The 57,671-nt window shown below is 65.3% G+C and carries 48 protein-coding genes (1 of these 48 running past the window's edge); 23 read left to right on the top strand and 25 right to left on the bottom strand.

The window, feature by feature from the left end; all coding sequences use genetic code 11:
• Nucleotides 1-302, bottom strand: the start of a protein-coding gene (locus GEM_RS29005) for a LysE family translocator (RefSeq protein WP_014901011.1). Its footprint begins 325 nt before the window's first position; only the first 302 of its 627 coding nucleotides appear in the window; the start codon lies at nt 300-302; its stop codon lies beyond the left edge, outside the window.
• A gap of 175 nt (nt 303-477) precedes the next feature.
• On the opposite strand from GEM_RS29005, the gene GEM_RS29000 reads away from it, so the two are divergent.
• Both GEM_RS29000 and GEM_RS28995 read left to right on the top strand, forming a co-directional pair.
• Entirely contained in the window at nt 478-942 is a 465-nt protein-coding gene (locus tag GEM_RS29000) for an Lrp/AsnC family transcriptional regulator (protein ID WP_014901010.1), read from the top strand.
• A 200-nt stretch (nt 943-1,142) separates the two neighbouring features.
• Complete coding sequence (locus GEM_RS28995) at nt 1,143-1,946, top strand: hypothetical protein (protein WP_014901009.1); 804 nt, start codon at nt 1,143-1,145, stop codon at nt 1,944-1,946.
• A 16-nt stretch (nt 1,947-1,962) separates the two neighbouring features.
• Here GEM_RS28995 and GEM_RS28990 read toward each other — a convergent pair whose 3' ends face one another.
• From GEM_RS28990 to GEM_RS28965, 6 genes are read right to left on the bottom strand one after another with little or no spacing between them, the layout of a single operon-like run.
• Nucleotides 1,963-3,174: an acyl-CoA dehydrogenase family protein gene (locus GEM_RS28990; RefSeq protein WP_014901008.1), complete on the bottom strand. Its 1,212-nt coding sequence runs from the start codon at nt 3,172-3,174 to the stop codon at nt 1,963-1,965.
• On the bottom strand, nt 3,171-4,013 hold the full coding sequence (locus GEM_RS28985) for a hypothetical protein (protein ID WP_014901007.1): 843 nt from the start codon (nt 4,011-4,013) through the stop codon (nt 3,171-3,173). The genes GEM_RS28990 and GEM_RS28985 overlap by 4 nt, the downstream gene beginning before the upstream one ends.
• 54 nt (nt 4,014-4,067) lie before the next feature.
• Nucleotides 4,068-4,724, bottom strand: coding sequence for a methionine ABC transporter permease (locus GEM_RS28980; protein ID WP_014901006.1), 657 nt, complete (start codon nt 4,722-4,724; stop codon nt 4,068-4,070).
• Nucleotides 4,717-5,886, bottom strand: a complete 1,170-nt coding sequence (locus GEM_RS28975; RefSeq protein WP_014901005.1) for a methionine ABC transporter ATP-binding protein — start codon at nt 5,884-5,886, stop codon at nt 4,717-4,719. The genes GEM_RS28980 and GEM_RS28975 overlap by 8 nt, the downstream gene beginning before the upstream one ends.
• Before the next feature lie 18 nt (nt 5,887-5,904).
• Nucleotides 5,905-7,323 (bottom strand): LLM class flavin-dependent oxidoreductase, encoded by a 1,419-nt coding sequence (locus GEM_RS28970; RefSeq protein ID WP_014901004.1) that lies wholly within the window; start codon nt 7,321-7,323, stop codon nt 5,905-5,907.
• A gap of 11 nt (nt 7,324-7,334) precedes the next feature.
• Nucleotides 7,335-8,165, bottom strand: a complete 831-nt coding sequence (locus tag GEM_RS28965) for a MetQ/NlpA family ABC transporter substrate-binding protein (protein WP_014901003.1) — start codon at nt 8,163-8,165, stop codon at nt 7,335-7,337.
• A 422-nt stretch (nt 8,166-8,587) separates the two neighbouring features.
• On the opposite strand from GEM_RS28965, the gene GEM_RS28960 reads away from it, so the two are divergent.
• From GEM_RS28960 to GEM_RS28940, 5 genes are all read left to right on the top strand, one after another.
• The gene (locus tag GEM_RS28960) at nt 8,588-9,952 is read left to right on the top strand and encodes a 2-hydroxycarboxylate transporter family protein (RefSeq protein WP_014901002.1); all 1,365 of its coding nucleotides are present in this window, start codon (nt 8,588-8,590) and stop codon (nt 9,950-9,952) included.
• Between the two features lie 141 nt (nt 9,953-10,093).
• Complete coding sequence (locus GEM_RS28955; protein WP_041490885.1) at nt 10,094-11,986, top strand: sensor histidine kinase; 1,893 nt, start codon at nt 10,094-10,096, stop codon at nt 11,984-11,986.
• Entirely contained in the window at nt 11,976-13,337 is a 1,362-nt protein-coding gene (locus tag GEM_RS28950) for a sigma-54-dependent transcriptional regulator (protein WP_014901000.1), read from the top strand. Before GEM_RS28955 ends, GEM_RS28950 begins: the two co-directional genes overlap by 11 nt.
• A 25-nt stretch (nt 13,338-13,362) precedes the next feature.
• Nucleotides 13,363-13,704: a DUF3579 domain-containing protein gene (locus GEM_RS28945; RefSeq protein ID WP_014900999.1), complete on the top strand. Its 342-nt coding sequence runs from the start codon at nt 13,363-13,365 to the stop codon at nt 13,702-13,704.
• 270 nt (nt 13,705-13,974) lie between these two features.
• The gene (locus GEM_RS28940) at nt 13,975-14,826 is read left to right on the top strand and encodes an alpha/beta fold hydrolase (protein WP_014900998.1); all 852 of its coding nucleotides are present in this window, start codon (nt 13,975-13,977) and stop codon (nt 14,824-14,826) included.
• 107 nt (nt 14,827-14,933) lie between these two features.
• Here GEM_RS28940 and GEM_RS28935 read toward each other — a convergent pair whose 3' ends face one another.
• Nucleotides 14,934-15,374 (bottom strand): PACE efflux transporter, encoded by a 441-nt coding sequence (locus GEM_RS28935; protein WP_014900997.1) that lies wholly within the window; start codon nt 15,372-15,374, stop codon nt 14,934-14,936.
• A gap of 99 nt (nt 15,375-15,473) precedes the next feature.
• Between GEM_RS28935 and GEM_RS28930 the strand changes: the two genes are divergently transcribed.
• Nucleotides 15,474-16,364: a LysR family transcriptional regulator gene (locus GEM_RS28930; protein ID WP_014900996.1), complete on the top strand. Its 891-nt coding sequence runs from the start codon at nt 15,474-15,476 to the stop codon at nt 16,362-16,364.
• Nucleotides 16,365-16,544: 180 nt separating this feature from the next.
• Here GEM_RS28930 and opcM read toward each other — a convergent pair whose 3' ends face one another.
• The 4 genes from opcM to GEM_RS28910 are packed head-to-tail and all read right to left on the bottom strand — an operon-like array spanning nt 16,545 to nt 23,453.
• The gene (opcM, locus tag GEM_RS28925) at nt 16,545-18,086 is read right to left on the bottom strand and encodes a multidrug efflux transporter outer membrane subunit OpcM (protein ID WP_014900995.1); all 1,542 of its coding nucleotides are present in this window, start codon (nt 18,084-18,086) and stop codon (nt 16,545-16,547) included.
• Nucleotides 18,087-18,096: 10 nt separating this feature from the next.
• Complete coding sequence (gene ceoB / locus GEM_RS28920; protein WP_014900994.1) at nt 18,097-21,297, bottom strand: multidrug efflux RND transporter permease subunit CeoB; 3,201 nt, start codon at nt 21,295-21,297, stop codon at nt 18,097-18,099.
• Between the two features lie 46 nt (nt 21,298-21,343).
• Nucleotides 21,344-22,561, bottom strand: a complete 1,218-nt coding sequence (ceoA, locus tag GEM_RS28915; protein WP_014900993.1) for a multidrug efflux RND transporter periplasmic adaptor subunit CeoA — start codon at nt 22,559-22,561, stop codon at nt 21,344-21,346.
• A gap of 31 nt (nt 22,562-22,592) precedes the next feature.
• The gene (locus tag GEM_RS28910) at nt 22,593-23,453 is read right to left on the bottom strand and encodes an alpha/beta hydrolase (protein ID WP_014900992.1); all 861 of its coding nucleotides are present in this window, start codon (nt 23,451-23,453) and stop codon (nt 22,593-22,595) included.
• A gap of 173 nt (nt 23,454-23,626) precedes the next feature.
• Between GEM_RS28910 and ceoR the strand changes: the two genes are divergently transcribed.
• Together ceoR and GEM_RS28900 are read left to right on the top strand one after the other, a co-directional pair.
• Complete coding sequence (ceoR, locus tag GEM_RS28905; RefSeq protein ID WP_014900991.1) at nt 23,627-24,631, top strand: putative multidrug efflux transcriptional regulator CeoR; 1,005 nt, start codon at nt 23,627-23,629, stop codon at nt 24,629-24,631.
• A 417-nt stretch (nt 24,632-25,048) separates the two neighbouring features.
• A complete protein-coding gene (locus GEM_RS28900) occupies nt 25,049-25,345 on the top strand; it encodes a DUF4148 domain-containing protein (protein WP_014900990.1) in 297 nt (98 codons plus the stop codon).
• 220 nt (nt 25,346-25,565) lie between these two features.
• On the opposite strand, the gene GEM_RS28895 is transcribed toward GEM_RS28900, so the two are convergent.
• The 3 genes from GEM_RS28895 to selD all read right to left on the bottom strand — a co-directional run bounded on the left by GEM_RS28895 (nt 25,566) and on the right by selD (nt 28,629).
• Complete coding sequence (locus tag GEM_RS28895) at nt 25,566-26,645, bottom strand: purine-nucleoside phosphorylase (protein ID WP_014900989.1); 1,080 nt, start codon at nt 26,643-26,645, stop codon at nt 25,566-25,568.
• A 256-nt stretch (nt 26,646-26,901) separates the two neighbouring features.
• Nucleotides 26,902-27,492, bottom strand: a complete 591-nt coding sequence (locus GEM_RS28890; protein ID WP_014900988.1) for a LysE family translocator — start codon at nt 27,490-27,492, stop codon at nt 26,902-26,904.
• A 72-nt stretch (nt 27,493-27,564) separates the two neighbouring features.
• A complete protein-coding gene (gene selD / locus GEM_RS28885) occupies nt 27,565-28,629 on the bottom strand; it encodes a selenide, water dikinase SelD (RefSeq protein ID WP_014900987.1) in 1,065 nt (354 codons plus the stop codon).
• A 115-nt stretch (nt 28,630-28,744) separates the two neighbouring features.
• Here selD and GEM_RS28880 point away from each other — a divergent pair, with 115 nt between their 5' ends.
• On the top strand, nt 28,745-29,581 hold the full coding sequence (locus GEM_RS28880) for a DMT family transporter (protein ID WP_014900986.1): 837 nt from the start codon (nt 28,745-28,747) through the stop codon (nt 29,579-29,581).
• Between the two features lie 260 nt (nt 29,582-29,841).
• Here GEM_RS28880 and GEM_RS28875 read toward each other — a convergent pair whose 3' ends face one another.
• Nucleotides 29,842-31,350 carry a PLP-dependent aminotransferase family protein gene (locus tag GEM_RS28875; RefSeq protein WP_014900985.1) on the bottom strand — a complete coding sequence of 503 codons (1,509 nt, stop codon included), beginning with the start codon at nt 31,348-31,350 and terminating at the stop codon, nt 29,842-29,844.
• 120 nt (nt 31,351-31,470) lie between these two features.
• On the opposite strand from GEM_RS28875, the gene GEM_RS28870 reads away from it, so the two are divergent.
• From GEM_RS28870 to GEM_RS28860, 3 genes are all read left to right on the top strand, one after another.
• A complete protein-coding gene (locus tag GEM_RS28870; RefSeq protein ID WP_187293264.1) occupies nt 31,471-32,760 on the top strand; it encodes a 4-aminobutyrate--2-oxoglutarate transaminase in 1,290 nt (429 codons plus the stop codon).
• 76 nt (nt 32,761-32,836) lie between these two features.
• Complete coding sequence (gene gabD, locus GEM_RS28865) at nt 32,837-34,306, top strand: NADP-dependent succinate-semialdehyde dehydrogenase (RefSeq protein ID WP_014900983.1); 1,470 nt, start codon at nt 32,837-32,839, stop codon at nt 34,304-34,306.
• A 144-nt stretch (nt 34,307-34,450) separates the two neighbouring features.
• Entirely contained in the window at nt 34,451-35,620 is a 1,170-nt protein-coding gene (locus GEM_RS28860) for a hypothetical protein (RefSeq protein WP_272148422.1), read from the top strand.
• A gap of 75 nt (nt 35,621-35,695) precedes the next feature.
• On the opposite strand, the gene GEM_RS28855 is transcribed toward GEM_RS28860, so the two are convergent.
• Together GEM_RS28855 and GEM_RS28850 are read right to left on the bottom strand one after the other, a co-directional pair.
• Nucleotides 35,696-37,240, bottom strand: a complete 1,545-nt coding sequence (locus GEM_RS28855) for a PAS domain-containing methyl-accepting chemotaxis protein (RefSeq protein WP_014900981.1) — start codon at nt 37,238-37,240, stop codon at nt 35,696-35,698.
• Nucleotides 37,241-37,629: 389 nt separating this feature from the next.
• Nucleotides 37,630-39,174, bottom strand: coding sequence for a PAS domain-containing methyl-accepting chemotaxis protein (locus GEM_RS28850; RefSeq protein ID WP_014900980.1), 1,545 nt, complete (start codon nt 39,172-39,174; stop codon nt 37,630-37,632).
• 708 nt (nt 39,175-39,882) lie between these two features.
• On the opposite strand from GEM_RS28850, the gene GEM_RS28845 reads away from it, so the two are divergent.
• Entirely contained in the window at nt 39,883-40,362 is a 480-nt protein-coding gene (locus GEM_RS28845) for a DUF523 domain-containing protein (protein WP_420358937.1), read from the top strand.
• Between the two features lie 97 nt (nt 40,363-40,459).
• Here the strand turns inward: GEM_RS28845 and pcaF are convergent, their stop codons facing one another.
• On the bottom strand, nt 40,460-41,662 hold the full coding sequence (pcaF, locus tag GEM_RS28840) for a 3-oxoadipyl-CoA thiolase (RefSeq protein WP_014900978.1): 1,203 nt from the start codon (nt 41,660-41,662) through the stop codon (nt 40,460-40,462).
• Nucleotides 41,663-41,889: 227 nt separating this feature from the next.
• Between pcaF and GEM_RS28835 the strand changes: the two genes are divergently transcribed.
• Nucleotides 41,890-42,678, top strand: a complete 789-nt coding sequence (locus GEM_RS28835; RefSeq protein WP_014900977.1) for an IclR family transcriptional regulator — start codon at nt 41,890-41,892, stop codon at nt 42,676-42,678.
• 207 nt (nt 42,679-42,885) lie between these two features.
• Here GEM_RS28835 and GEM_RS28830 read toward each other — a convergent pair whose 3' ends face one another.
• A complete protein-coding gene (locus GEM_RS28830) occupies nt 42,886-44,217 on the bottom strand; it encodes an MFS transporter (protein WP_014900976.1) in 1,332 nt (443 codons plus the stop codon).
• A gap of 53 nt (nt 44,218-44,270) precedes the next feature.
• Entirely contained in the window at nt 44,271-45,461 is a 1,191-nt protein-coding gene (locus GEM_RS28825) for a M20 aminoacylase family protein (RefSeq protein ID WP_014900975.1), read from the bottom strand.
• A gap of 637 nt (nt 45,462-46,098) precedes the next feature.
• Here GEM_RS28825 and GEM_RS28820 point away from each other — a divergent pair.
• The 6 genes from GEM_RS28820 to GEM_RS30810 all read left to right on the top strand — a co-directional run bounded on the left by GEM_RS28820 (nt 46,099) and on the right by GEM_RS30810 (nt 53,023).
• A complete protein-coding gene (locus GEM_RS28820) occupies nt 46,099-47,118 on the top strand; it encodes an IS110 family transposase (RefSeq protein ID WP_014900974.1) in 1,020 nt (339 codons plus the stop codon).
• A gap of 381 nt (nt 47,119-47,499) precedes the next feature.
• On the top strand, nt 47,500-48,075 hold the full coding sequence (locus GEM_RS28815; protein ID WP_014900973.1) for a hypothetical protein: 576 nt from the start codon (nt 47,500-47,502) through the stop codon (nt 48,073-48,075).
• A 381-nt stretch (nt 48,076-48,456) separates the two neighbouring features.
• Nucleotides 48,457-49,662, top strand: a complete 1,206-nt coding sequence (locus tag GEM_RS28810; protein ID WP_014900972.1) for a hypothetical protein — start codon at nt 48,457-48,459, stop codon at nt 49,660-49,662.
• 1 nt (nt 49,663) lies between these two features.
• A complete protein-coding gene (locus GEM_RS28805) occupies nt 49,664-50,194 on the top strand; it encodes a hypothetical protein (protein ID WP_014900971.1) in 531 nt (176 codons plus the stop codon).
• Nucleotides 50,182-52,119 carry an AAA family ATPase gene (locus GEM_RS28800; protein WP_014900970.1) on the top strand — a complete coding sequence of 646 codons (1,938 nt, stop codon included), beginning with the start codon at nt 50,182-50,184 and terminating at the stop codon, nt 52,117-52,119. The genes GEM_RS28805 and GEM_RS28800 overlap by 13 nt, the downstream gene beginning before the upstream one ends.
• Before the next feature lie 86 nt (nt 52,120-52,205).
• Nucleotides 52,206-53,023 (top strand): IS5 family transposase gene (locus tag GEM_RS30810; protein WP_085963792.1). Its coding sequence is split into 2 segments (ribosomal slippage): nt 52,206-52,554 and nt 52,554-53,023, totalling 819 coding nucleotides; the frame shifts between segments, so codons are not numbered across the junction.
• A gap of 716 nt (nt 53,024-53,739) precedes the next feature.
• On the opposite strand, the gene tnpC is transcribed toward GEM_RS30810, so the two are convergent.
• The 3 genes from tnpC to tnpA are packed head-to-tail and all read right to left on the bottom strand — an operon-like array spanning nt 53,740 to nt 56,105.
• The gene (gene tnpC / locus GEM_RS28790) at nt 53,740-55,326 is read right to left on the bottom strand and encodes an IS66 family transposase (RefSeq protein ID WP_014900968.1); all 1,587 of its coding nucleotides are present in this window, start codon (nt 55,324-55,326) and stop codon (nt 53,740-53,742) included.
• A gap of 30 nt (nt 55,327-55,356) precedes the next feature.
• Nucleotides 55,357-55,701, bottom strand: coding sequence for an IS66 family insertion sequence element accessory protein TnpB (gene tnpB, locus GEM_RS28785; protein ID WP_014900967.1), 345 nt, complete (start codon nt 55,699-55,701; stop codon nt 55,357-55,359).
• A complete protein-coding gene (gene tnpA, locus GEM_RS28780; protein WP_235021284.1) occupies nt 55,698-56,105 on the bottom strand; it encodes an IS66-like element accessory protein TnpA in 408 nt (135 codons plus the stop codon). Before tnpA ends, tnpB begins: the two co-directional genes overlap by 4 nt.
• 1 nt (nt 56,106) lies before the next feature.
• Between tnpA and GEM_RS31695 the strand changes: the two genes are divergently transcribed.
• The gene (locus GEM_RS31695) at nt 56,107-56,544 is read left to right on the top strand and encodes a hypothetical protein (RefSeq protein ID WP_148283914.1); all 438 of its coding nucleotides are present in this window, start codon (nt 56,107-56,109) and stop codon (nt 56,542-56,544) included.
• Between the two features lie 140 nt (nt 56,545-56,684).
• Here GEM_RS31695 and GEM_RS28770 read toward each other — a convergent pair whose 3' ends face one another.
• Nucleotides 56,685-57,668: a hypothetical protein gene (locus GEM_RS28770; RefSeq protein ID WP_014900964.1), complete on the bottom strand. Its 984-nt coding sequence runs from the start codon at nt 57,666-57,668 to the stop codon at nt 56,685-56,687.
• Nucleotides 57,669-57,671 lie beyond the last annotated feature (3 nt).

The following is a 57,671-nucleotide window of genomic DNA, read 5'->3' as shown; positions in this document are numbered from 1 at the left end:
CTTGCGAGCGTCAGCTCACCCGACGAACGCAGCAGCGTGATGCCGAGATACAGCAGATACAGCGCGCCGACGATCTTCAAGGCCATGAACAACCATTCGGATGCCTGAAGAAGTGCACCCAGCCCGAGCGTCGCGAGCATCGTATGCACGAGCAGCCCGACGCTGACGCCCGCCGCGGTCACGAGGCCGGCACGCGTTCCGCCGGATAGCGTGCGCGACATGACGAGCACCATGTCCTGGCCCGGCGTCAGAATGATCAGAAGGGATGTCGCCATGAACGGCAACCAGGCTATGTGCGGCATCGGGACTCTCCTGAAAGCGGCGCCGGGCGGGACGGGCGGGAATCGCACGCGTCCACGGAGCCGTCGCAGTCATCCGATTATCGGCAACTTGCCGTGGAGAATGGCTGCGAAGTCGGCTACTTTCGATGGCGGATTTGGAGTTATTCTCCATCATCATCCATATCGGTAGTCGAAAATGCCAATCAAACTGGACGCGATCGATCGGCGCATTTTGCGTGCGCTGCAACGGGATTCGAACCAGACGAACGCCGAACTCGCGCAACAGGTCGGTCTGTCGCCCACGCCCTGCCTGCGCCGCGTTCATCTGCTCGAGGAACAGGGCGTCATCGATGCCTACGTCGCGCTGCTGAACCCGGCGGCCGTCGAACTGCGATTTACGGCATTCGTGCGCGTCACGCTGGAGCGCCAGGACAAGACGACCGTCGAACGCTTCGCCCGCGAGATGGAGCAGGCGCCCGAAGTGCTCGAATGCCACCTGATGGCCGGCAGTTACGACTATCTGCTGCGGGTCATCGCGAAGGATCTCGATGACTATCAGCGCTTTCAGATGGAAACGCTCACGCAGATCGAAGGCGTACGCAACGTCGAAACCGAGATTCCGCTGAAGCGCATCAAGCAGACGGTGCGTCTGCCGATCTAGGCATCCAGAAACGCGACGGGCTGCCCCGCCGGCCGGCCGCTCAGCGCGCAATCGTCGTAACGCGTCCAGCATCCAGGCGCTGTAACCGTAGGCAACGAAAGGAGCGGCCGCAACGCTGCGCAAGGCATGCCGATTGAAAGGTGTGGTTGTTAAGCTGCCTGGCGAGTCCGTCGGTCCCTCGTCGGCCCCTCTTGCACACCATGAAAAATAGAACGCTTGCCACGCTGTTACTGTGTGCCGCCGTGCCCGGCGTGGCGCTCGCACAATCGATCGCCGCGCCGGCGTTGAAGCCGGGCGACACCTGGACCTACGTCAACACGGTTGAAATCGGCCCGAACGGCTGGCACCAGACACGCGACCAGATTTCCGTGCAGCGCACGACCGCCGACCACATCTATATCGAAACGCAGCAGAGCGGCGCGACCCAGGCGCCCCGCGAATTGATCGTCGACGCGGACTGGAGCCGCGCGCGCAGCATCAACGGCACCGAAACCGTGGTGAACCGCCCGCTGGCGTTTCCGCTGACGGTCGGCAAGACGTGGACGATCAGGTATAGCGAAGCGCATCCGAATCCGCAGCACGCATCGGAAACGTACGACACGCATTACAAGGTCGTCGGACCCGACACCGTCACCGTGCCCGGCGGCAAGTTCGATGCGGTCAAGATCGAGGCCGAAGGCACGTGGAAAGCCGAAACCGCGCCGCTACAGTCGACCATGTCGGGCGTATCCCGCAATGCAGGCGGTTCGACGATCGTGATGCAGAGCCGCAACAGCGTGACGGCGGAACAGACCGGCAAGACCTACAAGGCGTTCTGGTACGTGCCGGCGGTCGGCCGCTGGGTCAAGTCGGTCGAGGAGTACTACGACGCGAACGGCGTACGAACGGCGCGCTATTCGAACGAACTGGCATCGTACAAGCGCGCAGGTACGGACAGCGGCTCGCGGTTGGCCGGCGGGCCCGCACCCGTGACGCCGGAAGGCCCGCCTCCCGGCGATCAATGACGGAGCGCGCGCTCACTTACGTATAAAGCGACGCCTGCGGCAGTTCCCCCGTCAGCGCGAACCGGCCGACATCGCGCAGCCGATAGTCGAGCGGATCGTGCAGCGTATGCGTGCGCGCATTGCGCCAGAAGCGGTCGAGGCCGAGCGATGCGGCCGTCGCCCGCGCGCCGCACGCATCGAACAGCGCCTCGCCGTTATCGAGCGCCGCGCGTTGCGCGACGATCTTCGCGTCCGACACGGCGAGCGCCACTTCGGCGCGTTCGTCGGCCGTCAGCGCTTCGCGCCGCGACCATGCGCGCTGCAACGCGACGGCCGCGCGATCGGCCAGTGACGCCGCGGCAACCGCCTGCACGCGCATGTCGCCGAAGCGCTGCAGCGTGTAGGGATCGTCGCTCGCCTGCGCGGCACCCGAGTGAATCCACGGCCGGCCATGTGTCAGCACATAGTCGCGCGCCTCGGCGAGCGCACCTTCCGCGAGCCCGACGAACAGGTTCGTCAGCACGAGCTGCGACACCAGCGTGCGCAGCGTCGCGCGCGGCGTCGGCGGCACTTCGGACCGGTGCAGCACTTCGTCGGGCGCGAGCGTCACGCCGTCGAAGCGCACGCTGCCGCTATCGGTCTGGCGCTGGCCGATCGGGTCCCAGTCTTCGTTGACCGTGATCCCGCGACGATCGGTCGGCACCACGCCGAACACGGCGCGGCCCGTTGCGGGATCGTGCGCCGACACCGTCATCCGCTGCGAGCCGCGCGTGCCCGAACAGAAACCCTTCACGCCGTCGAGCCGGTAGCCGCCATCCGGCGTTGCAGTCGCCACCAGCCGCGTGTCGAGCGGATTGACCGCATTGCCCCACCACCAGCGATGCTCGACCGTGCCGCGCAGATAGCGTTCGCGCTGTGCCGGGCCGCCCCACACGTCGACGCTGACCACCTGCAGGATCTGAAACCCGACCAGATGCGCGAGCGCGCTGTCGACGCGCGCGATCCGCCGGATCGTGTCGTAGATCGCCGGCCACGCGGCTTCCTGTCCGCCAAATTCGCGCGGCACCGCGAGCGTCAGCAGGCCCGCGTCGGCGAGCCGCTGCTTGTCGTCGGCCGCGTGGCCGCCCGTGCGATCGCGCGCGGCAGCAGTCGTGCGCAGCGCGTCGATCGCGCGCGCCAGCACGTCTTCGTCGACGGCAGGCGCCCCGCTATCCGGCGCAAGCGTCGCCGGGCCGCGTGGATCGTTCATGCGACGGCTTCCGGTGCAAGGGTTTCGTCCGACAGCGGCACCAGCGCGCCGAGCCGGCGACCGGTCAGCCGCGACAGGATCTCGCGCCGCCAGTCGTCGTAGATCGTGCGGTATTCGGCGATATCCGCGCCGAACACGTGTGCGGTATGCGCGTATTCGTCATGCAGATAGCCGTCGAGCCGCGCCTGCGTTTCCTCGTCGGCCGCGATCACGCGATCGATCAGCGCGTCGCGCTCGGCAGCGGGCAGCGCCTCCAACGTGTCGAACCACCACTGGACGATCTGCACGCGATGCCACTCTTCGTCCGGGCGAATCCGGTTCTCGCCGTGCTCGCGCATCGCGCCGTCGGCGATGCGGCCGGTCTTGCGCTGGATCCACAGCTTCGCGAGGATGTGCAGCTCGTAATGCCATTCGAACGCGAGGAAGCCCGCGACGTCGCGCACCGCGATGTCGCCGATGCGTTCCCAGTGCGCGGCGACGAGCCGATCGACTTCCGGCAGCGGATCGCGCCCGGTCAGTTCGGTCACGCGTTCGCGGCCGATCACCGCATGCGCGCCGTCGTCGCCGAGCTGGCGCGCCAGGATCAGCTGGAAATGCGGATCGTCGCGAAACAGCGTGTCGATCGCCTTCGCGACGACCTGCACGATGAACAGGTCGTGCGACGCCATCTTCGTGTAGTAGTCGGCGACGGCGGCCAGTTCGTCCTCGCTGCGCGGCTCGCGCGGCGGCGTCGCGAGCTTGTCCGGGAAGCCGGGACGATGGCGTCGTGCGACATCCAGAAACAGCGCTTCCTCGAATTGTCCGTTCCATTCGCGCGGCGCGCCGATGGGTAAGGTCATAGGGTTCGTTCTCTCAGGGTCTTGAATGAAAGGAGTCGGCGCTCATGGCGCCGCTCAGGTGCGCCGGGTCACATGTCGGACCAGGCGGTCGCCCGTGATTTGCACGGCCGAGACGAGCGCGATCAGGATCACGATCACGGTTGCCATGACGGTGGTGTCGAAGCGCTGATAGCCGTAGCGGATCGCCAGATCGCCGAGCCCGCCCGCGCCGACGGCACCCGCCATCGCGGTCGAGCCGATCAGCGCGACGACGGTGATCGTGAAACCGCCGAGCATGCCGGGCAGCGCCTCGGGCAGCAGCACGTGCCACACGATGTGGCGGCGCTTCGCGCCCATCGCGAGCGCGGCCTCGATCAGCCCGCGATCGACTTCGCGCAGGCTCACCTCGGCAATCCGCGCGAAAAACGGAATCGCGGCGATCGACAGCGGCACGACGGCCGCCCATACGCCGATCGTCGTGCCGATCAGCACACGCGTAAACGGCAACAGCGCGACGAGCAGGATGATGAACGGCGTCGAGCGGAACACGTTGACGAGCGCGCCGAGCACCGCGTTCACGCCGCGTCGCGCGTAGATGCCGCCGGGCGCGGTCGTCACGAGGACCACCGCGAGCGGGATGCCGAGCAGCGCGGCGATCGCGGCCGATGCGGCGACCATCGACAGCGTGTCGCGGATCGCGTCGAGCAGTTCGGGCCACCAGAGTTCAAACATAACCGAGCACCTCCGCGTGATTCGCGTGGCGGCGTGCGCGATTGAGCAAGGCGGCGACCGCGCCACCGCCTGCGGGCGACTGACCGGGCGACGCAGCGATCACGAGGCGCCCCTGCGCATGCCCCTGAATGCGCTCGATCCCGCCGTGCAGGAAGCGCACCGAGCCGCCGAGCGCCGCCGCGAGCGCGCCGACGTCCGGTTCGCCGCCGCTTTCGCCCGTATAGCGGACGTCGAGCACGACCTGCGCGCCATCGGGCAGCGCGGCCTGCGCCGGCAACGGCTGCACGCGCGCGGCCAGTTCGGCCGGCAGGTCGTGCACGAGCGTGCTGAGCAGCGCGCGCGTCGCGCCGTGGCGCGGATCGCCGAACACGCGCCACACCGGGCCCGTTTCGACGACTTCACCCTGCTCGATCACCGCGACCGTGTCGCACACCGCGCGGATCACCTCCATTTCGTGCGTGATCAGCACGATCGTCAGCCCGAGGCGGCGATTGATGTCGGCGAGCAGCGCGAGGATCGATTGCGTCGTCTCGGGATCGAGCGCCGACGTCGCCTCGTCGCACAGCAGCACCTCCGGATCGTGCACCAGCGCCCGCGCGATGCCGACGCGCTGCTTCTGGCCGCCCGACAGGCTCGCCGGATACGCGTCGCGCTTCGCGGCGAGCCCGACTAGCTCGAGCAACGCATCGACCTTGCGCGCGCGCTCGGCCTTCGGCACGCCGGCGATCTTCAGCGGCAGCGCGACGTTCTCGAACACCGTCTTCGCCGACAGCAGGTTGAAATGCTGGAACACCATGCCGGTGCGGCGACGCAGCGCGACGAGTCCATCCTCGTCGAGCGCGCCGACGTCGACGCCCTGCACGCGCACGCTGCCCGAACTCGGGCGTTCGAGCCCGTTGACGAGCCGCAGCAGCGTCGACTTGCCGGCGCCGCTGCGGCCGATGATCCCGAACACCTCGCCGCGCCGCACGTCGAGCGTCACCTCGCGCAGCGCGGCGGCCTGGCCGCGCGGCGTCGCGAACACCTTGCCGACGTTCGTCAGCGACACGGCAGGGCCGTCGGCCGACGCGGCCCTTTCCTCATGCGCGCGTGCGCCGACGCCGGCGCCGGCACGCACGGCCGATGCCTCGATAAAACCCAGCGTATCGAACAATTGCGTCATCGCTTCGCCCCATCAGGTTCATGCATGCGCGGGATGCGCCGGTTCCGGTGCCGGCGCGGCGGCCGGCCGGTGCTGCGCGCCCGTATGCCATGCGGGCAACCGCGCGCCCGCGCCGAACAGCTTCTCGCGCAGCGTCGGCGCGGGATCGTAGTCTTCCTTGTAGAGGCCGCGGTTCTGCAACTCGGGCACGACCCAGTCGACGAAATCCTCGAACGACTCGGGCATCACGGTGCGCGTCAGGTTGAAGCCGTCGATGCCGGTCTCGTCGATCCACGACTGCAGTTCGTCCGCGACTTGCGACGGTGAGCCGACGATCGGCGCATAGCGGCCGCCGAGCGACATCTGTTCGAGCATGCGGCGCACGGTCCACGTGCCGGTGGTGCTCTTGCGCGAGATCGCGTCGACGGCCGACTGGATCGAATCGGTCTTCACGTACGAGATCGGTTCGTCAAGGCCGTACTTCGCGAAGTCGATGCCGGTCGAGCTCGCGAAGTGCGCGAGCCCTGCCTCCGGGCTCGCATAGCGCCGGTATTCGTCGAATTTCTCGCGAGCGAGCCGCTCGGTCTCGGCCGTCACGACGCTCACGCCCGCGAAAATCCTGATCGACGCCGGATCGCGGCCCTGCCGCGCGGCAGCCGCGCGGATGTCGAGCGCCGCCGCGCGCGCGGCGGCCTTGCTCTGGCCATTCACGAACACGCATTCGGCGTGACGGCCCGCGAACTCGACGCCGCGCGCGGACGAACCGGCCTGGTACAACACCGGCGTGCGCTGCAGCGACGGCTCGCTCAGGTGGATCGCATCGACCGAATAGAACGGCCCGTCGTGCTTCACCCGCCGCACCTTGCCGGGCTGCGCGAACACGCGCGCCTGCGCGTCGCGGATCACCGCGTCGTCGTCCCAGCTCTGTTCCCACAGCTTGTAGACGACGTCCATGTAGTCGTCCGCGCGTTCGTAGCGGTCGTCGTGGCCGATCTGCTGCGCCAGGCCCATCCCGCGCGCGGCGCTGTCGAGATAGCCGGTGACGATGTTCCAGCCGACGCGCCCCTTCGTCAGGTGATCGAGCGTCGACATGCGGCGCGCGAACAGGTAAGGCGGTTCGTAGGTCAGGTTCGCGGTCACGCCGAAGCCGAGATGCCGCGTGACCTGCGCCATCGCGGGCACGAGCAGCAGCGGGTCGTTGACCGGCACCTGCACCGATTCGCGCAGCGCCGCATCGGGGCCGCCGCCGAACACGTCGTACACGCCGACGATGTCGGCCAGAAAGATCCCGTCGAACTTGCCGCGTTCGAGCGTCTTCGCGAGATCGGACCAGTAGTCGAGATCGGTGTAGTGCGCGGAGCGGTCGCGCGGATGCGTCCACAGTCCGTGGTTGATGTGCCCGACGCAGTTCATGTTGAACGCGTTGAGCAGGATCTTCTTGCGGTTCGCCGTCGTCATGTCCGCCTCCGTCACCACGCGATCGCGTACAGCGAGCCGAACGCGTTGTCGAGCGCACGGCGCACGGCCGGCGAGTGCTGGTAGATCGAGATGAACTTGCGGATGCGCGCGTCGTTCACGCTGTCCGGCCGCACGACCCACTGGATCGCGAAGCTCTTGTTCTCGGTACCGTCGAACAGCAGCGCGCTGTTCGGGTCGGTCGTGCCGGCGAGCTTGATGAAGCTCGGGTAGCCCTGCGCGAGATCGACGTCATCGAGCGAGCGCGCGAGCTGCGACGCTTCGAGCGGGATGATCTTCAGGTGCTTCGGGTTGGACACGATGTCGTGCGTCGTCGCGCGGTAGTCGGTGCCCGGCTTCAGCGTGATCAGCCCCGCGCGCTGCAGCAGCAACAGCCCGCGCCCGCCGTTCACCGGATCGTTCGCGATCGCGACCCGCGCGCCGTCCTTCAGCTCGTCGAAGCGCTTCACCTTCTTCGAATAGAGGCCGATCTTCATGATCGTGCCGGGTGCGATCGATACGAAGTCGTAGCCGCCCTGCTTCTTCGCGTTCTCGAGAAACGGGATGTGCTGGAAGTAATTGACGTCGATGTCCTTGTTCGCGAGCGCTGCGTTCGGCGTATTCCAGTCGGTGAATTCGACGATCCGCACGTCGAGCCCCTGTGCCTTCGCCTCCTTCGCGGCGATCTTCAGCGCGTCGATCTGCGGGCTCGTCGAGATGCCGACCTTCAGCGGCGCGGTGTCGGCGCGGGCGCCGTTCAGCATCACGACGCCGAGCAGCGCGGCTGCCAGCAAGCGGGCAACACGGCCGGAGGAAAAGCGGGCGGAAAAAACGGCATGCAGCATGGGAACCACTCTCCTGTCCATAGACGGTATCGACGGATGAGCGACGCCGCGGCGAACGCACGGGCGTTCTCCGGACAGTCGTCGTCGCATCGGAAAAGGATCAGCCGATGATAGAGAGCGGCGCGAGGGCGGTCTACGAAGCGATTCTGCGAAGAAAATCGCGTGCGGCGATATGGCGCGCGATCACCCGGGACCGGGCGCCCGGCCGGCTGCCTGGCCGAAATCTCGGCCTGGGCGCCGGGCGAATTCCGAAATCTCGGCCTGCCGGTCCCGGCGACCCTTTCCACCGACGAAACAAATCCCTTATGAATCAATGAACTAAAAATATTCCGTCAGCCCGGATTCCTGGCACGGGGGTTGCGTAATAGACGGCACACGATGCCGCGAAGCGATGCAGGCATTCCAACATCAGGAGACACGTCTTGCAGACCTCTATCCATACCCAATCCCGTCCGGAGGCGATTGCCGAAGCCGGTCCCGCCACGCGCGAACGCTTCTGGCCGGAAGGCTGGTGGAAGCTGATGGAAATCCGCGTCGGCATCATCCCGCTGCCGGTCTACGTGATCCTGTTCGCGCTGATCGTCGGTTTCGCGGTGACGGGCAAGGTGCCCGGCGAGATCTCGATGGCGATCGCCGTGCTCGCGTTCTTCGGCTTCACCTGCGCCGAACTCGGCAAGCGCCTGCCGCTGTTGCGCAACATCGGTGCGGCCGCGATCTTCGCGACCTTCGTGCCGTCGGCGCTCACCTACTATCACGTGCTGCCGAAGCCGGTGCTGAACCTGACGATCGAGTTCACGAAGTCGACCAACTTCCTGTACCTGTTCATCGCATCGATCATCGTCGGCAGCATCTTGAGCATGGACCGGCGCGTGCTGATCCAGGGCTTCGTGAAGATCTTCATCCCGCTCGCCGCCGGCTCGGTCGCGGCCGCGATCGTCGGCACGGCGGTCGGGACCGCGCTCGGCCTCGGCGCACGCCACACGCTGCTGTACATCGTCGTGCCGATCATGGCCGGCGGCGTCGGCGAAGGCGCGATTCCGCTGTCGATCGGCTATTCGGAACTGATGCACCTGCCGCAGGGCGAGATGTTCGCGATGGTGCTGCCGCCGGTGATGCTCGGCAGCCTGACCGCGATCATCCTGTCGGGCGCGCTCGACATGCTCGGCAAGCGCATGCCGCACCTGACCGGCAACGGCCGCCTGCAGGTCGGCGAAAGCGGCGACATGACGCCGGAAAACGAGGAAATCCGCGGCCACGTCGACGTCACACATATCGCGGGCGCCGGCATCACGGCCATCACGCTGTATCTGGTGGGCCTGATGGCGCACAAGCTGTTCGGCCTGCCCGCGCCGGTCGCGATGCTGTTCCTCGCGGTGCTGGTCAAGCTCGCGCGCGCGGTGTCGCCGCCGCTGCAGGAAGGCGCGTTCGTGGTTTACAAGTTCTTCTCGACCGCCGTCACGTATCCGCTGCTGTTCGCGATCGGCGTCGCGATGACGCCGTGGGACAAGCTGACCGCAGCTTTCACGGTCGTCAACGTCATCACGATCGTGTCGACCGTCGCGACGCTGATGGGCACTGGTTTCGTGGTCGGCCGCCTGCTGAAGATGTACCCTATCGACACCGCAATCGTGAACGCCTGCCACAGCGGGCAAGGCGGCACCGGCGACGTCGCGATCCTGACCGCCGCGAACCGGATGCAACTGATGCCGTTCGCGCAGATCGCGACGCGCATCGGCGGCGCGATCGTCGTCACGGTGACGCTGATCCTGGTCGCGCACTTCGGATAATGCGCGGTCGCGCGCACCGTCGCGCAGGCTGCTTCGCACGCGCCGCCGCCGGCTCTGCCGGCGTGCGGCGCGCGTCGTTGCTGACGGCCGGTAGCGGACGGCCGGTCGCGGACGGCCGGTAGCGGACGGTTGCGGGCTTCGATGAGGGCGAACGTGCAGAAGAGCTTCAAGGGAATCCCGTGGTGGGGCTGGGCGTCGGCCGCCGTGCTGTATGTCGGCGTGGCGGGCGCGGCCGTCGATTTCGCGTGGGAACGCGCGATCGACGCGCTCGAGGAAACCGGCGAGCACCGGCTCGACCTGTATGCGTCGAGCCTGAAAAGCGAACTCGGCCGCTTCGAGATCCTGCCCGGCCTGGTCGCGCGACAGGACGGCGTACGCGCGATGCTGAAGGCCGCGCCGCACGACGCACCCGGTCTCGTGCATTCGGTGAACACCTATCTCGAAGCCGTGAACCGCGATGCGGGCAGCGGCGCCGTCGACGTGATCGACCTGCAGGGCGAAGTGATCGCCGCCAGCAACTGGAACGAGACGATCAGCTTCGTCGGCACCAACGTGTCGTACCGGCCGTACTTCAAGGACGCGCTCGCGCGCGGCAGCGGCCGCTTCTTCGGAATCGGCACCAACACCGGCGTGCCGGGCGTCTACTTCGCGAGCGCGGTGCGCGACGACGGCGTGCCGATCGGCGTCGCGGCCGTGAAGATCAGCGTCGACCCGCTCGAATCCGCATGGCGCGCGCCGGGCGTCGCCGCGATGGTGGTCGACGGCAACGGCGTGGTCGTGATCTCGACCGAACCGGCGTGGAAATTCACCGCGCTGCGTCCGATCACCGCGCAGCAGCAGCGCGACATCCAGGCGTCGCGGCAATATGCGGGCCGCACGGTCGACGCGCTGCCGTACCGCCGGATCGGCGATCGCAGTGCCGCCGCGTGGTTCGGCACGTTTCCCGATCCGCGCCACGCCGGCCGCAGCACGCGCTATCTGGTGATGTCGCGCCCCGCGCCGCAGGCCGGCGATTCGCTGATGGTGCTGCTCGACATCGCCGGCGCACGACGGCAGCAGCAAACCGCATTCGTGTTCGTCACCGGCGCGTTCCTGATCGCCGCGCTGCTGGTCGGCTACGCGATCCAGCGACGCCGGGCGATCGTCGCGCGGCTGAGGGCGCAGGACGCGCTGCGCCGCGCGAACGACCGGCTCGAGCTGACCGTCGCGCAGCGCACGGCCGCGCTGACGGCCACGAACGAGCGGATGCAGCGCGAGATCGTCGAACGCGAACGCACCGAGCAACGGCTGCGCGATTCGCAGCAGGAAGTCGTGCACGCGGGCAAGCTCGCGGTGCTCGGGCAGATGGCCGCCGGCCTCACGCACGAGCTGAACCAGCCGCTCGTCGCGATCCGCACGCTGTGCGACAACGCACGCACGTTCTTCGAGCGCGGCCAGCCGGCACCGGCGTACGCCAATCTCGAACGGATCGGCAAGCTGGTCGACAGCATGGCGGTGCTCACCGGCGAGCTGAAGACCTTCGCGCGCAAGCCCGATGTCGAGCGCGTCGCGGTGTCGCTGAACGAGGCCGTCGCGCATGCGCGGCTCATCTACGATGCGCGGATTCGCGACGAAGGCGTGCAGCTCGACGTGAACATCGCGCCCGGCATGGCGGTCTCCGCCGAATCGAGCCAGCTGCAGCAGGTGATCGTGAACCTGCTCGGCAACGCGCTCGACGCGGTGCGCGACGCGCCGGTACGGCGCATCGTCATCGAAGCCGCCAAAGCGGACGATGCGGACGAAGCCGGCCGCGTGCGCTTCACCGTCGCCGACAGCGGCACTGGCATCGCGCCCGAGGTGCTGCCGCACCTGTTCGAGCCGTTCGTCACCACGAAGCCGCGCGGCCAGGGCCTCGGGCTCGGCCTCGCGATCACGTCGCGCATCGTCGAGGGGTTCGGCGCGAAGATCGCCGCGACGAACCGCGACGAAGGCGGCGCGCAATTCAGTATCGAATTCGCGGCGGCGACGCTGCAAAGGACAGAGCATGGAAGATGAGATTCGGGTGCTGGTCGTCGAGGACGATGAAAACGTCCGGATCGGCGTCGAGCAGGCCGTCGCGCTCGCCGGGTTCCCGGTCGACGCATTCGCGTCGGCCGCCGACGCGCTCCCGCACGTCGCGCCCGGCGCCCCGATCGTGATCGTGTCGGACGTGCGGATGCCGGGCATCGACGGGCTGCAGCTGCTCGAACGCGTGATGGCCGTCGATGCGCAGATCCCGGTCGTGCTGATCAGCGGCCACGCCGATATTTCGACGGCCGTCGGCGCGATGCAGGACGGCGCGTACGACTTCATCGAGAAGCCGTTTTCGTCGGACGTGATCGCCGGCCGGGTCGCGCGCGCGGTCGAGAAGCGCCGGCTCACGCTCGAGGTGCAGGGGCTGCGCGCGGCGCTCGACAACTGGCAGGGCATCGAGGCATTCGTGCTCGGCAAGTCGCCCGCGATGGCCGACGTGCGCAAGAAGATCCTGCGCCTCGCCGATACGTCGGTGTCGGTGCTGATCACCGGCGAGACCGGCACCGGCAAGGAACTGATCGCGCGCAGCCTGCACGACTTCGGCGGCCGGCGCGATGCGCATTTCGTCGCGCTGAACTGCGGCGGCCTGCCCGAGCAGATTTTCGAGAGCGAGCTGTTCGGCCACGAGGCCGGCGCGTTCACCGGCGCGATCAAGAAACGCATCGGCAAGATCGAGTGGGCGCACGGCGGCACGCTGTTCCTCGACGAGATCGAGACGATGCCGATTCCGCTGCAGATCAAGATGCTGCGCGTGCTGCAGGAGCGTGTGGTCGAGCGGCTCGGCGCGAACGAGCTGATTCCGGTCGACTGCCGTGTGGTGGCCGCATCGAAGGCCGATCTCGCCGAACTCGCGGCCGACGGGCGCTTCCGTGCGGACTTGCTGTATCGCCTCAACGTCGCGCAGATCGAGCTGCCGCCGCTGCGCGAACGGCGCGAGGACGTGCCGCTGCTGTTCGAGCATTTCGTGCTCGCGGCCGCACGCCGCTTCGGACAGCCGGCGCCGGTCGTCACGGCTGCGCAGGTGTCCGAACTGATGACGCATGCGTGGCCCGGCAACGTGCGCGAACTGCAGAACGTGGCCGATCGCTTCGTGCTCGGCCTGACCGGCGACAGCCTGCTGTCGTCCGGTGGCGCAGCCACGGCGAGCGGCACGCTCGCGGAACAGCTCGCGTATTTCGAGCGGATGTTGATCGAGGACATGCTGCGGCGTCACAACGGCAACGTTGCGAACGCAAGCGTTGCGCTCGGCATGCCGAAGAAGACGCTTTATCACAAGCTGCGCAACCTGCGGATTCCCGCGCGCGGCGACGCGGCGGCCGACGGCGGCGAATGACGCGAACGAGGATACGCACACCAGCATGGATCGCATCGACATCACCGAACCTGGCCGCCTCATCGGCCAACCCCTCGGCCACCTGATCCGCGGCGTCACGCACGCGCAGAAAACCTTCCGCCCGAGCGACTGGCCCGAGCGGCTCGCGGGCGTCATCACGCTGTTCGTCGGCGAACGGCGGCCCGGCTATCCGTGTGCGCTGTCGCGGCTCGCGATGCCGGTCGTCGACGGTGGCGTCAAATGCCTGCTCGTGTCGGACGAATTGCGCAACGTATGCGCCGATGCATTCGACTTCGCGATGCAGTTCGCCGCCGACAACGATCTTCCCGTCGAGTTTCAGGCCGCCCCCGCGCTCGCGGTGCGGTGACAGCGGGCCGCGTTCGGCGGCCTTTTCCCTGCCTTTTTCCTGCCTTTTCCCCCGCTGCGATGCGCGTGTGCGCAGGCGCTCGCACGCGCTTTCGACCGCGGCACCAACCGTCAGATGATTGAAGGCTTCGAGATATCCCCACGCTGCGACAAGGGTTTTCAGCCGAGTCATCAATAAAATTGATCGTCGCGATGAAAATTATGCGTTTTCCTTGCAGGTCGCCGTGAGGCATAGTTGCGTCGTGATGACGCACCCATTGAGTTTTCAGTCATGAACATGCGAATCGAGCCTTCGGTGCTCGCGAACCCCGACCTGCAATTTGCAACGCTTTCGTCAGGCATCAGCCTGCCGTATGTCGAGCGGGGCAGCGGCGCACCGATGGTGTTCGTGCACGGATCGTTGTGCGACTACCGTTACTGGGATCCGCAACTCGCGTCGCTGTCGGCGCAGTACCGCTGCATCGCACCGAGCCTCAGCCACTACTGGCCGGCCGTCGAAGCGGGCATCCAGGACGAGTTCAGCTGGCAGAACCACGTCGACGAGCTCGCCGAATTCATCGACGCGCTCGATCTCGGCCCCGTGCATCTGGTCGGCCATTCGCGTGGCGGCAGCGTCGCGTTCAACGTCGCGCGCCAGCATCCGGAGCTCGTCGACACGCTGACGCTCGCCGATCCGGGCGGCCCGCTGCAACAGCCGGGCGTGCGCGAAGCCGCACTGCCGGCCGGCGCGATCGCACTGCGCACCAAGGCCGTGAACCTGATCGGGCAAGGCGAAGTGGAAGCCGGTCTCGAGATGTTCGTCGACTCGGTGAGCCTGCCCGGCGCATGGAAGAAGAGCACGTCGCGCTTTCGCACGATGGCGATCGACAACGCGAGCACGCTGCCAAAGCAGCTGCAAGATCCGCTGCCCGCGTATTCGCAGCACACGGCAGCGGATATCGCGTGCCGCACGCTGCTGATCGACGGCCAGCGCAGCCCGAAGATGTTCCGCAACAACGTCGACACGCTGTCGCAGTGGATCGGCGATGCGCAACGACAGACCGTCGCCGGTGCATCGCACGGGATGAACGCGGCGAGCCCCGCAGTGTTCAACCGCTACGTGCACGAGTTCATCGCCGCGTAACGCCCGCGGGCGGCATTCGTCCCGCCCGCCTTTCCCGCTCCCCCTCTTTTCCGAAGCGATGCGGGCCCTGCTCTGCATCGCTTCGCGTCGCATTGCCGGCCATCGCGTTACGCAAGCGGTTCGGCCTGGCGCGTGACCGCATCCGGCAACCCGAACACGCTGTCGAACGACCAGTTGTACGCGAACGTGAAGATCGGGAAGAACACGATCAGCACCGCGTCGAACAGGAACGCCTGCAGCAGCGGCACGTCGAGCCACCATGCGATCAGCGGAATCAGGAACGTCACCAGCGCGACCTGGAACCCGATCGCGTGCACGACACGCCGCGCGACGGTGCGCGTGGTTTCAGCACGCCGCCGTTCCCACGCCTCGAACCCGAGGTTGTACAGAAAATTGACGACGACGCCCGTCGTCGAGATCATCACGCCGAGCAGGCCGCTCGTCGTCGCGCTCGCGCCGCTCAACATGCCGAGCACCGACGATGCGACGAGGATGCCGAGCGCCTCGAACATCACGACGTAGACTATGCGTCTCTTCCATCCCTGCATGACCCACCACCTTCATATCGAACAAGGTGGCGAGACTACCGCGGGCACTTCGCCCGCAAAAGTCAGGTCCTTTCAATTTTTCTGACAGGAGGCCCGCGCATGCTGACCAGCGACCATATCGACATGCTGCTGACCGTCATCGACAAAGGCTCGTTCTCGGCAGCGGCGCGTGCGCTCGGCCGCACGCCGTCGGCGGTCAGCATGGCGATCGCGAACCTCGAGGCCGAACTGGACCTCGTGCTGTTCGATCGCGGCACGCGCGAGCCGACGCCGACCGCCGCGTTGGCCGCGCTGCTGCCCGACGCCCGCTCGATCGCCGACCGGCTGCACGCGCTGCGCGCGCATGCGCAGCATCTGTCGGAAGGCGTCGAGGACACGCTGCGGCTCGGGCTCGCGGCCGAGCTGGACGGCGCCCCCGTCGCCCGCGCGCTGAGCGCCGTTGCCGTGAAGTATCCGGCGCTCGCGATCAGCATCGTCACCGCGCCGCAGGACGCGATCGTCGACGCGCTGCATCGCGGCGCCGTCGATCTTTGCGTCGCGTACGGCGGGCTCGACCTGCATCCGCAGGAACAGATCCACGCGCTGTGGACCGAGACGCTCGTTGCCGTCGCCGCGCCGGACCATCCGGCGATCGCAGAAGCCGCGCAGCCCGAGGCGATCGAACGGCTGTCGGGCTTCCGGCAGATCGTGATCGCCGATCCGGAGCGGCCGCTCACCGACGTGCGGCCCGTGATCGGCAATCGCACGTGGAAGGTGACCGACCTGGCGACCGCGATCGCGCTCGTGAAGGCCGGGCACGGCTGGGCGAACCTGCCCGAATCCGTGATCGGCCGGCATGTCGCCGACGGCGCGCTCGCGCCGTTCGTGTTCGCGAACATCCGCAACGGGCTGCCGCTGCCCGTGTACCTGCGCCGGCCGAAGCACACGGGGCTCGGCAAGGCGGCCAGCGAACTGGCACGGGCACTGCGTGCTGAAGGGCACGCCGCCTGAGCGGGGCAGGCGGCGGGACAGCGCCGCATGCCCCGTCTGAAGATGGCGGATGAACTCGACCGTTAGTTGCGATACAAACCCGACGCACGATGAAAAAACCCCGGTCACGCAGGCCGGAGCCTGCATGCCGGGGCGCTTCGATTCACGGCCGACGGGCGACACATCGCCCGCCGTTCACGCTCAGCGTGCAGCCACCTCCGCCTTGCCCGTTGCCGCATCGCCGAGCGCGGCCGGGGCCGGCGCCGCGCCCCACCCGCCGCCCAACGCGCGGATCAGGTTGACGGTCGACACGGCCTGCGCCCCGGTCAGCTGGTTCGCCTGCAGTTGCGACTGCAGCACCGACCGTTCGCTGTCGATCACGTCGAGATAGGCGACCTCACCTTCCTGATACTGCGTACGCGACAGCGTCGCCGCACGGCGCGACGCGTTGACGGCCGCATCCTGCGCGCGAATCTGGTCGTCGAGCAGGCGCAGATCGGCGAGATTGTCCTCGACCTCGCGGAACGCGACGAGCACCTGCTGCCGGTAGTTCGCGACCTGCTCGTCGTACTGCGCGCGGGCCTGCTGCACGCCGGCCGCACGCCGCCCGCCGTCGAACAGCGGCAGCGTCAGCGCGGTACCGGCGAACGGCCCGAGCAGGAACGTGCGGCTCGACCACATGAACAGGTTGCCGAGCGTCGACGCCTCGTAGCCGAATGCGCCGGTGATATCGAGCTTCGGGAAATACGCCGACTTCGCGAGGCCGATCCGCGCGTTCGCGGCCGCCATCGCGCGCTCGGCCGCCGACACGTCCGGACGACGTTCGAGCAGCGCCGACGGCAGGCCCGGCGGAACCTTCACCGCGACCGGCACGATCGGCGTTTCCTTGAACGCGAAGTCCGCTGGCGCCTTGCCGAGCAGGATCGCCAGCGCATGCTCGGATGCCGCGCGCCGGCGCGCGACGCCGACCGCATCGGCCTGCGCGGACGCCAGTTCGTTCTTCGCACGCGACACGTCGAGCTCGCTGATGTCGCCTTCGTTGAAACGGCGCTGCACGAGCTTCAGCGCCTGGTCGCGCAGTTCGACCGTGCGGCGGTACAGGTCCTGGTCGGAGTCGAGCTGGCGCAGTTCGAAGTAGTTCTGCGCGACGTCCGCCTGCAGCGCGAGCTGCACCGAACGGAACAGCGCTTCGCTCTGCGCCTGGTCGGCGCGCGAGGCCTCGACGTTGCGGCTCACGCGGCCGAACAGGTCGGCCTCGTAGGACACCGTGCCCTGCGCGCGCCACAGCGTCGCGTTGGTCGGGCCCGTGCCCTGCGGCTGGAACTGCGACGCCGACGACAGCCCCTCGCGCGTCGGCCCGAACCCGGCGCCGACCTGCGGGAACCACTGCGAACGCGCGGTGCGGGTCGACGCACGCGCTTCCTCGACACGCGCGGCCGCGGCCTTCAGGTTCTGGTTCGCGGCAAGCGCCTGCGACTCGAGCGAGTCGAGCACCGGATCGCCGAACACCTTCCACCATTCGCCGCGATGCTCGCCATCCGCCGGCTCGGCGGTCTTCCACGTGCCGGCCTGTTCGCCGGCCGCGAGCGTCGGCGCTTCCTTGAACGCCGCGGGCGTCGACACATCCGGGCGCTTGTAGTCGGGCCCCACCGCGCACGCGGCGAGCAGCGTCGCGAGCAGGGTGCTCGCGGCCGCCACCTTCGCGAAGCGCATCAGGCCATTCGAGTTGTGCATGTTGTCCATCTTGTTATCCTCAAGCATCCGTAGCCGGCGCGCCCGACGGCGACACACCGTAGCCGGCCGAGTCCTTGCCGGCGACGTGGATCTTGCCGCCCGCCAGCGTGCGCAGCACGACATAGAACACCGGCGTCAGCATCAGCCCGAACAGCGTCACGCCGAGCATCCCGAAGAACACCGCGATACCCATCGCATGCCGCATCTCCGAGCCCGCACCCGTCGACGTGACGAGCGGCACGACGCCCATGATGAACGCGATCGACGTCATCAGGATCGGGCGCAGCCGCAGCCGGCTCGCCTCGATCGCGGCCTCGAGCGGGGTCCTGCCGTCATGCTCCAGTTCACGCGCGAATTCGACGATCAGGATCGCGTTCTTCGCGGACAGCCCCACCAGCACCATCAGGCCGATCTGCGTGAAGATGTTGTTGTCGCCCTGCGTGAGCCATACGCCCGTCAGCGCCGACAGAATGCTCATCGGCACGATCAGGATCACCGCGAGCGGCAGCGTCAGGCTCTCATACAGCGCGGCGAGCACGAGGAACACGAGCAGCACACTGATCGGGAACACATACATCGCCGAATCGCCTGCCAGGATCTGCTGGTACGTGAGATCGGTCCATTCGAACCGCACGCCCCGCGGCAGCGTTTCATGCGCAATGCGCTCGATCGCGGCTTGCGCCTGCCCCGACGAGAAGCCCGGCGCCGGGCCGCCGTTGATGTCGGCCGCCGTGTAGCCGTTGTAGCGCACGACCATTTCCGGGCCGAACGTCGGCGTCACCGTGACGAGCGACGACAGCGGCACCATCTCGCCCTTGTCGTTGCGCGTCTTCAGCTGCAGGATGTCGTCCGCGCGCTGACGGAACGGCGCATCGGCCTGCACGCGCACCTGGTACACGCGCCCGAAGCGGTTGAAGTCGTTCACGTACAGCGAGCCGAGATACACCTGCATCGTGTTGAACACGTCGGTCACCGGCACGCCGAGCTGCTTCGCCTTCACGCGATCGAGATCGACGTTGAGCTGCGGCACGTTGATCTGGTAGCTCGTGAACAGCGGCCCGAGTTCCGGCGCCTGCTGCGCGCGCTTGATGAAGTCGTTGGTCGCATCCGCGAGCCGCGCATAGCCGACCGCACCGCGATCCTCGATCTGCATCTTGAACCCGCCGAGCGTACCGAGACCCAGCACCGGCGGCGGCGGGAACACCGCGACGAACGAGTCCTTCATGTTCGCGTACTGCTGATTCAGCGCACCCGCGATCGCGCCGGCCGACAACGCCTTGCCGTGCCGTTCCGAGAACGGCTTCAGCGTGACGAACACGATGCCCGCGCTCGAGCTGTTGGTGAAGCCGTTCACCGACAGCCCCGGGAACGCGACCGCGCTCTCGACGCCCGGCTGCTTCAGCGCGATCGAGCCCATGTCGCGGATCACCTTCTCGGTGCGGTCGAGCGACGCGCCGTTCGGCAGCTGCGCGAACGCGATCAGGTATTCCTTGTCCTGCGCGGGCACGAAGCCGCCCGGCACGATCCTCGACACGAGCACGGTCGCGCCTACCAGCACGAGGTACACGCCGAGCATCAGCGTCTTGCGCGACAGCACGCCGCGCACGCCGCGGCCGTAATTCTCCGCGCCGCGATGGAACACCTTGTTGAAGCCGCGGAAGAAGCCGCCGAGCACGCGGTTCATCACGCGCGTGAGCCAGTCTTCCTTGTCGCCATGGCCCTTCAGCAGGATCGCGGACAGCGCCGGCGACAGCGTCAGCGAGTTGAACGCCGAGATCACCGTCGAGATCGCGATCGTCATCGCGAACTGCTTGTAGAACTGGCCGGTCAGGCCCGACATGAACGCGAGCGGCACGAACACGGCGACGAGCGTCAGCGCGATCGCGATGATCGGCCCGCTCACTTCCTGCATCGCCTTGTAGGTCGCCTGCCGCGCGTTCATCCCGCTTTCGATGTTCCGCTCGACGTTCTCGACGACCACGATCGCGTCGTCGACCACGATCCCGATCGCGAGCACCATCCCGAACAATGACAACGCATTGATCGAATACCCGAACGCGAGCAGCAGCGAGAACGTGCCGATGATCGACACCGGCACCGCAATCAGCGGAATCAGCGACGCACGCCAGGTCTGCAGGAACACGATCACGACGATCACGACCAGCGCAATCGCTTCGAGCAGCGTGTGCACCACGGCCTTGATCGACGAACGCACGAACTGCGTCGGGTCATAGACGATCTTGTAGTCGACGCCCGCCGGCATGTCCTGCTTCAGCTCGGCCATCGTCTTGCGCACTTCGTCGGAGATCTGCAGCGAGTTCGCGCCCGGCGACTGGTTGATCGCCATCGCGACGGCCGGCTTGTTGTCGAGCAGCGAGCGCAGCCCGTACTCGGACGCATCCAGCTGGATCCGCGCGATGTCGCGCAGGCGCGTGACGCCGCCGTCCGGCGTCGTCTTCACGACGATGTCGCCGAACTCGTCTTCCGTCTGCAGACGGCCGCGCGCGTTCACCGACAGCTGCAGCGGCGTGCCGGGCAGCGACGGCGACGCGCCGATCACGCCGGCCGCGACCTGCACGTTCTGCTCGCGGATCGCCTGTACGACGTCCTCGGCGGACAGCCCGCGCTGCGCGACCTTCTGCGGATCGAGCCATACGCGCATCGCATAGTCGCCCGAACCCCACAGCTGCACCTGACCGACGCCCTGGATCCGCGACAGGCGATCCTTCACGTTGATCAGCGCGTAGTTGCGCAGGTAGGTCATGTCGTAGCGGTTGTCCGGCGAGATCAGGTGGACCACCATCGTCAGCGTCGGCGAGCTCTTCACCGTGGTGATGCCGAGCCGCTGCACGTCTTCCGGCAAGCGCGGCAGCGCCTGGTTCACGCGGTTCTGCACGAGCTGGGTGGCCTTGTCCGGATCGGTGCCGAGCTTGAACGTGACGGTGATCGTCATGTTGCCGTCGCTGTTCGCCTGCGACTGCATGTAGAGCATGTCCTCGACCCCGTTGATCTGCTCTTCAAGCGGCGACGCGACGGTCTCGGCGATCACTTTCGGGTTCGCGCCCGGGTACTGCGCCTTCACGATCACGGAAGGCGGCACGACTTCCGGATATTCCGAAATCGGCAGCAGGAACATCGCGATCACCCCTCCGAGCAGGATGATCACCGATAGGACTCCTGCAAAGATCGGCCGGTCGATAAAGAATTTGGAAATGTTCATGTGTGGCTCTGTCTGGTTGAACGCGGAAACCGTAGCGGCGGGCCGCTTACGATTCCGCCTTCGCCGGTGCGGCCGGCTTCGCGTTATCCGCGAGCGGCGCGGACGGCGCATCGCCGCCCGTCATCGGGACCACGTGCGGCTTCACCTGCTCGCCCGGCCGCACGCGCTGCGTGCCGTTTACGATCACGCGATCGCCGGCGGCGAGGCCGCTCACGATCACGCGCCGGTTGCCGTGCTGCATGCCCTGCTGCACTTCGCGATACGACACGCGGCCCTGCTGGTCGACCACGAACACGAACTTCTTGTCCTGGTCGGTGTTGATCGCCGCATCGTCGACGAGCAGTGCCTGGTGCGGTGCGCTGCCGCCCACCTTCACGCGCGCGTAGAGGCCCGGGACCAGCGTGCCGTCCGCGTTGTCGAAGCGTGCGCGCACGCGGATCGTGCCGGACGACGTGTCGAGCCGGTTGTCGACCGAGTCGATCACGCCGCTGCGCGAGTAGCCCGTTTCGTTCGCGAGGCCGAGTTCGACCGGCACCTTGCGGCCATCGCGTGCGCCGTTGATGTATTGCAGGTAGGTCTGCTCGTCCGCGTCGAACGACGCGTAGATCGGCGACACCGACACCAGCGTCGTCAGCGGCGCGGCGGATGCCCCGGCCGACACGACGTTGCCGACCGTGATCTCCGCGCGCGACACGCGGCCCGAGACCGGTGCCGTGATCCGCGTATAGCCGAGGTTGATGCGGGCCGTTTCCAGCGCGGCGTCGGCCGCCTTGAGGTTCGCGTTCGCTTCGCGCGCGGCGTTCTGCTTCTCGTCGTAGTCGCGCTTCGCGATCGCGTTGTCGCCGATCAGCCGCTGCGCGCGCTGCCAGTCGCTCTGCGCGTAGCCGTTGCGTGCCTGCGCGGCCGCGAGCTGCGCGGCCGCGCGGTCGGCGTCCGCCTGGTACGGGCGCGGATCGATCACGAACAGCACGTCGCCCTTCTTCACGAGCGCGCCGTCCTTGAAATTCACCGCGACGATCGTGCCCGACACCTGCGGGCGCACGTCGACTTTCTCGACCGCTTCGAGGCGGCCCGAATAGCCTTGCCAGTCGGTGACGGTCTGCGGCACGACGGTCGCGACGTCGACTTCGGGCAGCGGTGCCGCCGCTTTCTCGGGCGCGTTCGCGTTCACGCGCATCGCGCCGAACGTGCCGAGGCCGACGACGGCGAGCGTCGCGATCGCCGCGGTCGCGATTCGGGAACGGGAGGTGCGTAGGATGGCCATATGGATCTCCGGTAAGCGTGGATTGGTCTGGTTATTCGGAACGGTTCGACTGACGCGCCTGGAAGCGGCACTGGAAGAAGCGCACGGCTTCCTCGAGCGCGGCTTCGTGCGTCGCGAGCGCCGCGTGCGTGACGTCCGGGTAGCGGATCACCTGCGTGAGCACGCCCGACGAAATCAGGCAGCCCGCATATTTCTCCGCTTCGACGTGCAGCACGTCGTTCTGCGCGGTGACGACGAGCGTCGGCGGCAGCCCCGCGAGGCGCACCGATTCGAGCGGGGCCGCGTATGGGTGCATGCGCTGCGCCGCCTCCGGCAAATAGGCGCGATAACAGGCCGCGCATTCGCGCGCGGTGATATCGGATGAAAGGCGTTCGGCGTCGCCGATGCGTGTCATGCTCGGGTCGAGCATCGGCCCGAACAGCGCCTGCGCGGCGATCGACACTTCGCCGCGATCGCGCGCGATGAATGCGAGACAGTTCGCGAGCTGGCCGCCCGCGTCGTGCCCCGCGACGCCGATCTTCTTCGGATTGCCGCCGAACGCGCGGGCGCGTGTCGCGGCCCACACGGCCGCGCGATACGCATCCTCCGGCGCGGCCGGAAAAGGAAAGGCCGGCGCGAGCGAATAATCGACCGACACTACGAGAGCTGGTAAGCGTTCTGCTAAAAAGCGCGCGGCGAAATCGGCGTCGTCGAGCGTGCCGCGCACGAAACCGCCGCCGTGGAAATAAAGCACTACCGGCAATCCGGTCTTGTCCGCGCGCCGATACAGGCGCAGCGCGATGTCCTGCGCGTAGCCGGGGATTTCCACCTCCGCGACCGTCAGCGCCGCGCCGGCTCTGGCTTCGGCGGGCAATGCGGCTTTCAGGAATTTGCTGAATTCAGAAGCGTCCATGACGATGCAGCATCCATTTCGAGATGGAACGAATTCTGGGTCCGGCAGACATTGGGATAAATGCCTATAATCCGGCAACACAATTCAACGCCCCCGAACAATCCCAGGCTGCGTCGCCTACAAAGCGACGCAGCCTCTTTGTTCCGGGGGCTCATTAGATTGCGGAGGTTGTGATGGACCGGCTTCAGGCCATGCAGGTGTTTACTCGCGTCGTCGATACAAGCAGCTTCACCAAGGCAGCAGAAACGCTCAGCCTGCCGCGGGCGTCCGTCACGACGATCATCCAGAATCTCGAAGCCTTCCTCGGCGTGCGCCTGATGCACCGGACCACCCGCCGGCTGTCGCTGACGCCGGACGGCGCTGCGTACTACGAACGCTGCGTGCGGATCCTCGCCGATGTCGAGGAAACCGAAGCAAGCTTCCAGAACAACAACCGGAAGCCGCACGGAAAGTTGCGTATCGACATGCCGGGTTCGATCGGGCGGCTGCTCGTGATTCCGTCGCTGTGCGAATTCCACTCGCGCTATCCGGACATCGACCTGCAGCTCGGCCTGTCCGACCGGCCGGTGGACCTGCTGCAGGAAGGCGTCGACTGCGTGATCCGCGTCGGCGCGCTGCAGGATTCGTCGCTCGTCGCACGTCGCGTCGGCCTGTTCGAAGGCGTGACGGTGGCCGCGCCGTCGTATCTCGAACATCACGGCGAGCCGAAGACGATCGAGGACCTGAACGACCATAAGGCCGTCAACTATTTCTCGAGCCGCACGGGCCGCACGATCGACTGGACCTTCCTGAGCGAAGGCAAGGAAGTCGAGGTCAAGATGAACAGCATCGTGTCGGTGAACGACGCGGATGCGTACGTGACCTGCGGCGTCGAAGGCTTCGGGCTGATTCAGCCGCCGCTCTTCATGGTGCTGCCGCACCTGCGCGAAGGCCGGCTCAAGGAAGTGCTGCCGGGCATCAAGCCGCTGCCGATGCCGATCTCGGTCGTGTATCCGCACAGCCGGCACCTGTCGCCGAAGGTACGCGTATTCGTCGACTGGATCGCCGAGGTGTTCGACCGCTGCCCGCTGCTGAGCGGCAAGGGCAGCCTCGACGCGACGTGCAGCAAGCGCACGTTCGAGGAAGCCGAGCGCGCGCCGGCGCTCGACACGCCGGTCATCAACGAGTGGGTCGCGTAATCGTCTGAACCGCGGCGCGCGGGCCTCCGGCCCCGCGCGCCGTCCCGCCTTCGCGCCGCTCCGGTGTCACCTGCCTGGCACCGTCCCCGCCGCAAACAGCGTCTTTCCCGAATCCGCATGACACCTTTGCACCGCGCGCGGCAATCGTCTGCGCACGCCGTCGCGCGAACCGCGCCATATCGCCGCGAGCCCCGCTGCAGGCGGCTGCGGGCGATTTCGATATAACCCTGCCGACGCTGCGGATCGCGATTGTTCCTCTATCACGACAAATCAATTCGCGTCTGCCGCATTTATCGCGCCCGAACAGATACCTAGAGTAAACCCTGTCGCGCACCTCATAGCGCATCGAACAGACCCGTTTGACGGGACCGGAGCAAGCGCTCACGCGCCAACTCCGACCAACACAGGAGTTACGTCATGAACCGCCGCCACCTTCTCTCCGCCGTCGCTCTCGCACTCGCCGTGTCCGCACCGGCCTTCGCCGATACGAACACCCCGCATGCCGGCGACTACGGCAACACGTCGTGGTACACGCAGCACAACAACGGCCCGCGCACCCGCGCCGAAGTCAGCGCAGAAGTCGAGCAGGCACGCCGCGACGGCACGCTGGCCTGGCTGCGCAAGGCGAATTCGTATCCGCAAGGGCTCGAACTCGCTCAAGGCCCGTATCGCTCGATGCCGGAAAGCAACCAGCTCGCAGGCGGGGGCCGGTAAACGTGCAACGCCGCGCAGCGGATGATCCGGTGCGCGGCGTCGTGATACCGCTGTCGAACACTCGATTAGTCAGTTAGTTGCAGGAGCATGTGATGAACGATCAACTTCCTTCGCCGCTCGATCATTGGGACGACACCACGCCGGTGTGGACACCGTTCCGGGCCACGCCGCGAGCGCATTGACCTTCGCGTCGGCGGGTCGCGGAAGCCGGCTCCGGCCGTCAACGGCGCGGCACGCCGTCGCGCCACTCGCCCCAGTGCGTGACGATGTCCTGCACGAGCGGGTTGCCCGCGCGATACAGGTTCTCGGTTGCCGGCGCGAAGCCGCCCTGGTCCGCGTAGTTCAGCAGGTTGTCGGCGCTCGCCTGCCCCGCATACGGCCGGTCGAAATCGGACCCGGTGCGCAACACCGCGACGCGCGACAGGTCGACCCGCTTCACGCTCGCCGCGCGCTTGAGCGCTTCGTAGGTCGCGTTGTCCTCCTGCGCGGTCATGCAGTAGGTGCCCTTGCCGTCGGTCAGGATCTTCGTCCACTGGCGTGCGCGCTCGCCGATCAGCGTGCCCGAGAACCACGTGTTGCCCGATGACGTGTCGCACTGGATCACGGTCGGCGGACGGTTCGCCGGCGCATACGTGAACTTCGCGCGTGCGGCCTGGGCCTGCGCGCTGTCGGCGAGCGCGACGTTGCGCGACAGCGCATACGCGGCGTCGGTCAACTGCGGGTTGAGCTGGAACACTTCGGTGCGGTAGTCGAGCGGCGGCTTGTCGTTCGGGCTCTTCGTATTGATGCCGAGAAAGCCGGTGTTCCAGCCGGCCGGGATCTCGCGTGCATCGAGCTCCCACTGCAGGCTGAAATCGACCAGGTATTTCGACCACGCGGCGGAACCGACCGTACCTTGCGCGGGGTCGACGCCTGCGATGCCGGACACCAGGAAGTACGTGCGACGCAGGTCGAAGCGCTGCGAGAACGTCAGCGCCATGATCGTCGCGGAGGCGTTCGCATAGCCCATGCCGGTGGTTACCACGCATACGTCCTGCTTGTTGCAGTGAACGGCCGGGTAGTCGGGTGACAGGCCGGGCACGGTGATGTCGCGCCACGGGCCGAGCCGGTCGAGCCATGCCTGGCCCTCCGGACCGAACATCGTGATGATCATGACCTTGACCGGGCGGCCCGGTGCACCGGTCTCGGCGAATGCATCGTTGCCCGCGTCGTTGCCCTGGTTGTTCTGCGCGATCGACGGCGCGGTCGCGCAGGCCGCAAGCGAGAATGCAGCGGCGGAAAGAATGGAGCGAGTCAGCATCGGCGTCCCTTGTTTCAGTAATGTTGGGTGAGAACGGCTCTCGGAGACTGCGCGAGGGAGTATAGAACGCGCGTGCGCGATGCGGAACCCGACTACGAAACGGCCGGCGGCGTGCCGCCATGCAATGCGCGGCACGTGTTTCGCACGCCATTCGACACGGAAAAACATCAGGAATGCTATCTGGTTGGCAGATTGACGCGCGACGATAAATGTCGCCGCCGCTCACGAACGTCGACGCTCGACGGCAACCGATTCGCTACCCGCGCACGATCCCGGCGACGCCATAACCGAGCACGACCAGCGCGGCGACCACATGGCTCGCGGCGAGCCATCGCGGCGACTTCACGATGCGGCCGATCGCGCTGCCGCCGAACGCGAACACGAGCTGCCCGGTGAGACTGCCGGCAAACACGCACGCGGCGCCGAACAACCAGTGCCGATGCGCACCGGCCGCAGCAGTCGCATAGCCATAGAACAGCAGGATGGTCAGCGGATTCGCCAGCGTGACGAAGAACATCGACGTGAACGGGCGCGTGCCGGGCGGCGGCGCAGCGCCGTCCAGCGTGCGGCGCCGGTCCTTCAGCGCCTGCCATAGCATGCGTGTGCCCATGGCGAGCAACACCAGCGCGCCGCTGAAGCGGAACAGCGACAGGTGCGACGCGAGCGTGCTCGCGAGCATCGCGCCGATCGTGAACGCGACGACCGCGTAACAGCCGTCGGCCGACGCCACGCCCGCCGCCGCGCGCACGCCGCTGGCGGTGCCGGCGCGCATCCCGTAGTTCGCGATCATCAGCGCGACGGGCCCGACCGACAGCGCGATCATCAGCCCGAACAGGAAATCGTTCATCGGTCGCCGATGCCTTCGAGCGAAGGCATCGATTCCAGCGACCGCCAGCCATCCGGCGTGAGCAACGCTGTGTCAGGCGACGTCGACGCGCGCGGGCCCGTCCGCCATCTCGCCGATCACCGCCGCGCGGTCGAAACCGTCGGCACGGAAGCACGCGAGCACGTCGTCGACCGCCTCCGGCGCGCACGCGACCAGCAGGCCGCCGGACGTCTGCGGATCGGTCAGCAGCGCCTGCGCGACCAGCGGCAGCCCGTCGGCGAGCCGCACGTCGGTGCCGTACGCGGCCCAGTTGCGACCCGATGCGCCGGTGAACACGCCGTCGGCGACGAACGCCTCGACGCCCGCCAGCCACGGCAGCGACGCGTAGTGCACGCGTGCGGTGAGGTTCGCGCCGCGTGCGAGCTCGAGCGTGTGGCCGAGCAGCCCGAAGCCCGTAACGTCGGTCAGTGCATGCACGCCCGGCAGCGCGGCGAGCTCGGCGCCCGGCCGGTTCAGCTTGGTGGTCGTCGCGACCATCTGCGCGTAGCCCGCGTCGTCGAGCTGGTTCTTCTTCAGCGCGGCCGACAGCACGCCGACGCCGAGCGGCTTGCCGAGCACCAGCACGTCGCCCGCGCGCGCGGCCGCATTGCGCTTCACGCGCGACGGATGCACGACGCCGATCGCCGCGAGCCCGTAGATCGGCTCGACCGAATCGATCGAATGGCCGCCCGCGACCGGAATGCCGGCCTCCGCGCACACCGATTCGCCGCCGCGCAGCACGGCCGCGATCGTCTCGTGCGGCAGCACGTTGATCGGCATCCCCACCAGCGCGAGCGCGAGAATCGGCTTGCCGCCCATCGCGTAAACGTCCGACAGCGCGTTGGTCGCCGCGATGCGGCCGAAGTCGAACGGATCGTCGACGATCGGCATGAAGAAGTCGGTGGTCGCGACGATCGCCTGCTCGTCGTTCAGCCGGTAGACGGCCGCGTCGTCGGAGGTCTCGGTGCCGACCAGCAGATCAGGGAACAGCGCCGGCGGCGTCGCGCGCTTCAGCAGCTCGGACAGCACGCCCGGCGCGATCTTGCAGCCGCAGCCGCCCCCGTGCGACAGGCTCGTGAGGCGCGGAACGGCGGGCGGGGTGAGGGTGGCTTCGGTCATCGTCGGCATCCGGTGAATAACAACGTTCTATTATCGACAATTCCGCGCGAGCGCGCCGGATACCCACATAATTGATCGCGCCCGCCCTCCGTCGCCTTCGCCCGCACCTTCTGTGATGGATCACCTCTTCATCGGCCTCGTGCTGTGCTCCGCGCTGCTGCACGCGGTCTGGAACGCGTTCCTGCATGTGAGCGAGGACCGGCTCGTCCAGCTCGGCACAATGTCGCTGCCGTATCTCGCGTTCGGGATCGCCGGCGTCGTGCTGCTGCCCGCGCCGGCACCCGCCGCCTGGCCGTATGTCGCGGCGTCGGCAGTGCTCGAGGTTGCGTATTGCTTCACGCTCGTGCGCGCGTACCGCAGCGGCGAGTTCGGGCAGATCTACCCGATCGCGCGCGGGATGTCGCCGCTGCTCGTGTCGGTGCTCGCGTTCGCGGTGCTGCACGAGCAACCGACACCATTCGGCTTTGCCGGCATTGCGCTCGTGTCGTTCGGCATCATGTCGCTCGCGCTGCGGCGCGGGTTCCGGTTCTCCGCGGACGGCGTGCCGTATGCGCTGCTCACCGGCGTGTTCATCGCGTCGTATTCGATCTGCGACGGAATCGGCTCGCGCGTGTCGGGCAGCGCGCTCGGCTACATCGCGTGGGTGTACCTGCTGTGGAGCGTGCCGCAGCTCGTGCTGGTCTGCGCGGTGCGCGGCGGCCCGCGCGCGGTGCTCGGCTCGCGCACGGCGCTGCGGCAGGGCGCGATCGCGGGCACGATCTCGCTCGCGGCCTACGCGATCGTGATCCTCGCGTACCGGCACCTGCCGGTCGCAACCGTGTCGGCGCTGCGCGAGACAAGCTCGATCTTCGCGGTCGCGATCGGCTGGTTCGTGATGCGCGAGCGACCCGGTGCGCAGCGGCTCGCCGCGTGCGCGCTGGTGGTCGCGGGGGCGGCGTTGATCCGGTTGTAACGTCCGCACCCGCGCCCACAGTCAGCACTGGCGTTCACAACAGGTTCGACGCGGAGGCCCACCTCCGTACCGCCACTTTTTGCAATACTGTCCGCACGCTCTTGTCCTACCGGAAAGCGGCGTCAAGCCGTTGGCGATTTCTGTTCGATGACGCAGGGGCAGGCCGGCCAGTAGAGCGCGGAAATTCTCTCCGCACGGCGGAGAGAAATCAACATCGGTCTTTGACGGAATCGCAACGAGGCGATATTGCCGCCCACACATCAAGCCACCGCAATCATCCTGTTGAACGCCCGCTCGTCGATCGCCTCGGCCAGCGTCGCGAACGCCGCCGCGATCTCGTCCTCCGGCACGCACGCATAGCCGAGCAGCAGGCCCGACGCCGCGCGCGTGCGCTCCGCGTAGTAGCCGGACAGCGGCCGCACGACGATGTTGCGTTCGAGCGCGGCCTGCGCGACCGCGCGATCGTCGACACCGTCCGGCAACTGCGTGACGAGATGCAGCCCCGCATCGCTGCCGAGCGCGTGCAGCGTGTCGCCGTAGCGGCGCGCGACCGCATCGAGCAGCACCTCGCGGCGTTGTCCGTACAGCGTGCGCATCTTGCGGATATGCGACACGAAGTGCCCTTCCGCGATGAATTCGGCGAGCACGGCCTGCTGCAGCAACTGGCCTTCGCGATATAGCTCGGCGCTCGCGGTCGCGAAGCTTTCCGCGAGCGGCTCCGGCGCGACGAGATACCCGACCCGCAGCCCCGGGAACAGCGTCTTGCCGAAACTGCCGACGTAGATCACCTGCCCGGCCGTATCGAGCCCCTGCAACGACGCGAGCGGCCGGCTGCCGTAGCGGAACTCGCTGTCGTAATCGTCCTCGATGATCCAGCAGCCGTGCTGGCGCGCGTATTCGAGCAGCATCCGGCGCCGCGCGAGGCTCATCACCATCCCGAGCGGATACTGGTGCGACGGCGTGACGAGCATCAGCTTCGGCGGCTCGGCGAGATCGGCGGCGGACGGCGCGATCCCTTCGTCGTCGACCGGAATCGGCCGCGTGGTGAGCCCTGACACGTTGAGCACGCTGCGCACGCCCCAGTAGCACGGATCCTCGGTCCAGATCGCGTCGCCCGGATCGGTCAGGAGCCGCACCGCGAGGTCGATCGACTGGTGGATCCCGGTCGTGATCACGATCTGCTCGGGCGTGCAGCGCACCGAACGCGACGTGCGCAGGTAATCGGCCAGCGCCTCGCGCAAGAGCGCGAGCCCGCCGCCCGGCGCGTAGGTCAGCAGGTCCGGGCGCAGGCGCCGCCAGTACTTGTTGTGCAGGCGCGTCCACACGCGCGCGGGAAATCGCGACACATCGGGCACGCCCGGCATGAACGCGCCGCCCTGGCGCTTCGACACACCCGCGCCTTCGACGAGCCGGGTGCCGCGCGCGGACAGCCGCCGCGCGGACGATTGCACCAGCGCCGGGCCGGCGGCCGGGTCGAGCGGCGCGCCGACGATCTCGTCCGGCGCGCTGTCGGCGACGAACGTGCCGCGGCCCGTCGCCGAGTTCACATAGCCTTCGAGCGCAAGCTGTTCGTAAACCTGCGTGACCGTGTTGCGCGCGATCCCGAGTTCGGCCGCGAGCAGCCGCGACGATGGCACGCGCGTGCCGGCCGGCAGTTCGCGCGACAGGATCGCCTGCTGCAGCAGCCGGTGCAACTGCCGGTAGATCGGCTGCTCGCCGCCGCGCATGAGGCGCTGCGCCAACCAGTCCGACAACACGCTTGCGCGCATGATTGGCTCCTGATTATTTATTGAAATGGCTCTGATTGTCAGAGCCAAATGTGATTATAGTCGCCTCCATGGGCTGCCAACGCGGCCGATTTTTACCTCACCGGACAGAACATCAAGGAGATGACCGTGAAGAATGCCGACCTGCAGGCCCGCAAGAACGCCGCCACCCCGCGCGGCGTCGGCGTGATGTGCGATTTCTACGCAGCCCGCGCCGAGAACGCGGAACTGTGGGATGTCGAAGGCCGCCGCTTCATCGATTTCGCCGCCGGCATCGCGGTGCTGAACACGGGCCACCGCCACCCGAAGATCGTCAAGGCGATCTCGGACCAACTGAACAGCTTCACGCACACCGCTTACCAGATCGTCCCGTACGCGTCGTACGTCGAGCTGGCCGAGAAGATCAACGCCCGCGCGCCGGGCGACTTCCAGAAGAAGACCGCGTTCTTCACGACCGGCGCCGAAGCCGTCGAAAACGCGATCAAGATCGCCCGCGCCGCGACCGGCCGTCCGGGCGTCATCGCGTTCTCGGGCGGCTTCCACGGCCGCACGATGATGGGCATGGCGCTGACCGGCAAGGTCGCGCCGTACAAGCTGAACTTCGGCCCGTTCCCGGGCGACGTGTTCCACGCGCCGTACCCGAACGCGCTGCACGGCGTGACGACGGCCGACTCGATCAAGGCGATCGAGATGCTGTTCAAGGCCGACATCGATCCGAAGCGCGTCGCCGCGATCATCTTCGAACCGGTCCAGGGCGAAGGCGGCTTCTATGCGGCGCCGGCGGAATTCGTGCGCGCGCTGCGCAAGATCTGTAACGAACACGGCATCCTGCTGATCGCCGACGAAGTCCAGACGGGCTTCGCGCGTACCGGCAAGCTGTTCGCGATGCAGCACTACGACGTGCTGGCCGACCTGATCACGATGGCGAAGAGCCTCGCGGGCGGCATGCCGCTGTCGGGCGTCGTCGGCCGTGCGGACCTGATGGACGCGGCAGCGCCGGGCGGCCTCGGCGGCACCTACGCGGGCAACCCGCTGGCCGTCGCGTCGGCGCACGCGGTGCTCGAGATCATCGACGAAGAGAAGCTGTGCGAGCGCGCGACGCAACTCGGCGACGTGCTGAAGGCGAAGCTGAATTCGCTGCAGGCCGACGTGCCGCAGATCGCCGACGTGCGCGGCCCGGGCGCGATGATCGCGGTCGAGTTCCTGAAACCGGGTTCGGGCGAGCCGGACGCGGAATTCACGAAGCGCGTGCAGACGCGCGCACTCGAGCGCGGCCTGCTGCTGCTCGTCTGCGGCGTCTACTCGAACGTCGTGCGCTTCCTGTTCCCGCTGACGATCACGCAGGCCGTGTTCGACGAAGCGCTCGTGATCCTCGAGGAAGTGCTGAAGGAAACGGTCGGCGTGCCGGCCTGAGGTCCAGTCAACTGAATGCGCCGCTGCCGTCGTGACGATGGCAGCGGCCGTTTCCTCTTCAAAGCAGGCTACTTATATGAGCACGGTTCAGGAAACCCTGGCACTGAAAGATCCGTCGCTGTTCCGCCAGCAGGCATACGTCAACGGCGAATGGCAAGGCGCAACGAACGGCGAGACGTTCGACGTCCGCAACCCGGCAACCGGCGGCCTGCTCGGCACGGTGCCGGCGATGGGCACCGCCGAGACGCGTCACGCGATCGACGCCGCGAACGCCGCATGGCCGGCGTGGCGCAAGAAGACCGCGAAAGAACGCGCGGTCATCCTGCGCAAGTGGCACGACCTGATGATGGAAAACGCCGACGACCTGGCGCTGATCCTGACCACCGAGCAAGGCAAGTCGCTGGCCGAGGCGAAGGGCGAGATCGGCTATGCGGCATCGTTCCTCGAGTGGTTCGCGGAAGAAGGCAAGCGCGTGTACGGCGACACGATCCCGACGCCGGCGAGCGACAAGCGCATCGTCGTGACGAAGGAAGCGATCGGCGTGTGCGCGGCGATCACGCCGTGGAACTTCCCGGCGGCCATGATCACCCGCAAGGTCGGCCCGGCACTCGCCGCAGGCTGCCCGATCGTCGTGAAGCCGGCTGAAGCGACGCCGTTCTCCGCACTCGCGATGGCCGTGCTGGCCGAGCGCGCGGGCGTACCGGCCGGCGTGTTCAGCGTCGTCACGGGCGACCCGAAGGCGATCGGCGGCGAGCTGACGTCGAACCCGATCGTACGCAAGCTGTCGTTCACCGGCTCGACGCCGATCGGCCGTCTGCTGATGGCGCAATGCGCGGCGACGGTCAAGAAGGTGTCGCTGGAGCTCGGCGGCAACGCGCCGTTCATCGTATTCGACGATGCCGACCTCGATGCGGCCGTGCAGGGCGCGATCGCGTCGAAGTACCGCAACAGCGGCCAGACGTGCGTGTGCACGAACCGCTTCTACGTGCATGAAGCCGTGTACGACCAGTTCGCGCAGAAACTCGCGGCGGCGGTCGGCCAGTTGAAGGTCGGTCGCGGCACGGAGCCGGGCGTCACGCAGGGTCCGCTGATCAACGAAGCGGCCGTGCTGAAGGTCGAGGCGCACATCGAGGACGCGCTCGCGAAGGGCGCAACCGTCGTGACGGGCGGCAAGCGCCACGCGCTCGGCCACGGCTTCTTCGAGCCGACCGTGCTGACGGGCGTCACGCCGGCGATGAAGGTCGCGAAGGAAGAGACGTTCGGGCCGCTCGCGCCGCTGTTCAAGTTCAGCAGCGACGACGAGGTGATCCGCCTCGCGAACGACACCGAGTTCGGTCTCGCCGCGTATTTCTACAGCCGCGACATCGGCCGCGTGTGGAAGGTCGCCGAAGCGCTCGAATACGGGATGGTCGGCATCAACACGGGCCTGATCTCGAACGAAGTCGCGCCGTTCGGCGGCGTCAAGCAGTCGGGCCTCGGCCGCGAAGGCTCGCACTACGGCATCGACGACTACGTCGTGATCAAGTACCTCTGCCTGGCCGTCTGACGGTTCGGGGCCTGTCGCGTTCGTGACAGGCCCCGACCGCCCGGCCGGAGCCGGGCGGTCGCGACGCGGGCCGGCGCCCCTCTCCGCCGTGCCCGCGTCACCTTGCCGCGCGCGATCTCGCCATGCGCTGCATGCGCGACTTCGATGCTGCATCGGCCGAACATCATGCCGTTCGGCAATTTCGTTCAAGTCTCATTTCTCGTTCCGCTGCCAGCCGCTAGATTGAGCATTCCACCTCGATCCGGTTTGCCCGCGCATGAACACTTCTCCCGTCCGCCTGACCTGCGTAACATCCGCGCGCAGCATCCCCGCACCGCTGCCATGTACCCGCCCCGGCATCGCGATTCGCACGCAGGGAGCTCGCACATGATCGTCAGAACAACCGATCATCGCACGGGCCCGCCGGCGGAAAAGTCCGGCGGCCCGAGCAATCACCAGCCGTTCAACGTCGTCTACGACGGTCCCGCGCTCGGCGAGCACCGGATGGACGTGCGTGACCTCGCGCCGGTACTGCTCGCGATCGCCGATCTGTTCGCGTCCGCCAACAAGGAACTCAATGGCGAGCACTCGGAGGTTCGTCTCGAGGTCAGGGGCAGCTTCAAGGCTGGCTCGTTCCACGCCGAACTGATCTTCGTCCAGTCGCTCGCGAGCCAGATCCGCGACCTGTTCGCGGGGCCGAACGCCAGTGCGTTCAGCAACGCACTGGCCATCCTCGCCGCACTGGGGATTGTCGGAGGCGGCGGCCTGATTGGCCTCATCCGCACGCTGCGCGGGCGCCAGCCGCATCGCACCGAGCGGGATGGAACGAATGTCAAGATATGGACGTCGGAGCAGGAATGCTTCGTCGTCGATGAACCGATCGTCCGGCTGTATCGGAACCGCGCCGTTCGCGTCAGCCTGCAGAAAGTGCTGTCGCCGCTCGAGCGCGACGGCATCGACAGCTTCGGCATCGTGCGCGACGACATCGTCGAACTCTCGATCGAGCGCGACGAACTCGGTACGTTCGCGAGCAGCGACGATCCCGGTGAGGTGGTCACCGACACCATCGCGCGCAAGATGCTGACGCTCGAGTCCGTCGTGTTCAAGGACGGCAACAAATGGCGCGTGCACGACGGCACGTCCGCGTTCTATGCCTCGCTCGACGACGAACAGTTCATCGCGAAGGTCGATGCCGGCGAGCGCTTCGGAAAGGGCGACGTGCTGGTCGTCGATCTGCGTCAGACGCAGATCATCAGCGCTGAAGGGCTCCGCAACGAATACCGGATCGTCAAGGTTCGCGAGCACCGTGCGCCGCTGCAACCGGCGCTGATCTGATCTTCTTCCGGATAGCGGTGACGCCCGGGCCGGCGCCCCTCTCCGCCGTGCCCGCGTCACCTCCCTGCCCCGCCTTCAACGAAACACGTTCACCGCATCCACGAGCCGCGTCGCCTGCTGCTTCAGGCTTTCCGATGCCGCCGTGCTCTGCTCGACCAGCGCCGCGTTCTGCTGCGTGATGTTGTCCAGATGCACGACCGCCTGATCGACCTGCGCAACCCCCGTGCTCTGTTCGGCCGTCGACGAGCTGATCTCCGCGATCAGGTCCGACACGCGCTTCACCTGCGTGACGATGTCCTCCATCGTCTTGCCCGCGCCGTCGACGATCCGGGCACCCGATTCGACCCGGTCGACGCTCGCGCCGATCAGCGTCTTGATTTCCTTCGCCGCGTTCGCGCTGCGCTGCGCGAGCGCCCGCACCTCGCCCGCGACCACCGCGAAACCGCGCCCCTGGTCGCCCGCGCGCGCGGCTTCGACCGCCGCGTTCAACGCGAGGATGTTGGTCTGGAACGCGATCCCGTCGATCACGCCGATGATGTCGGCGATCTTGCGCGAGCTGTCGGTGATGTCGCTCATCGTCGTCACGACTTCGCTCACCGCCTGCCCGCCGCGCTCGGCCGCCTCGCTTGCCGAAACCGACAACTGGTTCGCCTGCAGCGCCGTCTCCGCATTGCTCGACACGGTGGCCGTCATCTCGGCCATCGACGCGGCCGTCTGCTGCACGCTGGTCGAAGCCTGTTCGGTGCGTGCGCTCAGATCGTTGTTGCCCTGCGCGATCTCGTTGCTCGCGCGCTGCACGTTGAGCACCTGTTCGCTGACGTCGTCGACGAGCCAGCGGAACATCAGCCCGAGCTGGTTGATCGTGCGCAGCGTCATGCCGATCTCGTCGACGCGATTCATCGCCACGCCGCTGCGGCTCTCGCCGGTCGCGACGCGCAACGCCTGGTCGCGCAACTGCATGAGCGGACGCGCGATCTGCGCGTCGAGCCACAGGCCGGCGGCAATCGATACGCCGGCCGTCGCGGCGGCAAACGCCGCGAGCCCGCCGCCGGCCAGCCCGCATGCCCAGCCCGCGCCGACGACGGCCGGCGCCAGTACGCACAGCGTTGAATGCAGCCGTGCGCGCACCGACATCGTCTGGAACAGCGACGCAATGCGCATCAGCCCGGTACGGACGATCAACCCCTTGTGGAAGCGGCGATTGCCGGCCTTGCCTTCACGAAACGCTCGGTACAGCGCATCGGCGGCCGCGATCTCGTCGCGCGATGCCTTGGTGCGCACCGACATGTAGCCCGTCGGCTGCCCGTTGCGCATCACCGGCACCGTATTCGAACGCACCCAATAGTGGTCGCCGTTCTTGCGGCGGTTCTTCACCAGCGCGGTCCACGGTTCGCCGTTCTTCAGCGTCGCCCACATGTCGGCGAACGCCTCCTTCGGCATGTCCGGGTGCCGCACGACGTTGTGCGGCTGACCTTCGATCTCCTCGGGGGAAAATCCGCTGACCTGGATGAACGCGGCGTTCGCGTACTGGATGTAGCTGTTCGCGTCTGTAGTCGACATCAGCGTCGCGTCGTCGGGAAAATCGAATTCGCGTTGCGTGACAGGCTGGTTGTTGCGCATGGTGTGGAGTTCCGGGTTGCGGATCTTGCGTCCGCTTGTGGATGGATCGAGACCGTACGCATCGCAGTCGGCCCGCTTGCGTTTGATCAGACTCCTGCGCTTTCGGCAAATTTGGCGAAAACATTATGCCGGCCACGGGTAAATATGCATCTATTTCGCATCATCTTGCTTCAGCCGAACACTTTGTTTATATGTGAATCAAAAATCCAGTTTGATCAAAGACCCGGACGTCAATCGTCTGATCATTGACAACACCGTTTCCGACCGGACTCACGCATAAATCGAAAATCGCGAATGCGAATCTCTCTCGTTTATCGCATTCGAATCCATTCGGAAACCGGAGATTTGCCGCCGCGCCACGACGGGACGCGCAAGCGCGCCCGTGGCGATTAACGAAACACGTTCACGGCATCCACGAGCCGCGTCGCCTGCTGCTTCAGGCTTTCCGATGCCGCCGCGCTCTGTTCGACCAGCGCCGCGTTCTGCTGCGTGATGTTGTCCAGATGCACGACTGCCTGATCGACCTGCGAGACCCCGGTGCTCTGCTCGGCCGTCGACGAGCTGATCTCCGCGATCAGGTCCGACACGCGCTTCACCTGCGTGACGATGTCCTCCATCGTCCTGCCCGCCTCGTCCACGCGCCGCGCGCCCGACTCGACCCGCTCGACGCTCGCGCCGATCAGCGTCTTGATCTCCTTCGCCGCGTTCGCGCTGCGCTGCGCGAGCGCCCGCACCTCGCCCGCGACCACCGCGAAGCCGCGCCCCTGCTCGCCCGCACGCGCCGCCTCGACCGCCGCGTTCAACGCGAGGATGTTGGTCTGGAACGCGATCCCGTCGATCACGCCGATGATGTCGGCGATCTTGCGCGAGCTGTCGGTGATGTCGCGCATCGTCGTCACGACTTCGCTCACCGCCTGCCCGCCGCGCTCGGCCGCTTCGCTCGCCGAAACCGACAACTGGTTCGCCTGCAGCGCCGTCTCCGCATTGCTGTCGACGGTGGCCGTCATCTCGGCCATCGATGCGGCCGTCTGCTGCACGCTCGACGCGGCCTGTTCGGTGCGCGCGCTCAAATCGTTGTTGCCCTGCGCGATCTCGTTGCTCGCGCGCTGCACGTTGTGCACCTGCTCGCTGACGTCGTCGACGAGCCAGCGGAACATCAGCCCGAGCTGGTTGATCGTGCGCAGCGTCATGCCGATCTCGTCGACCCGGTTCATCCGCACGCCGCGGCGGCTCTCGCCGGTGGCGACGTTCAGCGCCTGGTCGTGCAGCCGCTTCAGCGGACGCACGATCTGCGCATCGAGCCACAGTCCGGCGGCGACCGACACGCCGGCCGTCACCGCGGCAAACGCCGCAAGCCCGCTGCCGGCCAGCCCGCATGCCCAGCCCGCGCCGACGACAGCCGGCGCCAGCACGCACAGCGCCGAATGAACGCGCGCGCGCACCGACATCGTCTGCGGCAGCGACGCGATGCGCAGCAGCCCGGTCCGGATGATCAATCCCTTGTGGAAACGGCGCTGGCCCGCCTTGCCTTCGCGGAATGCGCGGTACAGCGCGTCGGCGGCCGCGATCTCGTCGCGCGGCGCCTTGGTGCGCACCGACAGGTAGCCGTGCGGCGCGCCGTTACGCATCACCGGCACGGCGTTCGCGCGCACCCAGTAGTGATCGCCGTTCTTGCGGCGGTTCTTCACCACCGCGGTCCACGGCTCGCCGTTCTTCAGCGTCGCCCACATGTCGGCGAACGCCTCCTTCGGCATGTCCGGGTGCCGGACGGCGTTGTGCGGCTGGCCGACGAGTTCGTCGTTCGAGAAGCCGCTCACATACGCGAACGTCGTGTTCGCGTACGTGATGATGCTGTCGGCATCGGTGGTCGACATCAGCGTGACGTCGTCGGGAAATTCGAATTCTTGTTGGGTGACAGGCTGGTTGTTGCGCATGCAGGGCTCCGAAAGGCGGATCCGGATGCGGGATCCGCGCGGCGCGAAAATCACGCTCAGTAGCCGAAAAACGGTTTATCGCTTTACGACGGTGTCGTCCTTACTGTCGGCACATCCCGGGAAAACCTTAATCCGGAACCGCGTGAAATATCGAATTCGGCCGCCAGGATGATTTCGATCAAATAATCCCGCGATAATCGCATCCGGCGCTGTGCGGATACGGCTCGATGCTTTATGGGATAACGCCGGACCGCGCACCAATGCAGGCAGTCGTTGCGCGCGGCGAAACGATTCAGCCTGGTCGACGCCATTCAACCGGCATTCGAATTCGATGAAAAAGTCCCGGCATGAATTGAATCGATTGCGCCGAAATACGGTAGTGGTCGTGCATCACGGCGAAAAACACCGTCAGGCGGCCCGGTGCCGTGATGGCAACGCGATGCCGCCTTCCTGAAATGCGTGAGATACGCGGCGCCGTTGCAGCACACGATCGACTTCTACCTGCGGCTCGGTTTCACCGTCAGCGCGTCGCCCGACCCGGCGCTGGATGCGCTCGAGCCGGACGACATTCATCTGGAAGGACCGACGAACTGACGCGCGTGAACGCGAGCCGCGCGTAGAATTTCCGCTCGATCAAGGCCGCCATCACGGAGAACGACATTGCAAAACGCGCCGCGGCAGCCGGCCACGCCGAAGATCCTCGTCAGCATGTGCGTGCTCGGTCACCCCGTCCGTTACAACGGCTCGGCGAAGACCGCCGCGCATGCAACGCTCGCACGATGGCAGCGCGAAGGGCGTCTGGTGTCCGTGTGTCCGGAACTGGCAGGGGGATTGAGCGTGCCGCGACCGCCCGCCGAAATCGCGAACGGCGAATCGGGGCAACGCGTGCTGGCAGGTGCCGCGCGCATCGTCGACGTGCACGGCACCGACGTCACCGCGCCGTTCGTCGACGGCGCGCACACCGCGCTCGCACTGGCACGCGCGCACGACTGCCGCTTCGCGATCCTGGCGGACGGAAGTCCGTCCTGCGGAAGCAGTTTCATTTACGACGGGAGTTTTGCGGGCCGGCGGCATGCCGGCGCCGGTGTGACCGCGGCGTTGCTGCGCCAGCATGGCGTCGAGGTGTTCGCGGACACCGAGATCGACGCGCTCGCGGCACGCCTCGCGCAGCACGCTCAGGCTGAATGACGAAGTGGCCGGCACGACGATCTCGTGCCGGCCACTTCGTTTGAAAAGGAAACTCGGCGAAGCGGGTCAAACCCGGCCGCTTCGCCGCATGACGCAATTACACGCGTTCGATCGCGATCGCGATACCCTGGCCGACGCCGATGCACATCGTGCACAGCGCGAAGCGGCCGTTGGTGCGATGCAGCTGGTACATCGCGGTCGTCACGAGACGTGCGCCCGACGCGCCGAGCGGGTGGCCGAGCGCGATCGCGCCGCCGTTCGGGTTCACGCGAGGATCGTCGTCGGCGACGCCGAGCATGCGCAGCACCGCGAGACCCTGCGACGCGAACGCTTCGTTCAGCTCGATCACGTCGAACTGGTCGATCGTCATCCCGAGCCGCGCGAGCAGCTTCTGCGTGGCCGGCGCGGGGCCGATGCCCATCACGCGCGGCGCGACGCCGGCCGTCGCGATGCCGAGCACACGCGCACGCGGCGTCAGGCCGAAGCGCTTCGCGGTTTCCTCGTTCGCGAGCAGCAGCGCGGCGGCACCATCGTTGACGCCCGACGCGTTGCCGGCCGTCACCGAGCCGTCCGGACGCACGACGCCCTTCAGCTTCGCGAGCGTCTCGAGCGACGTTTCGCGCGGATGCTCGTCACGCGAAAAGACGACCGGATCGCCTTTCTTCTGCGGAATCGTGACCGACACGATTTCCTCGGCGAGCGTGCCGTCCTGCTGCGCACGCGCGGCCTTCTGCTGGCTGCGCAGCGCGAACAGGTCCTGATCGGCGCGGCTGATGTTGTAATCGACCGCGACGTTCTCGGCCGTCTCCGGCATCGAATCGACGCCATGCAGCTGTTTCATCAGCGGATTGACGAAACGCCAGCCGATCGTCGTATCGTGGATGTCGGCCTGGCGCGCGAACGCGCTGGCGGCCTTGCCCATCACGAACGGCGCGCGCGTCATGCTCTCGACGCCGCCCGCGACCATCAACGCGGCCTCGCCCGACTTGATCGCACGCGCGGCCACGCCGACCGCGTCCATCCCGGAACCGCACAGCCGGTTGATCGTCGAACCCGGCACCCCCTCCGGCAGGCCCGCCAGCAGCGCGGACATGCGCGCGACGTTGCGGTTGTCCTCGCCGGCCTGGTTCGCGCAGCCGTAGATCACGTCGTCGATCGCCGTCCAGTCGACGTCGCGGTTGCGCTCGACGAGCGCCTTGAGCGGCACCGCGCCGAGGTCGTCGGCACGCACGCCGGACAGCGCACCGCCGTAACGGCCGATCGGGGTACGAATCGCATCACACAGAAAAGCTTCAGTCATCAGTGTCTCCGGTCTCATGCAAGGCTGGGAAGTGAATGAAACGCGCCCCTTGCATTGCCCGCCGGGATGCGCTTAAATGTTCTATATACGAACATAAGATCGTGTATCGAACGTTCAACGCATCATAGGGAGTGCGGGGACGACCTGTCAAGCGCCCGGTCCGCGGTGCGGTTGGCGTGTCAGGCCCCATGCGCTATCTTCTCGGCTGCACGACAATCCGACCGTTCATGACAACCGAAGACATCCAGACGAAACCCGGCGACTCCTATGTGCAGTCGTTCGCGCGCGGCCTTGCGGTGATCCGCGCGTTCGACGCGCAGCGCCCGGAGCAGACGCTCACCGAGGTCGCATCGGCCACCGGGCTCACGCGCGCGGGCGCGCGCCGGATCCTGCTCACGCTGCAGACGCTCGGCTATGTCGAGGCCGACGGCCGGCTGTTCCGGCTCACGCCGAAGATCCTCGAGCTCGGCTTCGCGTACCTCACCTCGATGCCGTTCTGGAATCTCGCCGAACCGGTGATGGAACAGCTGTCCGCGCAGATCCACGAAAGCTGCTCGGCCGCCGTGCTCGATCGCACCGAGATCGTCTACGTGCTGCGCATGCCGACCCACAAGATCATGACGATCAACCTGTCGATCGGCAGCCGCCTGCCCGCGTACTGCACGTCGATGGGCCGCGTGCTGCTGTCCGCGCTCGACGACGCAGCGCTCGACGAAACGCTCGCGCAAAGCGGCATCCGCGCGCACACGCCGCGCACGATCACCGACCTCGGCGAGCTGAAGGCGACGATCGCGCAGGTGCGCCAGCAGGGCTGGGCGGTGGTCGACCAGGAACTCGAAGTGGGATTGATGTCGATCTCCGCGCCGATCCGCAACCGGCGCGGGCAGGTGATCGCCGCGATGAACATCAGCGGCAACGCACAGCGGCACACCGCGAAGCAGATGGTGAAGGAGTTTCTCGGCCCGCTGCAGCAGGCCGCGCAGACGGTGTCGGAGCTGGTCGCGCGGCGCGGGTGAGCGCCCGGCCCGATTGCCGGATCGGCCATGCGCGGATAAAAAGACGGGCGGCACACAGCCGCCCGCTCAACTCTCTGACTCTACTGCAGCCCCGTCTCACAGGGCGCGGAGCGAACTCCGCATTACCCAATTTAGTCACGCCGCGAAGCCCGGTCAATTTGACGAAGACGAAATTGCACGGTGCCGCTCGGACAGCGGCACTGCGCATCAGTCCATCGTCTCCCGCGCCGTTTCCCGCAGCATCGCGACCGCGATCAGCGACAGCACCACGCACGCGGCCACGTAGCCGGCCGGTGCGAGCTTGCTGCCGGTCGTCTGCACCAGCCAGGTCGCGATCAGCTGCGCGGTGCCGCCGAAGATCGTCACCGCGAGCGCATACGCGATCGAGATGCCCGTCGCGCGCACGTGGCGCGGCAGCGATTCGCACATCAGCGCCATTTCCGATGCCGACCCGAGCGAATAGAACAGCAGCATCAGCGCGGTCAGCGGCAGGATCACCGACAGCGTCGGATGATGGTTCATCAGCCAGAACGCCGGGAACAGCAGCAGGACGAGCACGCCGCGCCCGACGAAGATCGGCATGCGCCGGCTGCCGAGGCGGTCCGACAGCCAGCCGAACAGCGGGCAGGTCACCAGCATCACGCAGCCCGACGCGACGCCGACGAACATCGACAGCTTCATCGGCAGGCCGAGCGTATGGATCGCATAGGTCGGCATATAGAAGGTCAGGATGTAGGTTGACACCGTGCCGCCCATCACCGTCAGCATCAGCAGCAGCACCGTGCGCGCGTGCTGCGAGAACAGCTCACGCAGCACGCCGCGTTCGACCCCGTGATGGCTGTCGCCGGGCGCATCGTCCGCGAGCCGGCGGCGCAGAACCATGCCGACCGGCGCGATCAGCACGCCCACCAGGAACGGCAGGCGCCAGCCCCAGCCCTCGAGCGCGTCCCGGGTCAGCGTGTTCGACAGCAGCGCCGCGAAGCCCGAGCCCATCAGCGCGGCGCCGCCCTGCGTCGCGAGCTGCCAGCTCGCGCGGAACGCGCGGCGCGACGTGCCGCCCTGCTCGATCAGCGTGGAGGTTGCCGCGCCGAACTCGCCGCCCTGCGAGAAGCCCTGCATCAGCCGCGCGCACACCACCAGCAGCGGCGCGGCCACGCCGACCTGCGCGTAGGTCGGCGCGATCGCGATCAGGCCGGTGCCGAGCGCCATCAGCATGATGGTCAGGTTCAGCGCGGCCTTGCGGCCCTTGCGATCCGCGTAGACGCCGAGCACGACGCTGCCGAGCGGCCGCGTGAAGAAGCCGGCGGCGAACGTCGCGACCGACAGCAGCAGCGACGTGGTCGGGTCGCTCGACGGGAAGAACAGCTTGCCGATCAGCACCGCGAAGAAGCCGTACACGGTGAAGTCGAAGAACTCCAGCCAGTTGCCGATCACGGCCGCAGCGATCGCGCCGCGCCGGGTGACGGCCGGTGCGCCGCCCGTCGCGATTTCGGCGGCCCCCGTCGACGCGGGGTGCAGCGCGAGATGGTCTTTCTGCATGGTTCGTGTCTCCTCTCAATGCGGCCGGAAGCGCCGGCCGCCGGTCGCCGCGCTCACTGCCCCAGGTAACGCTCCACGAGACGCGTCCAGAACGCCGCGCCGATCGGCAGGTTGCGATCGTTGAAGTCGTACTTCGGGTTGTGCACCATGCAGCCGTCCTCGCCTTCGCCGTTGCCGAGCCGCACGAACGAGCCGGGCCGCTGCTGCAGCATGAACGCGAAATCCTCGCTGCCCATCAGCAGGTCGGTCTGCTCGACCACGTGCGCGTCGCCGACCAGCTCGCGCGCGACCTGCGCGGCGAAATCCGTTTCGGCATCCGTATTGACCACGACCGGGTAGCCTTCGATGTACTCGACGTGCGCGGTCGCGCCGTAGCTCGCGGCCTGCGTCTCGGCGAGCTCGACGATGCGGCGCTTGAGCAGCGCACGCACCTCGGGGCTGAACGAACGCACGCTGAGCTCGAGGCGCGCGCCGTTCGGGATCACGTTGTTCGCGGTGCCCGCGTGCATCGAGCCGACCGTGACGACTGCCGGCTGTGCCGGATCGACGTTGCGCGCGACGATCGTCTGCAACGCCATCACGATGCTCGCCGCGACCACCACCGGGTCGACCGTCAGGTGCGGCCGCGCCGCGTGGCCGCCGACGCCCTCGATCGAGATGATCGCCTTGTCGCCGGCCGACATGAACGGGCCGCGCCGCGTGAGGAACACGCCGGGCGCCGCGCCCGGATGGTTGTGCATGCCGAACACCGCATCGCACGGAAAGCGCTCGAACAGGCCGTCGTCGATCATCTTCTTCGCGCCGCTGTCGACACCGTGCTCTTCCGCCGGCTGGAAATACAGCTGCACGGTGCCGGAAAAGTTGCGCGTCTTCGCGAGGTGCTGCGCGGCGCCGAGCAGCATCGTCGTGTGGCCGTCGTGGCCGCACGCGTGCATCTTGCCGTGCGTGCCGCTCGCATACGGCAGGCCGGTCGCCTCGAGGATCGGCAGCGCGTCCATGTCCGCGCGGATGCCGATGCTGCGCTTGCCGTCGCCCACCCGCAGCGTGCCGACGACACCCGTCTTGCCGACCCCGCGCGTCACCTGCCAGCCCCATTGCTCGAGCTTGTCCGCGACGAGCGCGGCCGTCTCGTGCTCCTCGTACGCGAGCTCCGGGTGATGGTGGATGTGATGGCGGATCTCGCGCAGCCCGCCGGCGGCGGGCATCAGATCCTCGATTTCGGTGAATCGGGCGTCGGTGGTCATCAAGCGGCTCCTGCTGATCGTCAGTGTGTCAGCCGCACGCGGACGGTTGCGTGCGGGAAAGCGAGCCACTATAGCGAGCCGATATCGGTTCAATAAGATGCGGAATTTTTCACCGCGATAAGCTTTATTAATCAGGGTTAATACGGGCAACGACGGCCGGATGTAGCTTTCGATTAGATGTGGATACGACTTTCGGTTAGATGCGGATACAGGCATCCAATGCGGGCCCGGTACGCCCGTAGTACGTGGCGTATCCGTATCTAATCGAAAACGGCTTTTTGCCTTGACCGACAAGCCCCCGCGCACTTCTACCCGCAAGTCAATAGGCAGTCCAATGGGAGATCGAACCGGCTCTTCGGACGCCGCGGCGGCAGCTGTCCGCCTGTCTGGCTGGAGAACAGCACTGGAAATCGGCGTAACCGCTGTCTGGTCTCGCCGATACCAGATCAGGTTGGCAAAGCCGATTTGTTCGACTTAGGGCAATGGAATGGACGCCTCCCACCCCTCGTGTGTTGCGGAGGTGGGAAGAATGACGACAGGGAAAGGTAGCAAAGGCGAACCCGTCTGGGCCGACGGCATCAAGGTGCCCAAGAAGGAAGATCATGTAGATCTACCCAGGCAAACCGGAGGGTCCGCCATGAAGCTCACGCCAGTTGGGATCGACATTGCAAAGAGCGTCTTTCAAGTGCACCACGTCGATGAGGAGACCGGAGAGGTGCTAAACAAGCCGATCAAACGCGCGAAGCTACTCGAATACTTTGCGAATCGCGCGCCGTGTCTAATCGGTATGGAAGCGTGCGGCGGTGCACACCACTGGGCGAGGCAGTTTGTACGGATGGGCCATCAGGTGAAGTTGATGCCTGGTGAGTACGTAAAGGCGTTCAATATCCGTAACAAGAAGGATGCAGCGGATGCTCTGGCGATCTGGCGGGCGGTGCAACAGCCGAGCAAGGCCGTTGCGGTGAAGACTGAGATGCAGCAGGCTATGCTGGCGCTGCACAGGGTGCGCGAGCAACTGGTGAAGTTTCGGACCATGCAGATCAACTGCCTGCGCGGCTTGCTAACCGAATACGGCGAAGTGATGGGCACCGGCCGAGCAGCGTTCGACAAAGGAATGCCAGAGGTGCTGGCGCGAATTTCCGAGCGCTTGCCAACTGCCCTGATCGACACCCTGCGCGAACAATGGAACGGGCTGCGGCTGCTGGATGAGCAGATCGGGGCCATTGAGCGGCGGATGCGCGAGTGGAAGAAGGACGATCAAGCCGTGAAGGCGATCAGCGAAATCCCCGGCGTGGGCGTTCTGACAGCGACGGCGGCAGTCGCCATGATGGGTAACCCGAAGGCATTCAGGTCGGGGCGCGAGTTCGCTGCATGGGCAGGACTCGTACCGAAGCAAACGGGATCAGGTGGCAAGGTCAATCTATATGGCATCAGCAAGCTTGGTGACATGTATTTGCGCACGTTGTTGATTCACGGTGCGCGCAGTGTCTTGACTCGCGGGAAGGAACTCGATCCGTGGCTTGTGCAGATGAAGATGCGCCGGCCACTGAACGTAGTGATCGTCGCGTTAGCGAACAAGATGGCACGGACGATCTGGGCAATCCTTGCTCATGATCGACCGTATCAGAAAGGTTACGTGAGCGCGAAGCAAGCATAAATCGCTCGCAGTACGTAGAGGTGAACTTCTATCAAAGGATGGAACGTTGAAAGGTTGCGTTGGTAATTGAGCGTGATGGCAACACAGGTCGGACCGGGACTCGCTAAACCTGCATGATTTGAAGGGCTTCCAGCTCGTCGGGGCAATGAGGTGCGAGTCAGCGGATTCCATAGGGGCCCGCAGCAGACATATCCGCTGCGATAAGGCCGGATATACAGCTGCAAGCCGTTCCTGTCAGGTCAGATCGCTCGAAATCCTTCGCAAACGGGAGGCGTCCATATACAAATCATGCCGCTCCGGCGAACCTACACTCATATGCAGGCAACGCACGCCTGTGCGAGCCGCCGGCCGGCAGGACTCGCAGCCCAATGGACGCAGCGAATGAACAACTTTGGCGACGATGTGCATGCCATAGGCAGCTTTGAACTTTTGGCGCGATTCTGGCGCAAGCCGAAGATGCCGAAAGGGCTACCGCTCCACGCCGGTGCGCTGACCTGTCCGATGACCTCCTCCGCTCTGGCCAGTCTGCCGCCGGACTTCTCTCCCGCGACAATGACCTTCGAGAGCCTGCAGCTTGGTGGGCATCCCATCATTGACATGGCATTGTCCGTCGGCGACCTGGAGATTCACTGGCTTGCCGATGCGAAAGACCCGGACGTTTGGATGTACATCTCCTTCTGGAAGGAGTGGAAGGCCGTGCCGATTGTGGTGGGCGTTGAACATGGCACAGACTGGGTCTACCGCTTCTATCTGCCAGAGATGCCGAATATCGCTCTGACTCCCGGAGAACGGATAGACACGCATTACGTTTGGGGAGACATGGAGCCGTGGCTCAGTATGGTCGAGCACATCAAGAGCCATCGGGCTGCATACCCGCTCTTGTCCGCTCGCGTGCCACCATTACCCCGGCCCGACGGGTTTAGAGCCAAGGTCGGGTTGTCCCCTGCTGACATTTGAGCTGTAGCTGGAATAGCCAGATTTTTGTCCGAGGACTGCGCGGCGCGCGACCGGTGCCGCCGTGCGTATGCGACAGTCCGCCCACCAACACTCGCTCGATGCGTCGAAACGGTGCGCTGGGAGTGAGAGCATATCTTGCGATGGTCCAATGCCCGTTGGACGGGTGGTCACTATCGCGGACAGCGCTCAGATCGATCCCCGCACCGTCGATTTTTCGACCGCAGCCTGCCGGCTATGATTCTCTCTTCGAGTCCACGCGCGCGGTCCGCTATGTGTGGAAGATCTGATATATTTGCGCGCGTCTGATCCGAAGTGACGCTACGATGTATAGCGGACGGTTAGCTGAGACCGACCAGCCATATTATAGATAAAAATGGGACCATGATCGATCGAGAAGCCGGGGACAAAAAGAAGGGCGACCGCTTTCAGAAGCTGCGGGCATGCATCCGCCTGCTCACGGAGATCGGCCTCGACAGGAACAATCGCATTTACTGTGCGATCGAATTGCTTGAAGACTCCCTTTTGATTCGCGAGCACGGTGAGCATGCGCCGTGCGTCGAGGAGAACAAGAATTACGGCTCTTCGCTGACGTTCAATTCGTCGCCGGTCAAAAACACAGTCGTCGCCTTTATCGACCTTGATTTCCGGTTCCTCGGCGATTCCCCCATCCGGTTCAGTTTTTACGCTTCTGCCACTACCGGCGATGAGCGGTTCGACAAGCTGCTCTTCGAGCGAGCCGGTCTTGCGGCGCCGGGCAAGACCTCGATCCTGAAGAAGCTGTGCGCGAAGGAGCCGCTATCCGGGGATGATCTCGCGCTGTGCAAGACGGCGATCCTTGAAGAGTACGCGAAGCAGTATGCCGAAATCGCCGGCCATGGCCATCTGGCGGCGGTCACCGCGTGGACGCCCGAGCAGTTCGGGCAATTCCTGTCCAAAATAGAGTGGATTGTGACGACGGACAGCAACCCAGAACTGGAGGCGGCGGCAGTCGATTGCGTGAGGAAGTGCCCGTTTTACAGCTACCGCCATGAAGGCATGGAGTCCGTGATCGTCGGCGCCATCTGCAGCGAGTTTGAGAAACGTTCAGAGCACGGAGTGCCGATGGCTCGGCTTCTGGGCACCGCCGATATCGAGAATATCTTTCTGAAAACGCTTGGTTTCCAACCTCAGGAAAAGCCGTTCGACCCTGCGCACGAGAGCTGGAGCGAGATCGATGTAACCGATATGCGCAGTCTGCAAGAGAAGATCGAGGCCGTAACCTCTAGCTATCCGCCAAGAGGGCTGAGACGCTTGAAACTGCGGGTAGGTCTTGCAAAGGACGAGGCGCGCCTCTGGCAGCGGGAGTATGTGTCATTGCGGCGCAGGCTATACGACGTCTGTGAAGATATTCTAGAGGTGAGCCAGAGTGGGCGAACATCGCCGCTCACCCCGGCACAAATCGACGCCATCCTCGCAGACATGGTTACTCAATCAATGGAAGAGCTGACGCGTCTGAACAAGACCTACCACTACCGCATACAGGACGAGAACACCTTGCGCGGCGCGATCCTGTCGCTGTTCGATGAATGCTATTTGGCGTTTGACTGACATGGACAAAAGAGACAGCATCAAGCGGCGACTGAACTTCATCAGCGGCGAGGACTTCTATTTCCTGACGTATGAGCTACTGTTGCTGGTCGATATCCTGACGGCTGCAAACGGGATGTTCAGGGATCATCGCAAGCTCTCCTATCTGGTGCAGTTGGCGGGTGATGAGAAGGTCGTTCGCATTCTTGAGCGCTATGAAGACAGGACCATCAGCAACGCGGAAGACAGGGAGCAGCTGTTTGTGACGTTTGCGAACGGAGAGCTGAACAAGCGGGAGATTTTCAAGCTGGTGTTTGCGCTGGAGCGGCGCGGCTTCCTGCGAGTCGAACGTGCTGCGACACCGGAAGTCGTCGACGTGCAACTGAACCGGTCGGTGTTGCCGGCCGACTTCCTGACCAACGAAGTCTTTGGAGCGGACCGCGCCCGGATCAGCAGAATCAAGAAGGCCGTTCCGAGACTGTCCACGCTGACCATGGAAACATTTCTGCAGAAAGTGTATGAAAGCCGCGGGGTAAATGTATGGGCGCTCTGAAGATTCTTCAGGTGGGCTACCAGGGCGACAGGTACGAGTTCGAATCGCCTGAGCTTGGGCAGCGGCTTGCCATTGTCGAAGGGCCCAACGGAAGCGGCAAATCCACATTCTTCAACCTGATCTATTTCGGATTGGGCGGGAAAGTGGATGAGTTCGAGTTGCGCAGCGACAATCGGCATGCGGAGATCACCGGCGACACCAATAACTTCGTATGGCTAAAGATCCGGATCGGCCTCACAGAGTATTCGCTGATACGAAAGTTCGGCGAGAATCTCATCACTGTCCGGGCACTTGGTACGCTTGGAGAAGGTTTCGACCAGAGCGCTGATACCTTTCCCTTGTTCCGGCGCGACGCGGATACGCGAATCTTCTCTGATTGGATCCTTGAGAAACTGGGCATCCCGGTCGTCGAAATATTTCAGGGCGGCCGTAACTTCAAGCTCAATATTTCGGATCTGATGCGGCTGATCTACCATAATCAAGCGCCCGATCCACATGGCATTTACAAACCCGCCGATAACAGCAATTTCCTGTCCGATTCACTGGAGGTGCGACGGGCGATTTTTCAGGTGCTGGTGGGAAAGACTCTGCTCGCGCTGTATGAAGCGATGGGCAATTTGAAGCGTTCGGAACGAGAACTGGACGGCGCTCGCGCGATTCTGTCTGAGTATCAGAAGATTGTGGCCGAAGTCCTCAGGGACCGCGGCGGCGCAACGGTCCAGAATGTGCATTTTCTCGGGAAGCGGATCGAAGAAATCGATTCACAACTGGACAAACTTGTTCGCGCGAGATCGGAGCGTCTATCCAACCCTGCGCCGAGTCAGATCATGCAATCGATTGATGCCGAGCGCCGCCGCCTTGGTGAGTTGGTGTCCTCCCTGCGTCAGAGGCGAGAAGAGGCGGAGGTGCTCGTTCGAGACAAAGGTCGTCTTGCCAACGTGGTTGCTTCGATTCGTGACGATATTGATCGCGTTAGCAAGGTTATTTTCACGCACGAGCAACTGAAGCTTTTTTCAAGCGACACATGTCCATATTGCCTGAATGCGGTGTCCCGGATACAGGGCCATTGCGTATGTGGGAACCCCGTCGACGAGAATGATTATCAACGGTTCTTCTACAGTCCCACGGAATACGTGGACATCTATCGCGCCAAGAAAAAGTCGCTGCTGACGATGCTGTCCACAATCGATGATATGGACGACGAGATCTCTGACACGATGACGCACCAAGCCGCCTTGGAAGAACAGGTCAGCCAACTTACGGACAGAATCGAAAAGTCGTATGCACTACCACAGGGAGAAGCGGCCGACTGGCAGGTAGAGCAGATCGACGAAAAGATTTTTGAATTGAAGAACGAGCAAAACGAGCTCTTTCAGGCCCTAAAGATGGAAGAGAAGGTCGAGGGTCTGCAGAGAACGTTCGATTCAAAGCGGGAAATCTGGGCAGCTGCCGATCGCCTAGTGACGCAGCTCGAATTGGCGTCAAAAACGGAACTCAGCGGCCGGATTGCCGGATTTAACGAAATCTACAACGACTTCATGACGAAGGTGCTGGCCAGATGTCGATCGGCGCGTATCGATGAAGACACCTATATGCCGGTGATCAACAATGGCGAATATCGGGAAGCGAGTGCCGAGGTTCCAAAGAGATTTCTCTACTATCTAACCCTTCTGTTAATGTCGTTGAAGAATGACATGCCGTTTCCGCGGATGCTCCTAATTGATACCCCAGAAACTGCGGGGATCGACCGAGACAACCTTGTGCTGATGCTGCGGCAGATGAAGGTGCTCGATGAAGAGAACACGGACTATCAGATATTGCTTTCGACGGGAGTTGACAAGTTCCCTCCCGAATATAAGGAGTGTGTCTCTATACGGCTGAGAGACGATGCCAAATTGCTCCGGGAACGGCGACAACAGTTGTAAGAGGCCAGTTCAAAAACCCCGTGAGGGGCTGTTTACTTCCTCGGCAAGCTGTTAACCTTGGGCACCAGAACAACGGAAGCCCAAGGATGGAAGCGCCGATCATCGACGACGAACTGTGGATACTGATCGAATCATTGCTGCCGCCTGCGAAGCCTCGTGCGAAGAGCGATCCTGGTCGTCCGCGCGTGTCCGATCGTGCGGCGCTCAACGGCATCCTGTTCGTGTTCAAAACGGGAATTCGCTGGAACCACTTGCCGACTCGGCTGGGCTTCGGCTCGGGCGCAACTTGCTGGCGGCGATTGAGCGACTGGCAAAAGGCTGGTGTATGGGACCAACTGCACGAGTTGCTGCTCGACAAGTTGCGTGCGGCCGGCCAAATCGATCTGTCATACGCTGCGGTCGATTCATCGTCCGTGCGCGCCGTTGGGGCGGGCGAAAAACTGGCCCGAACCCCACGGATCGCGCGCGACCGGGTTCCAAGCACCACATACTCGTAGACGCCAACGGCGTTCCCGTCGTCGCAATCCTGACTGGCGCGAACGCCAACGACGTCACGCAGCTGCTGCCGCTCGTTGATGCGATTCCACCAATTCGCGGTGTCCGTGGCCGACCGCTTCAGAGGCCCGGCGTCGTCTACGCCGATCGCGGCTACGATTCCACCCGACACCGACGCGCGTTGCGCGAGCGCGGTATCAAACCCGTGATCGCGAAGCGCCGGACCGAACATGGCAGCGGTCTCGGCAAGTATCGTTGGGTGGTCGAACGTACGCACTCCTGGCTCCACAATTTCCGTCGCCTACGCACGCGCTTCGAGCGACGTGCCTACATTCACGAAGCATTCCTGAAGCTTGGCTGCTCGCTCGTCTGTTGGAACATCTTCAGGCGAGCTGAGCAGGGTTTTTGAACTGGCCTCTAAGGACGTTCGAGTACGGCTGGGCTGTACTGTTCAATGTCTGGAACCTTTCAGGCAATGGAAGTAGTAGCAGCCCAGCTCGGCTGTCTGCTATCAGTTCTCCGGCCGCACTAGCGCCGCATGGTCTACAAATGTAGTGGATATCCGGCGTGGCGTCGTCGCGGTCCAGCAATTCTGCTGACTGCCCCATAAAGACGGTCCCTACAACGCGCCTGAGAGTGTTCGATGGCAAGCAAGAAATACCGCGACAAGACCTGTGTTTACTGCGGGCGGGAGCGGGCGTCGAGCACGGGTGATCACGTCGTCGCGCGGGAATTCTGCCCACGCGCGGCGCGCGATAACCTCCCCAAAGTGCCGGCATGCGTGGCATGCAACAACGCCAAATCGAAGCTTGAGCACTACGTTCTTGCGGTGTTACCGATGGGGAGCCTGCTCGCAGGGTCAGCCACGGCTATCATCGACCAAGTCGGTCCCCGACTAGTCAAAAACGAGGCGCTACGGCGCCAACTCGCAGTTGGCCAGCAGACGCGCTGGATCCGAACTGCTGACGGGCAATGGCATAAAAGCCTGATGCTGCCATTCGACACGATCAAGCTAAGCGAGCTTGCATGCTATATCGCGCGTATGCGTCGCGCGAGGGCCGTTGAGAATTCTTTGGACAAGCGTCGGAGAATGCGGCAGGCTAAGCCTGCCGCAAGCAGAAGGGATCAACCCGATGAAGGTGTAGATGGAAGCAGGTGCTTCGCGACGTTCCAGGGCAACAGTTCGTCGATGCGGTTGGCCTGGTGATCGGCAATGTGCGTAAGTACATATTCCAGGTAGGCGCGTGGGTTGATGCCATTCAACTTGCACGAGCCGATCAAGCTATACATTGCGGCGGCTCGCTCGCCACCGCTGTCAGAGCCAGCGAACATGAAATTGCGTCGGCCGAGGGCCACGCAGCGCAAAGCATTTTCTGCGAGCACGTTGCTGATCTCGACGCGGCCGTCGTCACAGAACATTGTGAGGCCGTCCCAGCGGTTCAGAGAGTAGTTGATCGCTTCGACCAGGGGTGCCTTCGGCCAAAGAGTCGCGAGTTTCTCCCTCATCGACGTCTCGAGGGCCGCGAGCAACGGGCTGCTCTTTTCCTGCCTGACGCGTCGCCGCTCGTCGGGTGGTTTGCCGCGGATATCAGCCTCGATTCCGTAGAACTCGCCAATCATGTCGAGCCATTGCTTCGTGGTTTCCGACGGGGCTGTCTCATGCACGTTGAATACGTATCGGCGCGCATGATCCCAGCAAAATGCCAGACGAACTTTGCCGCTTTCGGTCAACTCGTTGAAGCCGGCATAGCCGTCCCCCTGAAGGACGCCTTTGAATCCGGCAAGATGGGTCTGAGGATGGATGCCTTTGCGGTCCGGCGAGTACGCGAACCAGACAGCAGCGGGGTCGCGCGAACCTGAGCGTCGATCATCGCGCACGTAGACCCACAACCGACCAGTTTTGGTTTTCTTGTTGCCGGGCGCGAGCACCGGGATCGGTGTGTCGTCCGCGTGGAGCTTCGCAGTCGCCATGGTGTAGCGCCGCAGGGCTTCAGTCAGCAGCCGACAGAGTTCTTCGCATTGCCCGACCCAGCGTGCCATGGTGGCCCGATCGAGACGTACGCCATCGCGAGCCGCGATCTCGGATTGCCGATACAGCGGCGTGTGATTTGCATACTTGGCAACGATGATCTCGGCCAGCAAGCTCGGATGCGCGATGCTGCGCTCGATCGGCAGCCCCGGCATGGGAGGTTGCGCGATATGGCCGCAACCGGCGCAGATCCGCTTGCGACGGATCGTGCGGATGACCTTGAACATCGCCGTGACGCGCGCGAGCTGCTCAGACACATCCTCGCCGAGCAACTCCATGGCGTTGTTGCACTTCGGGCAGATGGAATCGGGCTCGAGCTCGCGCTCTTCGCGTGGCAGATGGGGCGCCAAGGCTTCCTTCGCGGATGCCGCAGACGCGCCTGAGCTCGATGCACGAGCGCGTGCACGGCGAACATCGGCAACGCCGCTACCCGCTGCCAGATCCTCAAGTTGGGTTTCGAGCCGATCGATCTGCCGGTCTACTTGCTCGGATTTGCGACCGAAGTGCATGCGCCTGAGCTTGTCGATTTGCGCCTTCAGGCGCTCGAGCTCCTGGTCCCGTTCAACAATCTCCCGGTCGCGTTCGGCGATCTCCTGGCGCATCTTAGCGATCGATGCCTGCTGTTCGAGCACCAGGGCGTGGAGCTCGGCAATGGTGTCCGGAAGCGGCGCATGATCGGGCATGCGCTGCAGTTTACGAGCCTTCGACGCGGTTTACAACATCGACAATGCGGCCGTGCGACGGGGCTGTCGCCAATCGATGCCTTCCAGCAACATCGACAGCTGCGCAGACGTCAGATAGATCTTGCCGCCATCCGCCTGGGGCCAAATAAACCGCCCACGCGAAAGCCGCTTCGCGAGAAGCCATAGTCCGTCATCGGTTGCCCATAGAATTTTTACGAGATCGCCGCGACGTCCCCGAAAAATGAACACGTCGCCGCCGAGCGGATTCTCTTCGAGTGCCGCTTGCACCTTCGCGGCAAGAGCCGGGAAACCACTGCGCATGTCGGTGACGCCTGCGGCGATCCAGATGCGAGTGCCAGCCGGCAGGCCGATCATCGGGACAGCTCCCGAATCAGCAGCCGCAGCATATCCGGCGACACGTTACCGCGAATGCGCAAACGTGCACGGTCAAATTCGATCTCGCAGGCGTCCTCCGACACGGCTTCGCGGACCGGCATCGAGGCCTCGGCTTCCGGGACAATGCTGACTGGAAGTAACGATGCAACGTCACCATCGGGTTCCTGTCTGGCAGGCCCCGGACGCGGCGCCCCAAATGCACCCTGAAGATACTGGCGACGCCATCTGAACAGCAGATTGGTGTTTATGTCGTTGCGACGCGCGACCAGCGATACAGACGCCCCGGGCTCGAACGTCTGTTCGACCAGCTGTCGTTTGAATTCGCGCGCAAAGTTGGGGCGCTTGCCCGGTGCCTCGCACTTGCTATCCACAATCTCGGCCACTTTGGTTCCCGTCAAAACATTTAGTGGGAACCAAATTACCCCCGTTCACTGCTACCCGGCGAACGGCCGACATGAGACGCATACTATCGCGCTCGGACTCGCCTGGCATCACTGGCAGACCCAGCTCGTGCCGAACGCGCCGGTACGGGCATCGCTGTTTTCCTCCAGTGGCCTGCAATTGTTTGAACAGGCCATCGCGACCCAGGCACCCAGCGCACGCGTGGAGGGTAGTTTTGGCGACGGTGTGTTTGTCTACCGCGGCGTGCGTGACCATGCCAATCCCGCCACGACATGGTGGCAGATGACGTTCTTCGGTGGCGTGGAACATCGTGCCCGGCAATGGCAAGGTCAGACGGCGCACAGCGTGTTTGTCGCCACTAGCGATGACCCAGCGTGGGTCGCGCAGTATGAGGAGCGACAGGCCGGCAGCGGGCGCTGATTCATCCAGACCGATGCCCGCCGGCCTGAGGCCGCGCGACTAGTAGCCGGGCCTCCCGTTCGCCAGCCACACTCGTTCGTGGGCATCGTGACGCGGGCCGCGCCATGGTCGATCGAAATTTACGCCTGACAGCCTGAAATTCAAAATTCGTCGGGCGCCACATCAACAGCGTTCGGAATGGGACGGGTCGACAGCAGCCTATTAACCGCGATCGCGAATTGCTCAATTTCGTCGAACAGCGCACCGATTTCTGCCTGTGTAACAGTCACCGGCGCGCCCGTTTTCGTCTGCCCACAGCGATGAACAATGTCATGGCGCTTGAGCAGCGCTGCCTCAAACGGCTTCACGCTGGGAAGGCGTATACCCAAGCCCTGCTGGAAGATTGGCACCACGCTGTCCCACCGGTGCCAGACCAGGTTCTGTAGGTAGCCAAGCACGTGCTCTCGCAACTTCGTGTGCCGAGTGAAAATGTCTCCCAATTTCATTGGCTCATCGCTAAACACTTTCAGCTTTGTAACGACGCTTTGCAATGCGCTGTCGTCATGCTTAAACCAGAACTCCGCGGTTTCCCAAAGGAATGATTCCAGCACTCCGAGCGCATTGCTGAATACCAGCATATCAGTGAGTGACTTTGCGTGAGGACTACCTGTCAGCGTCAATACCTGCCGTGCCTGCTGAATCCGGTCTCGCAAACGCGACAGCGGCTCATTTGGCGTATCGACGTCGAGGTCAAATCGATCGTCGTAGTAATCGTCCGTCGGCACCTCACGAATCGGGGCCCACTCGTCGCCTACTCCGCCGTGCAGTTCGTCAACGACTTCCTCGATCACATCATCGTCGACAACGTTTGCGAATCGGTCTGGAATCTCATCCGCCGGATCGTATGGCCCACCGTGGACAAATTGATAACCCCCTTCGCGCCCGTTGTAGGGCGTGCCTTCTGCAGGATCGCAGAAACGAGCGAGGAACCACCCACGGACCGCGATGATTTGCTCGTCGCGGCTCGCTGTTTCAAGCCATGTGTCACATGGGTCAAACGGTCCCTCAACGTCGAAAACATTTCCATATGCCTCGGGCGGCAGATTCGACAGTTCGTTATCGTCCAGGTGGTCATTCCAGCCCATTTT

Origin of the sequence: Burkholderia cepacia GG4, from assembly GCF_000292915.1 — a bacterium.
GTDB lineage: Bacteria > Pseudomonadota > Gammaproteobacteria > Burkholderiales > Burkholderiaceae > Burkholderia > Burkholderia cepacia_D.
The sequence above is the reverse complement of the archived record's forward strand: the minus strand, read 5'-3'. Positions and strand labels throughout refer to the sequence as shown.

Coding starts and splice junctions, on each gene's coding strand:
- GEM_RS28970 (WP_014901004.1), bottom strand. CDS start 7,323: ATGACGACGGCGAACCGCAAGAAGATCCTGCTCAACGCGTTCAACATG.
- pcaF (WP_014900978.1), bottom strand. CDS start 41,662: ATGACTGAAGCTTTTCTGTGTGATGCGATTCGTACCCCGATCGGCCGT.
- ceoA (WP_014900993.1), bottom strand. CDS start 22,561: ATGGCCATCCTACGCACCTCCCGTTCCCGAATCGCGACCGCGGCGATC.
- GEM_RS28855 (WP_014900981.1), bottom strand. CDS start 37,240: ATGCGCAACAACCAGCCTGTCACGCAACGCGAATTCGATTTTCCCGAC.
- GEM_RS28800 (WP_014900970.1), top strand. CDS start 50,182: ATGGGCGCTCTGAAGATTCTTCAGGTGGGCTACCAGGGCGACAGGTAC.
- GEM_RS28860 (WP_272148422.1), top strand. CDS start 34,451: ATGCTGCATCGGCCGAACATCATGCCGTTCGGCAATTTCGTTCAAGTC.
- GEM_RS28895 (WP_014900989.1), bottom strand. CDS start 26,645: ATGCTGACTCGCTCCATTCTTTCCGCCGCTGCATTCTCGCTTGCGGCC.
- GEM_RS28975 (WP_014901005.1), bottom strand. CDS start 5,886: ATGACGCAATTGTTCGATACGCTGGGTTTTATCGAGGCATCGGCCGTG.
- GEM_RS28820 (WP_014900974.1), top strand. CDS start 46,099: ATGAAGCTCACGCCAGTTGGGATCGACATTGCAAAGAGCGTCTTTCAA.
- GEM_RS28870 (WP_187293264.1), top strand. CDS start 31,471: ATGACCGTGAAGAATGCCGACCTGCAGGCCCGCAAGAACGCCGCCACC.
- GEM_RS28945 (WP_014900999.1), top strand. CDS start 13,363: ATGGATCGCATCGACATCACCGAACCTGGCCGCCTCATCGGCCAACCC.
- GEM_RS28850 (WP_014900980.1), bottom strand. CDS start 39,174: ATGCGCAACAACCAGCCTGTCACCCAACAAGAATTCGAATTTCCCGAC.
- GEM_RS28875 (WP_014900985.1), bottom strand. CDS start 31,350: ATGCGCGCAAGCGTGTTGTCGGACTGGTTGGCGCAGCGCCTCATGCGC.
- GEM_RS28965 (WP_014901003.1), bottom strand. CDS start 8,165: ATGCTGCATGCCGTTTTTTCCGCCCGCTTTTCCTCCGGCCGTGTTGCC.
- GEM_RS28910 (WP_014900992.1), bottom strand. CDS start 23,453: ATGGACGCTTCTGAATTCAGCAAATTCCTGAAAGCCGCATTGCCCGCC.
- ceoB (WP_014900994.1), bottom strand. CDS start 21,297: ATGAACATTTCCAAATTCTTTATCGACCGGCCGATCTTTGCAGGAGTC.
- tnpB (WP_014900967.1), bottom strand. CDS start 55,701: ATGATCGGCCTGCCGGCTGGCACTCGCATCTGGATCGCCGCAGGCGTC.
- GEM_RS28900 (WP_014900990.1), top strand. CDS start 25,049: ATGAACCGCCGCCACCTTCTCTCCGCCGTCGCTCTCGCACTCGCCGTG.
- GEM_RS28955 (WP_041490885.1), top strand. CDS start 10,094: ATGAGGGCGAACGTGCAGAAGAGCTTCAAGGGAATCCCGTGGTGGGGC.
- opcM (WP_014900995.1), bottom strand. CDS start 18,086: ATGGACAACATGCACAACTCGAATGGCCTGATGCGCTTCGCGAAGGTG.
- GEM_RS28935 (WP_014900997.1), bottom strand. CDS start 15,374: ATGCAGGGATGGAAGAGACGCATAGTCTACGTCGTGATGTTCGAGGCG.
- GEM_RS28940 (WP_014900998.1), top strand. CDS start 13,975: ATGAACATGCGAATCGAGCCTTCGGTGCTCGCGAACCCCGACCTGCAA.
- GEM_RS28815 (WP_014900973.1), top strand. CDS start 47,500: ATGAACAACTTTGGCGACGATGTGCATGCCATAGGCAGCTTTGAACTT.
- GEM_RS28980 (WP_014901006.1), bottom strand. CDS start 4,724: ATGTTTGAACTCTGGTGGCCCGAACTGCTCGACGCGATCCGCGACACG.
- GEM_RS29000 (WP_014901010.1), top strand. CDS start 478: ATGCCAATCAAACTGGACGCGATCGATCGGCGCATTTTGCGTGCGCTG.
- GEM_RS28805 (WP_014900971.1), top strand. CDS start 49,664: ATGGACAAAAGAGACAGCATCAAGCGGCGACTGAACTTCATCAGCGGC.
- GEM_RS28950 (WP_014901000.1), top strand. CDS start 11,976: ATGGAAGATGAGATTCGGGTGCTGGTCGTCGAGGACGATGAAAACGTC.
- GEM_RS28985 (WP_014901007.1), bottom strand. CDS start 4,013: ATGACCTTACCCATCGGCGCGCCGCGCGAATGGAACGGACAATTCGAG.
- ceoR (WP_014900991.1), top strand. CDS start 23,627: ATGGACCGGCTTCAGGCCATGCAGGTGTTTACTCGCGTCGTCGATACA.
- gabD (WP_014900983.1), top strand. CDS start 32,837: ATGAGCACGGTTCAGGAAACCCTGGCACTGAAAGATCCGTCGCTGTTC.
- GEM_RS28770 (WP_014900964.1), bottom strand. CDS start 57,668: ATGGGCTGGAATGACCACCTGGACGATAACGAACTGTCGAATCTGCCG.
- GEM_RS28830 (WP_014900976.1), bottom strand. CDS start 44,217: ATGCAGAAAGACCATCTCGCGCTGCACCCCGCGTCGACGGGGGCCGCC.
- GEM_RS28810 (WP_014900972.1), top strand. CDS start 48,457: ATGATCGATCGAGAAGCCGGGGACAAAAAGAAGGGCGACCGCTTTCAG.
- GEM_RS28825 (WP_014900975.1), bottom strand. CDS start 45,461: ATGACCACCGACGCCCGATTCACCGAAATCGAGGATCTGATGCCCGCC.
- selD (WP_014900987.1), bottom strand. CDS start 28,629: ATGACCGAAGCCACCCTCACCCCGCCCGCCGTTCCGCGCCTCACGAGC.
- GEM_RS28880 (WP_014900986.1), top strand. CDS start 28,745: ATGGATCACCTCTTCATCGGCCTCGTGCTGTGCTCCGCGCTGCTGCAC.
- GEM_RS28990 (WP_014901008.1), bottom strand. CDS start 3,174: ATGAACGATCCACGCGGCCCGGCGACGCTTGCGCCGGATAGCGGGGCG.
- GEM_RS28930 (WP_014900996.1), top strand. CDS start 15,474: ATGCTGACCAGCGACCATATCGACATGCTGCTGACCGTCATCGACAAA.
- tnpC (WP_014900968.1), bottom strand. CDS start 55,326: ATGCCCGATCATGCGCCGCTTCCGGACACCATTGCCGAGCTCCACGCC.
- GEM_RS28890 (WP_014900988.1), bottom strand. CDS start 27,492: ATGAACGATTTCCTGTTCGGGCTGATGATCGCGCTGTCGGTCGGGCCC.
- GEM_RS28995 (WP_014901009.1), top strand. CDS start 1,143: ATGAAAAATAGAACGCTTGCCACGCTGTTACTGTGTGCCGCCGTGCCC.
- GEM_RS28845 (WP_420358937.1), top strand. CDS start 39,883: ATGTGCGTGCTCGGTCACCCCGTCCGTTACAACGGCTCGGCGAAGACC.
- GEM_RS28835 (WP_014900977.1), top strand. CDS start 41,890: ATGACAACCGAAGACATCCAGACGAAACCCGGCGACTCCTATGTGCAG.